At 67.2% G+C, this 57343-nt stretch carries 48 protein-coding genes (2 of these 48 only partly in view); 16 read left to right on the top strand and 32 right to left on the bottom strand.

Annotated features, from left to right (window positions below; translation table 11 throughout):
* From tolB to aspS, 14 genes are all read right to left on the bottom strand, one after another.
* A protein-coding gene (gene tolB / locus ACYKG1_RS16625) for a Tol-Pal system beta propeller repeat protein TolB (protein ID WP_262082886.1) crosses the window boundary here: on the bottom strand, positions 1-478 show its 5' end (the start). It extends 842 nt beyond the left edge of the window; the window shows 478 of its 1320 coding nt (coding positions 1-478); its start codon is at positions 476-478; the stop codon falls past the left edge of the window.
* A 284-nt stretch (positions 479-762) separates the two neighbouring features.
* Positions 763-1818: a cell envelope integrity protein TolA gene (gene tolA / locus ACYKG1_RS16630; RefSeq protein ID WP_262082887.1), complete on the bottom strand. Its 1056-nt coding sequence runs from the start codon at positions 1816-1818 to the stop codon at positions 763-765.
* A complete protein-coding gene (gene tolR, locus ACYKG1_RS16635) occupies positions 1808-2236 on the bottom strand; it encodes a protein TolR (RefSeq protein ID WP_100473681.1) in 429 nt (142 codons plus the stop codon). Before tolR ends, tolA begins: the two co-directional genes overlap by 11 nt.
* Before the next feature lie 24 nt (positions 2237-2260).
* The gene (gene tolQ, locus ACYKG1_RS16640) at positions 2261-3040 is read right to left on the bottom strand and encodes a protein TolQ (protein ID WP_006438802.1); all 780 of its coding nucleotides are present in this window, start codon (positions 3038-3040) and stop codon (positions 2261-2263) included.
* A 10-nt stretch (positions 3041-3050) separates the two neighbouring features.
* Positions 3051-3482, bottom strand: a complete 432-nt coding sequence (gene ybgC, locus ACYKG1_RS16645; protein ID WP_010481597.1) for a tol-pal system-associated acyl-CoA thioesterase — start codon at positions 3480-3482, stop codon at positions 3051-3053.
* On the bottom strand, positions 3472-4512 hold the full coding sequence (gene ruvB / locus ACYKG1_RS16650; protein WP_100473683.1) for a Holliday junction branch migration DNA helicase RuvB: 1041 nt from the start codon (positions 4510-4512) through the stop codon (positions 3472-3474). Before ruvB ends, ybgC begins: the two co-directional genes overlap by 11 nt.
* Before the next feature lie 382 nt (positions 4513-4894).
* Positions 4895-6814, bottom strand: coding sequence for a potassium transporter Kup (locus ACYKG1_RS16655; protein ID WP_006438676.1), 1920 nt, complete (start codon positions 6812-6814; stop codon positions 4895-4897).
* Positions 6815-6862: 48 nt separating this feature from the next.
* On the bottom strand, positions 6863-7456 hold the full coding sequence (gene ruvA / locus ACYKG1_RS16660) for a Holliday junction branch migration protein RuvA (RefSeq protein WP_014648163.1): 594 nt from the start codon (positions 7454-7456) through the stop codon (positions 6863-6865).
* A gap of 13 nt (positions 7457-7469) precedes the next feature.
* Positions 7470-7991, bottom strand: a complete 522-nt coding sequence (gene ruvC / locus ACYKG1_RS16665; protein ID WP_100473684.1) for a crossover junction endodeoxyribonuclease RuvC — start codon at positions 7989-7991, stop codon at positions 7470-7472.
* A gap of 105 nt (positions 7992-8096) precedes the next feature.
* The gene (locus tag ACYKG1_RS16670) at positions 8097-8828 is read right to left on the bottom strand and encodes a YebC/PmpR family DNA-binding transcriptional regulator (RefSeq protein ID WP_100473685.1); all 732 of its coding nucleotides are present in this window, start codon (positions 8826-8828) and stop codon (positions 8097-8099) included.
* A gap of 163 nt (positions 8829-8991) precedes the next feature.
* Entirely contained in the window at positions 8992-9624 is a 633-nt protein-coding gene (locus tag ACYKG1_RS16675) for an esterase/lipase family protein (protein WP_100473686.1), read from the bottom strand.
* A gap of 75 nt (positions 9625-9699) precedes the next feature.
* Positions 9700-10221, bottom strand: a complete 522-nt coding sequence (locus ACYKG1_RS16680) for an N-acetyltransferase family protein (RefSeq protein ID WP_478470933.1) — start codon at positions 10219-10221, stop codon at positions 9700-9702.
* Between the two features lie 31 nt (positions 10222-10252).
* The gene (locus ACYKG1_RS16685; protein ID WP_478470934.1) at positions 10253-10576 is read right to left on the bottom strand and encodes a DNA primase; all 324 of its coding nucleotides are present in this window, start codon (positions 10574-10576) and stop codon (positions 10253-10255) included.
* A 16-nt stretch (positions 10577-10592) separates the two neighbouring features.
* Complete coding sequence (aspS, locus tag ACYKG1_RS16690; RefSeq protein WP_478470935.1) at positions 10593-12344, bottom strand: aspartate--tRNA ligase; 1752 nt, start codon at positions 12342-12344, stop codon at positions 10593-10595.
* Between the two features lie 159 nt (positions 12345-12503).
* Between aspS and ACYKG1_RS16695 the strand changes: the two genes are divergently transcribed.
* Positions 12504-13247: a DUF3011 domain-containing protein gene (locus ACYKG1_RS16695; protein ID WP_478470936.1), complete on the top strand. Its 744-nt coding sequence runs from the start codon at positions 12504-12506 to the stop codon at positions 13245-13247.
* A 49-nt stretch (positions 13248-13296) separates the two neighbouring features.
* Here ACYKG1_RS16695 and ACYKG1_RS16700 read toward each other — a convergent pair whose 3' ends face one another.
* The 3 genes from ACYKG1_RS16700 to blaL2 form a co-directional block, all read right to left on the bottom strand.
* Positions 13297-13938, bottom strand: a complete 642-nt coding sequence (locus tag ACYKG1_RS16700) for a hypothetical protein (RefSeq protein ID WP_478470937.1) — start codon at positions 13936-13938, stop codon at positions 13297-13299.
* A gap of 53 nt (positions 13939-13991) precedes the next feature.
* Positions 13992-15206 (bottom strand): cation:proton antiporter, encoded by a 1215-nt coding sequence (locus ACYKG1_RS16705; protein ID WP_478470938.1) that lies wholly within the window; start codon positions 15204-15206, stop codon positions 13992-13994.
* Positions 15207-15292: 86 nt separating this feature from the next.
* Complete coding sequence (gene blaL2 / locus ACYKG1_RS16710) at positions 15293-16207, bottom strand: L2 family extended-spectrum class A beta-lactamase (protein ID WP_262082896.1); 915 nt, start codon at positions 16205-16207, stop codon at positions 15293-15295.
* A 177-nt stretch (positions 16208-16384) separates the two neighbouring features.
* Between blaL2 and ampR the strand changes: the two genes are divergently transcribed.
* The gene (ampR, locus tag ACYKG1_RS16715; RefSeq protein ID WP_100473694.1) at positions 16385-17248 is read left to right on the top strand and encodes a LysR family transcriptional regulator AmpR; all 864 of its coding nucleotides are present in this window, start codon (positions 16385-16387) and stop codon (positions 17246-17248) included.
* A gap of 74 nt (positions 17249-17322) precedes the next feature.
* Here ampR and ACYKG1_RS16720 read toward each other — a convergent pair whose 3' ends face one another.
* Complete coding sequence (locus tag ACYKG1_RS16720; protein ID WP_043400521.1) at positions 17323-19188, bottom strand: ABC-F family ATP-binding cassette domain-containing protein; 1866 nt, start codon at positions 19186-19188, stop codon at positions 17323-17325.
* 335 nt (positions 19189-19523) lie between these two features.
* Between ACYKG1_RS16720 and ACYKG1_RS16725 the strand changes: the two genes are divergently transcribed.
* Positions 19524-21911, top strand: a complete 2388-nt coding sequence (locus tag ACYKG1_RS16725; RefSeq protein WP_478470939.1) for a TonB-dependent receptor plug domain-containing protein — start codon at positions 19524-19526, stop codon at positions 21909-21911.
* 152 nt (positions 21912-22063) lie between these two features.
* On the top strand, positions 22064-23761 hold the full coding sequence (ybaL, locus tag ACYKG1_RS16730) for a YbaL family putative K(+) efflux transporter (protein WP_478470940.1): 1698 nt from the start codon (positions 22064-22066) through the stop codon (positions 23759-23761).
* Between the two features lie 391 nt (positions 23762-24152).
* Here ybaL and ACYKG1_RS16735 read toward each other — a convergent pair whose 3' ends face one another.
* Positions 24153-25439 (bottom strand): O-acetylhomoserine aminocarboxypropyltransferase/cysteine synthase family protein, encoded by a 1287-nt coding sequence (locus ACYKG1_RS16735; protein ID WP_478470941.1) that lies wholly within the window; start codon positions 25437-25439, stop codon positions 24153-24155.
* Between the two features lie 180 nt (positions 25440-25619).
* Between ACYKG1_RS16735 and ACYKG1_RS16740 the strand changes: the two genes are divergently transcribed.
* The 3 genes from ACYKG1_RS16740 (at position 25620) to ACYKG1_RS16750 (ending at position 28590) form a co-directional block, all read left to right on the top strand.
* Positions 25620-26357, top strand: a complete 738-nt coding sequence (locus ACYKG1_RS16740; protein WP_478470942.1) for a winged helix-turn-helix domain-containing protein — start codon at positions 25620-25622, stop codon at positions 26355-26357.
* A complete protein-coding gene (locus ACYKG1_RS16745; protein WP_478470943.1) occupies positions 26354-27649 on the top strand; it encodes an ATP-binding protein in 1296 nt (431 codons plus the stop codon). The genes ACYKG1_RS16740 and ACYKG1_RS16745 overlap by 4 nt, the downstream gene beginning before the upstream one ends.
* 140 nt (positions 27650-27789) lie before the next feature.
* A complete protein-coding gene (locus tag ACYKG1_RS16750) occupies positions 27790-28590 on the top strand; it encodes a MipA/OmpV family protein (protein WP_478470944.1) in 801 nt (266 codons plus the stop codon).
* A 71-nt stretch (positions 28591-28661) separates the two neighbouring features.
* On the opposite strand, the gene clpB is transcribed toward ACYKG1_RS16750, so the two are convergent.
* Positions 28662-31247, bottom strand: a complete 2586-nt coding sequence (clpB, locus tag ACYKG1_RS16755) for an ATP-dependent chaperone ClpB (protein WP_100473704.1) — start codon at positions 31245-31247, stop codon at positions 28662-28664.
* Positions 31248-31428: 181 nt separating this feature from the next.
* Complete coding sequence (locus tag ACYKG1_RS16760; protein ID WP_478470945.1) at positions 31429-32250, bottom strand: DUF3014 domain-containing protein; 822 nt, start codon at positions 32248-32250, stop codon at positions 31429-31431.
* A 168-nt stretch (positions 32251-32418) separates the two neighbouring features.
* On the opposite strand from ACYKG1_RS16760, the gene ACYKG1_RS16765 reads away from it, so the two are divergent.
* The gene (locus tag ACYKG1_RS16765; protein ID WP_478470946.1) at positions 32419-33129 is read left to right on the top strand and encodes a glutathione S-transferase; all 711 of its coding nucleotides are present in this window, start codon (positions 32419-32421) and stop codon (positions 33127-33129) included.
* A gap of 54 nt (positions 33130-33183) precedes the next feature.
* Here ACYKG1_RS16765 and ACYKG1_RS16770 read toward each other — a convergent pair whose 3' ends face one another.
* The 4 genes from ACYKG1_RS16770 to ACYKG1_RS16785 all read right to left on the bottom strand — a co-directional run bounded on the left by ACYKG1_RS16770 (position 33184) and on the right by ACYKG1_RS16785 (position 38684).
* Positions 33184-34794, bottom strand: coding sequence for a SulP family inorganic anion transporter (locus ACYKG1_RS16770; RefSeq protein WP_262227587.1), 1611 nt, complete (start codon positions 34792-34794; stop codon positions 33184-33186).
* Positions 34795-35455: 661 nt separating this feature from the next.
* Positions 35456-37174: a thiamine pyrophosphate-dependent enzyme gene (locus ACYKG1_RS16775; protein ID WP_100473708.1), complete on the bottom strand. Its 1719-nt coding sequence runs from the start codon at positions 37172-37174 to the stop codon at positions 35456-35458.
* A gap of 133 nt (positions 37175-37307) precedes the next feature.
* On the bottom strand, positions 37308-38165 hold the full coding sequence (locus ACYKG1_RS16780) for an XAC2610-related protein (RefSeq protein ID WP_478470947.1): 858 nt from the start codon (positions 38163-38165) through the stop codon (positions 37308-37310).
* 36 nt (positions 38166-38201) lie between these two features.
* Positions 38202-38684, bottom strand: a complete 483-nt coding sequence (locus ACYKG1_RS16785; RefSeq protein WP_100473710.1) for a DUF3574 domain-containing protein — start codon at positions 38682-38684, stop codon at positions 38202-38204.
* 216 nt (positions 38685-38900) lie between these two features.
* Here ACYKG1_RS16785 and ACYKG1_RS16790 point away from each other — a divergent pair, with 216 nt between their 5' ends.
* The 4 genes from ACYKG1_RS16790 (at position 38901) to otsA (ending at position 45514) form a co-directional block, all read left to right on the top strand.
* Positions 38901-41336, top strand: a complete 2436-nt coding sequence (locus ACYKG1_RS16790) for a TonB-dependent receptor plug domain-containing protein (protein WP_478470948.1) — start codon at positions 38901-38903, stop codon at positions 41334-41336.
* A 236-nt stretch (positions 41337-41572) separates the two neighbouring features.
* The gene (otsB, locus tag ACYKG1_RS16795) at positions 41573-42331 is read left to right on the top strand and encodes a trehalose-phosphatase (protein ID WP_032128814.1); all 759 of its coding nucleotides are present in this window, start codon (positions 41573-41575) and stop codon (positions 42329-42331) included.
* Positions 42332-42371: 40 nt separating this feature from the next.
* Positions 42372-44153, top strand: a complete 1782-nt coding sequence (locus ACYKG1_RS16800) for a glycoside hydrolase family 15 protein (protein WP_478472760.1) — start codon at positions 42372-42374, stop codon at positions 44151-44153.
* On the top strand, positions 44150-45514 hold the full coding sequence (otsA, locus tag ACYKG1_RS16805; protein ID WP_262082909.1) for an alpha,alpha-trehalose-phosphate synthase (UDP-forming): 1365 nt from the start codon (positions 44150-44152) through the stop codon (positions 45512-45514). The genes ACYKG1_RS16800 and otsA overlap by 4 nt, the downstream gene beginning before the upstream one ends.
* Before the next feature lie 70 nt (positions 45515-45584).
* Here the strand turns inward: otsA and ACYKG1_RS16810 are convergent, their stop codons facing one another.
* The 4 genes from ACYKG1_RS16810 to rluD are packed head-to-tail and all read right to left on the bottom strand — an operon-like array spanning position 45585 to position 48283.
* The gene (locus ACYKG1_RS16810; protein ID WP_262082910.1) at positions 45585-46022 is read right to left on the bottom strand and encodes a thiol-disulfide oxidoreductase DCC family protein; all 438 of its coding nucleotides are present in this window, start codon (positions 46020-46022) and stop codon (positions 45585-45587) included.
* Positions 45997-46503, bottom strand: a complete 507-nt coding sequence (locus ACYKG1_RS16815) for a DUF4166 domain-containing protein (protein WP_100473714.1) — start codon at positions 46501-46503, stop codon at positions 45997-45999. Before ACYKG1_RS16815 ends, ACYKG1_RS16810 begins: the two co-directional genes overlap by 26 nt.
* A gap of 20 nt (positions 46504-46523) precedes the next feature.
* A complete protein-coding gene (pgeF, locus tag ACYKG1_RS16820; protein WP_478470949.1) occupies positions 46524-47294 on the bottom strand; it encodes a peptidoglycan editing factor PgeF in 771 nt (256 codons plus the stop codon).
* Positions 47294-48283, bottom strand: a complete 990-nt coding sequence (rluD, locus tag ACYKG1_RS16825) for a 23S rRNA pseudouridine(1911/1915/1917) synthase RluD (RefSeq protein ID WP_478470950.1) — start codon at positions 48281-48283, stop codon at positions 47294-47296. Before rluD ends, pgeF begins: the two co-directional genes overlap by 1 nt.
* A 113-nt stretch (positions 48284-48396) precedes the next feature.
* Here rluD and ACYKG1_RS16830 point away from each other — a divergent pair, with 113 nt between their 5' ends.
* Both ACYKG1_RS16830 and ACYKG1_RS16835 read left to right on the top strand, forming a co-directional pair.
* The gene (locus tag ACYKG1_RS16830; protein ID WP_100473717.1) at positions 48397-49284 is read left to right on the top strand and encodes an outer membrane protein assembly factor BamD; all 888 of its coding nucleotides are present in this window, start codon (positions 48397-48399) and stop codon (positions 49282-49284) included.
* Between the two features lie 189 nt (positions 49285-49473).
* A complete protein-coding gene (locus ACYKG1_RS16835; RefSeq protein ID WP_478470951.1) occupies positions 49474-50676 on the top strand; it encodes an alpha/beta hydrolase in 1203 nt (400 codons plus the stop codon).
* A 114-nt stretch (positions 50677-50790) separates the two neighbouring features.
* Here the strand turns inward: ACYKG1_RS16835 and ACYKG1_RS16840 are convergent, their stop codons facing one another.
* The 3 genes from ACYKG1_RS16840 to sucC form a co-directional block, all read right to left on the bottom strand.
* Positions 50791-52425, bottom strand: a complete 1635-nt coding sequence (locus ACYKG1_RS16840; RefSeq protein ID WP_262227593.1) for an NAD+ synthase — start codon at positions 52423-52425, stop codon at positions 50791-50793.
* 204 nt (positions 52426-52629) lie between these two features.
* Positions 52630-53505: a succinate--CoA ligase subunit alpha gene (gene sucD, locus ACYKG1_RS16845; protein WP_005410793.1), complete on the bottom strand. Its 876-nt coding sequence runs from the start codon at positions 53503-53505 to the stop codon at positions 52630-52632.
* 20 nt (positions 53506-53525) lie between these two features.
* A complete protein-coding gene (gene sucC / locus ACYKG1_RS16850) occupies positions 53526-54695 on the bottom strand; it encodes an ADP-forming succinate--CoA ligase subunit beta (RefSeq protein WP_004154430.1) in 1170 nt (389 codons plus the stop codon).
* A 405-nt stretch (positions 54696-55100) separates the two neighbouring features.
* Between sucC and ACYKG1_RS16855 the strand changes: the two genes are divergently transcribed.
* Complete coding sequence (locus tag ACYKG1_RS16855; protein ID WP_262082914.1) at positions 55101-56714, top strand: sensor histidine kinase; 1614 nt, start codon at positions 55101-55103, stop codon at positions 56712-56714.
* A 60-nt stretch (positions 56715-56774) separates the two neighbouring features.
* Positions 56775-57343, top strand: partial view of a sigma-54-dependent transcriptional regulator gene (locus tag ACYKG1_RS16860; RefSeq protein WP_478470952.1) — the 5' end (the start) only. The gene runs 805 nt beyond the window's last position; 569 of the gene's 1374 nt are visible here — the first part of the coding sequence; its start codon is at positions 56775-56777; its stop codon lies beyond the right edge, outside the window.

A 57343-nucleotide genomic window follows, 5' to 3' on the forward strand; every position in this document is an offset into this window, starting at 1 on the left:
TGATCTTCTCGTAGATGGCATCGGCCATCTGGTGGGCGACATCGCGCATGGCATTGCCACGGGCGGTCATCGCCAGGCCCAGCAGGCGCTCGCCCTTGGGCACGTCGAACAGTTCGTACTCGACGCGGTAGGCGCCGGCACCGGCGTCGAGCACCCGGCCGACCACGATGTAGTTCTGCTTCAGCGCGCGCCAGGTGGCGAACTGGATCTCACCGCCACGCACGGGCTTCTCGACGATCTGCGCTTCCGGCAGCGTGCGGAACTGGCCCGAACGCTCCAGGTCGGCGCGGACCACGCCGGCGACGTCGGTCTGCGGAGCGGCCGACGACCCCTGGTAGGGCATCGGCACGATGGTGATCGGCAGGGCGGAGGCATTGCCGCCGATGATGTCGATATCCAGTCCCCTCTGCTGCGCAACGGCAGCGAAGGGCAGCAACAGGGCCGCAAACACGGCAAGCCAGCGAGGCATCTTTTTCATGGAGCGCTCAATAGGGGGAAACCGGAACGAGGGATAACAAAGCGGGAGTGAACCGCTTCGCAATCATGAACCAAGGGTACGTGAATTCCGGGTCAGTTCCAGCCCGTCCTCTCACGCACCGTTAACGTCGTGGCTAACATCGCACCTGCCTGCCCCGGTCACGCCGCCCTGTGGGGCGGTGTTCGACAGCCGCCTACAGCCTGCCCAGCCGAAACCAGGCCTGCCAGAGGCAAGCGCGACATCGGTGGGCGCAGGTGGCCCGAGGCCACCCTGCCCCACCCGCCTCAGCGATCCTGGGCGGTAAAGGTGAAGTTGAGCGTACGCGCGAACACCGACTCAAACCCACGGTACGGCAACGGTTGCGCGTTGAGCACGGCGGCCTCGATCGATCGCCTGCCGGCTTCGTCGTACGGGCAGTTCGGGCTGACCTTGGCCTGCATCACCGTGCCCCCTGGAATCTGGGTGATGGTGATCTGGCAACGCTGGCCCAGCGGCACCGTGTCCGGGCGCACCCACTGCGACAGGACCTTGGCCTGGATCGCGGCCGCGTATTTGGCCGAAAGATCGTCGCTGTTGCCACCGCCGCCGGCAGCCGGCTGGGACGCACCGCTGGCGCCGGCGGCGGCACTACCGGCGGCATTGCGCGCGGCGGCGACCTGGCGCAGCTTCTGCTCGGCCAGCTTGGCCTCCTTCTCGGCCTGCTCGCGGCGGGCGCGGATCTCGGCGATCTTCTTCTGTTTCTCGGCTTCGGCCTTGTCAGCGGCCACGCGCTCCTGCTCGGCCTGCTTCTTCTTCTCGTCCGCTTCCTGCTGTTTGGCCAGGCGCAGCTTCTGCTCCGCTTCTTCCTGGCGCTTGCGTTCGGTCAGGTCGATCTGCTCCTGGCGGCGCTTGGCTTCCTGTTCCTGCTTGGCCTTCTCCTGCGAGATGGCCAGCGCGCTCACCGCTTCCTGGTCCTTGGTGTCCGGCTGCGCGACACGCTCCTGCGCCTGTTGCTGCTGCGGCGTGGGGGCGTCCTGCGGGCGCGGCTCGGGAATCGGCTGCGGCGGCGGGATGGTGTCTTCCGGCACCGGGATCGGCTCGGCGACCGGCGGCGGCAGGTCCTCCAGCTTCTCCGACTGGCGCAGGGCCTGGCGCGCGGCGGACGCCTCGGACGCCGACAGCGCCAGGCTGGCCTCGACCGACGGGTCGCCGGCGGCAGCATCGGTGTTGCGCTCAGGCGACCAGAACCAGGCCACGATGAACACCAGCGCGACCAGCAGGTGCACCAGCAACGCCAGCGCCAGGGGCAGGCCCCAGCCGGGTTCGCGCTGATGCGGAGGTGGCAGGGCGTCAGCGTGCATCGGTGGCCAGGCCTACCTTGTCTACCTTGGCGCGCTTGATCACATCCATCGCGGCGATGACCTGTTCATAGGCCACGGCGCGGTCGGCGGCAACGATCACGCGCACGCCCTTGTCCTGGGCGGCAATGCCGGCCAGGCGGCCTTCCAGTTCCTCGGCCGACACGGCGGTCGGTTCCTTGGCGTCGGGCAGCTTCAGGCTGAGCTGGCCGTCCTGGCGCACCGAGACGATCACCGGGTCCTGTTTGCTCTCCAGCGCCTTGGCGTTGGACTGCGGCAGGTCCACGTCGAAGCTCAGGGTGAGCAGCGGTGCGGTGACCATGAAGATGATCAGCAGCACCAGCATGACGTCGATGTAGGGAACGACATTGATTTCCGATTTCAGCTTGCGGCGCTTGCGGCGACCGATGGCAGCGGACATGGCTTGGACTCCCGGGTCAGGCGCTTACTCGTCGCCAGCGCTCTGGCGCTGCAGGATGGAGCTGAACTCTTCGGCGAAGGTCTCGAACCGCACCGACATGCGCTCTACGCGGGTGGTGAAGCGGTTGTAGGCCCACACCGCCGGGATCGCCACGAACAGGCCGATGGCGGTGGCGAACAGCGCTTCGGAGATGCCCGGCGCGACGGCGGCGATGCCGGCCTGCGCGCCACTGCTGATCATGTCGTGCATGGTCACCATGATGCCGAACACGGTACCGACCAGGCCCACGTACGGGGCGGTCGAGCCGATGTTGGCCAGCAGCTCCAGGTTGCGCTCGAGCTGGTCCACTTCGCGGGTGTAGGTGGTGCGCATGGCGCGCTGCGCGCCTTCCAGCTGCGCACGGCCATCCAGGCGGCGCTTGTCACGCAGGCGGGTGTACTCGCGGAAACCGGCTTCAAAAATGGCTTCCAGGCCGCCGACATTGCGGCTGCGGTCGGTGGCCGAGCTGTACAGCTTGCCCAGGTCGGCGCCGGACCAGAAGCGGTTCTCGAACTCGTCGGCCTCGCGGGTGGCCTGCTTGAACACGCGGGCCTTGCGGAAAATGATCACCCAGCTGACGAACGAGCCGACCAGCAGCAGCAGCACGATGATCTTCACCGGCAGGCTGGCCTTGGCCATCAGTTCGAGGTAGTTGATGCCGCCGCCGGTGGTGGCCTGGGCAAGGGTCTGTGTCGCGGCGTTGCTGACGTCGGCCGGCAGTGCCTCGGTGACCGTGGCCTGCAGGGCCAGGAGCGTTGCGATCATCCGTTGTTCCTCAGTGTTCGGATTCGGGGTGGAGGTGGGGTTGCAGCACGGCAAGGACGGCCTCGTCCATGCCACGCGGGCGGAAACTGGCCGCTTCCAATGCGGCAATTCGGACCTGGGCCGACAGCAGCAGTTCGCCGTCGCGCAGGATCTGCTGGTCGAAGACCATGCTGGCCTTCTTCAGCTGGACCAGCCGGGCGCTCACCTGCAGGGTGTCATCCAGCCGTGCCGGCCTGATGAAATCCATCTGCATCGAGCGCACCGCGAAGACCATCCCATGCTCGGCGCGCATGCGCTCCTGGCCGTAGCCCAGCGCACGCATCCATTCGGTCCGGGCTCGTTCCATGAAGGCCACGTAGCGGGCGTGGTAGACCACGCCACCTGCGTCGGTATCTTCCCAGTAAATGCGTGTCGGCCAACTGAATCGCGGCTCAACCGACATCGGGAACCTCCGCGAACAGGTCCTGCGGCGGGTTTTTCGGCTTCAGGCCCATGTGCCGGTAGGCCTTGTGGGTGGCCATGCGGCCACGCGCGGTACGCACCAGGAAGCCCTGCTGGATCAGGTACGGCTCGACCACGTCTTCCAGCGTGCCACGTTCTTCTGACAGCGCTGCGGCCAGCGATTCGATGCCGACCGGGCCACCATCGAAGTAGTCCACCATGGTCTTGAGCAGGCGCCGGTCAAGCTCGTCGAAGCCCTCCGGGTCGACCTTCAGCATTTTCATCGCCGCCTGTGCCACGGCTTCGTCGATATGGCCGCCGGCCTTGACCTGTGCGTAGTCGCGCACGCGGCGCAGCAGGCGGTTGGCGATACGCGGGGTACCGCGCGCGCGGCGCGCGATCTCGCCGGCACCATCGGCAGTGCAGTCGATGCCGAGGATGGTGGCCGAGCGGCGCACGATCCGGGTCAGCTCTTCGACGCTGTAGAACTCCAGGCGCTGGACGATGCCGAAGCGGTCGCGCAGCGGCGCGGTCAGCAGGCCGGCGCGGGTGGTGGCGCCGATCAGGGTGAACGGCGGCAGGTCGATCTTGATCGAGCGGGCCGCGGGGCCTTCGCCGATCATGATGTCGATCTGGAAGTCTTCCATCGCCGGGTACAGCACTTCCTCGACCACCGGCGACAGGCGGTGGATCTCGTCCACGAACAGCACGTCGTGCGGCTGCAGGTTGGTCAGCAGCGCGGCGAGGTCGCCGGCTTTCTCGATCACCGGGCCGGAGGTGACCCGCAGGGCCACGCCCAGTTCATTGGCGATGACGTGGCTGAGGGTGGTCTTGCCCAGGCCCGGCGGCCCGAAGATCAGCACGTGGTCGAGCGCGTCGCCGCGTCCCTTGGCCGCCTGGATGTAGATTTCCATCTGCTCACGCACCGGCACCTGGCCGAGGTAATCGGCCAGGCGCTTGGGGCGGATGCTGGCGTCGGCGGCGTCATCCTCGCGGGTGGCGCCGGCGCCGATGATGCGGTCGTCGGTCATGTGCTGATTATGCGGCAAAAGCGTGAGTTTCGGCCGGGCCGCGCCCGGCACCCGCAGAGGCAACGGCAACATCCAGAGCAACAGCGGAAGCGGGCTTCCTGGGGAATGGCGGGGTGGGTCCGGTTGCGGGCACGCCGTAAACCCGTCCATGGGGGCTCAGCCGCGCCATCCATGGCGCGGATGCCCCGCAACCGGACCCACCCCGCCTTCGACAGTTTTACGCGTTCTGTCGGAACGGCATTCTGCTCTGGTGGGTGCCGACCGCTGGTCGGCACAGTAGATCCACGCCATGCGTGGATGGAACTGGAGCGCAGAGTGGGCTCAGCTTCTGGCGCGCGGGCCCGCGGTTTGCGCAGATCGTGGGGCGTGGCGCAGGTGGAGATTAGATCTCCACCTGCGCGCCCAGTTCCACCAATCTGTTGCCCGGGATCCGGAAGAACCCGGTCGCCGGAGCGGCATTCCTGTGCATCAGCGCGAACAGCTTGTCACGCCAGATCGGCATGCCACGGTTGGCGGTGGCGACGATGGTCTCGCGGCTGGCGAAGAAGGTGGTATCCATCGGGTCGAAGTAGATGCCGCCGTGGTCGCACGAACGCATCAGCGCCAGTGGCACGTCCGGGGTCTCCATGAAACCGAAGCGCACGTAGACGCGATAGAACTCGTCGCCCACCGATTCGATCTTCAGCCGCTGCCCTTCCATCGCATATGGGATCGGCAGGGTTTCCACGTGAAGGAACACGTTGCGCTCGTGCAGCACCTTGTTGTGCTTGAGGTTGTGCATCAGCGCGTGCGGGGCCACGGTCGGGTCGGCGGTGAGGAAGACCGCGGTGCCCGGCACGCGCACCGGCGGCGCCAGCATCAGGCCCGGCAGGAAGGTGTCCAGGCGGATGCCGTCCTTGCGGATCTCGTCACGCAGCAGTTCGCGGCCACGGCGCCAGGTGCGCATCATGGTGAACAGGAAGATGCCCAGCACCACCGGGAACCAGGCGCCCTGCAGCAGCTTGGCACCGTTGGCGATGACGAAGCCGAGGTCGATGATGAAGAACACCACGCACAGCGGCAGGATCCAGTTGCGGGCCTTCGGCCACAGCGAGCGCGCGACCAGGGCCAGCAGCAGTGTGTCGATCAGCATGGTGGCCGACACCGAGATGCCGTAGGCCACGGCCAGGTTCGACGAGCTGCGGAAGGCCAGCACCAGGCCGATCACCATCACCGCGATGCCCCAGTTGATGCCCGGGATGTAGATCTGGCCGATGGTGTCGTGCGAGGTGTGCTTGATGCGCATGCGCGGGATGTAACCCAGCTGCATGGCCTGGCGCGAGACCGAGAACGCACCGGTGATGACCGACTGCGACGCGATCACCGCCGCCATCGTGGCCAGGATGATCATCGGGTACAGCGCCCACGGCGGCACCGCCTCGAAGAACGGGTTCTTCAGCGCCTCGGGGTGGTTGAGCACCAGTGCGCCCTGCCCCAGGTAGTTAAGCACCAGGCACGGCAGCACGAAGAAATACCAGGCGTGGCGGATGGGTTTGGCGCCGAAGTGGCCCATGTCGGCGTACAGCGCCTCGCCACCGGTCACCGCCAGCACCACCGCGCCAAGGATGAAGATGCCGTGCCAGCTGTGCTCCATGAAGAAGCGGATCGCCCACCACGGGTTGAAGGCCTTCAGCACTTCCGGCGCGTCGACGATGTTGTAGATGCCGATCGCGGCCAGCGAGATGAACCAGACCGAGGTGATCGGGCCGAACGCCTTGCCGATCTTCTCGGTACCGAAGCGCTGCGCGGCAAACACCATCAGCAGCACCACCACGGTGATCGGCACGATGAAGGCATGCAGGCCGGGCGCGGCCACCTCCAGGCCTTCGACCGCGCCAAGCACGGAGATCGCCGGGGTGATCACGCCGTCACCGAAGAACAGCGAGGCGCCGAATATACCGAGGATGCCCACCACGTAAGCCGAGCGCGACCCGTTGCGCAACGTACGCTGGGTCAGCGCCATCAGCGCCATGATGCCGCCCTCGCCGTCATTGTCGGCGCGCATGATGATGGTCACGTACTTCAGCGTAACCACGATGTTCAGCGCCCAGAATGCCAGCGACAGCACCCCCAGCACGGTGTCGTGGTCGCTGTTGAGCCCGTAGTGCGGCGAGAACGCCTCCTTCAGGGTGTACAGCGGGCTGGTACCGATATCGCCGAAGACCACGCCGATCGCACCGATGATCAGCGCCATGCCTCCGGCTGGAGGAGCGTGACCGTGGCCGCCGGGGGCAGCTGCGTGCGGGGTTTGACTGCTGGACATGGGACTCCTGGCGAAGCTCAGGCGGTTCGTTTAGGGATGGGAAGCAGGTCAGCGCAGCGCCGACTGCAGCGCCTTGCGGATCACGGTGGCCACTTCGTCACCTTCATTGAAGGCATCGCGGGCCATGCGTGCCGCTTCGGCCGGCTTGTAGCCCAGCTGCTGCAGGGCCACGGTGGCATCGGACAGCGGATCGGCCGGCGCCGGACCACTGCCGGTGGGCAGCGCGCCGCCGGCACCGAACTGGGCGGCGCGGTCACGCAGCTCCAGCACCATGCGTTCGGCGGTCTTCTTGCCGATGCCCGGGATGCGGGTCAGCGCGGTGATGTCGCCGGCCTGGACCATGCGCGCGAATTCTTCGACGCTGACCCCGGACAGCACGGCCAGCGCGATCTTCGCGCCGATGCCGCTGACCTTCTGCACGTCGCGGAACAGGCGCCGCTCGCCCTCGCGCAGGAAACCATACAGCGAGACGCTGTCTTCCTTCTGCGAATAGTGGGTATACAGGGTGACCTCGCGGCCGAGTTCGGGCAGGTCGTAGAAGGTGCTCATCGGCGCCTCCAGTTCATAGCCCACACCGTTCACGTCCACCACCAGCCACGGCGGCGCCTTGTAGGCGACGATGCCGCGCAATCGACCGATCATTGCGTGCAGCTCCTCATTTGCGGCCCCACGCCTGGCGGGCACTGAGCCCCAGGCGGTTGGCCGTTGCCCTTACGTGGGCATGGGTGATCGCCACCGCCAACGCGTCGGCCGCGTCGGCCTGCAGCTTGGTTTTCAGGTTGAGCATGAGCCCGACCATGTGTTGAACCTGTTGCTTTTCGGCGCCACCGCGCCCGACTACCGCCAGCTTGATCTCGCTGGCGGCGTATTCGTGCACCGGCAGATCGCGCAGCACCACCGCCGAGATCGCCGCGCCGCGGGCCTGGCCCAGCTTCAGCGCCGAATCGGGATTGCGGGCCATGAACACCTTTTCGATGGCCACTTCATTGGGCTGGAATTCCCGGCACAGATCGGCCAGGCCCAGCACCAGCAGCTTCATGCGCTGCGGGAAGTCGTCGGCGCCCAGCAGCACCAGCGGCTGGTGATGCACGTGGCTGACGCGCCCGGCGGCATCGACATCGATGATGCCGACCCCGGTCCTCTGCGAACCAGGGTCGATGCCGAGGATGCGGGTCACGCTGCGCCCCTGGCAGGGCGGAACGGGAGGCACTGGCAGGCGTATGGGCTCATGGCTGTCCGCGGTGACCGTTCAACGGCCCGCGCCCAGGCCGTCGAAGACGGCTCAGGCGTAGGCGTCGGCGCCAAGTTCGGCGTTGGAATACACGTCCTGCACGTCGTCCAGGTCTTCGAGCATGTCCAGCAGCTTCTTGACCTGCAGGGCGACCTCGCCCTCGACCTTGATGTCGTTGTCCGCGCGGAAGGTGATCTCGGCATGGTCGGCGACATGGCCGACGGCGGCCATCGCATCCTTCACCGCGTTGAACGCGTCAGGGCTGGTGACCACGTCGATCGAGCCGTCGTCCGGGTAGACCACGATGTCATCGGCGCCGGCCTCGATGGCCGCTTCGGTGATGGCTTCCTCGTCGGCCCCCGGGGCGAAGCTGAGCACGCCCAGGCGCTTGAACATGAAGGCCACCGAGCCCTCGGTGCCCATGTTGCCGCCGCACTTGCTGAACGCATGGCGGACATCGGCCACGGTGCGCACGCGGTTGTCGGTCAGGCAGTCGACGATCACGGCCACGCCACCCGGGGCGTAGCCCTCGTAGCGGATTTCCTCGTAGTCGACGCCTTCCAGTTCACCGGTGGCCTTCTTGATGGCGCGCTCGATCACGTCCTTGGACATGTTGACGGCCAGGCCCTTGTCCATGGCCACGCGCAGGCGCGGGTTGTTGTTGGGGTCGCCTCCACCGCCGCGCGCGGCAACGCCGATCTCGCGGATGATCTTGGTGAAAATCTTGCCGCGCTTCGCGTCGGACGCGTTCTTGCGGGCTTCGATGGAGGGGCCTCTACCCATGGGTGCTACCGTCTGGCTGCTTCAGGATCAAGGCGCGGATTCTACCTGATCGGGCGCTGCAACCGTGTCTAGGGCGGAGGGATGCCGCCAGGTCATGCCCGGCGGAGAGCGTGCGAACCAACGGTTCGCACCCACCGAGACAGGCCGGTTCGCACCCGCCACATCATGCGGCGGCGGCGTCGCGGCTGTGGTCGAACTGGCCGTGGCGCAGGAAATGCGCGGTCTGCCGCGCGGCATCGGGCGACACCACCAGGCCACTGTGGCTGGTGCGGACCACGCAATGGTCGGCCAGGCCCGGCAGGCGGGTCTCGGCCAGCGCCACGGTACCGTCGGAGGCATCGTCGATCGCCCCCAGCAGGCTGCCCAGCCCGTGCGGCACCGAACCCGCGATCAGGCCGACCTCGGCCCTGCCCTCCCAGTCCGGCAGGCCATCGAGGAGCAGGTCGCTGCTGCGGCCCAGCGCCAGGCCCCAGCCGTGCTCGGACAACGAGCGCGCGGTGCCGCTGCCGCGCAGCGGCGAACCCAGGCAGACCACGCGCTGCACCGGCAACTGCGGATTGCGACGCAGCGCTTCCAGCGCCAGCAAGCCGCCCAGGCTGTGGCCGACCAGCGACAACGGTCCGGCATCGGCCAGCCGCTCCAGCAGCTGCGGCACGGCCACGTCGGGGCCACCGAACACCGAGGAATAGCCGAACGCATGCACCTGGAAACCGCGCGCGCGCAGGCGCCAGGCCAGCGGCCCGACCCAGGCACGGGCATTCCAGATGCCATGCAGCAGCAATACGGGGGGAGTCATGCAAACAGCCTGGCGGTCAGCGGGGCAGGAACGTGAGGTGATTGAACACGCGCGCGCAGCAAGCGGCGGTGAACGTCAGGCCGCGCGCGGTGCGCGGCGCAGGATGAATTCGAGATCGTTTGTGCCGCCCACCGGGAACAGGTACTCGCCGGCCTTCTCGAATCCGTAGCGGGCGTAGAAGCGTTGCGCGCCGAAGTTCTCCGACCACACGCCCAGCCACAACGTGCGCGGGCCTTCGTGCTCCAGCCAGGCCAGCGCGGTTTCCAGCAGGCGGCTGCCCCAGCCGCAGCTCTGCTGCGTCTTGATCAGGTACAGGCGCTTGAGTTCGCCGTCACCGGGCTTCACGTCCGGGTGCGGCAGGCCACAGGGGCCGGCGGCGGCATGGCCGACCGCCTCCCCGTCCAGCTCCAACAGCCACACCGCGTAATCGGGGTGGGCCAGGATCACGCGCTGGCGCTCGACCGTGTAGGCCTCCTCGAGGAAGGCCTGCAGGTCCTGCGGCGGGTACAGATGGCCGAAGGTTTCGGTGAACGTGCGGGCAGCCAGCGCCGACAGGGTCGGCGCGTCGTCCACGGTGGCGCGGCGGATCGAATACATGCAGGAAGTTGACGTCAGGGCGAAGCGCGGGTCAAGCCTTTTCAGGCGATTCCGCTTCTTCCTCGTCCTCGTCCTCTTCCTCGTATTCCTCTTCGTCCTCGTCCTCTTCTTCCTCGCCTTCCTCGTCCTCGTCGTACTCTTCCTCTTCGTCGTCCTCGTAATCCTCGACGCCGAAGTCTTCACCGTCCCAACGGCCTTCGCCGTCGGCGACGAAGGTCAGGGCCATCGCCGCCGGGTTGGTTCCGACGCGAACCAGCCAACCACCGAACACGCGCGCACGCTCGGTGACCAGGGTGGCCTCGGAGCCTTCATTGCCCAGCTTTTCCCACTCCAGCGAAAACGCAAACTCGGTCATTGCCTGGATCTCCTGATCAGTTGGTCTTGGGGCGAACCTGGATGTGCACTTCGGCCAGCTGCGCGTCGACGATCGGCGACGGCGCGTCGGTCATCAGATCCTGTGCACCGGTGGTCTTCGGGAACGGGATGACGTCGCGGATCGACTCGGTGCCGGCCATCAGCGCGGCGATGCGGTCGATGCCGAAGGCGATGCCGCCGTGCGGCGGCGCGCCGTAGTTCAGCGCGTCGAGCAGGAAGCCGAACTTGGCGCGGGCCTCTTCGGCACCGATGCCGAGCAGCTCGAATACCGCGCTCTGCATGTCCGGACGATGGATACGGATGGAACCACCGCCGATTTCATTGCCGTTGAGCACCATGTCGTAGCCGCGCGAGACGGCGGTACGGGCGTTGGCGCGCAGGTCGGCGATGTCGTCCACGGCTGGTGCAGTGAAGGGATGATGCAGGGCGACGAAGCGCTGTTCTTCCTCGTCCCACTCAAACATCGGGAAGTCGGTGACCCACAGCGGGGCCCAGCCGTCGGCGACCAGCCCGAAGTCCTTGCCGGCCTTCAGGCGCAGGGCGCCCATGAAGTCGGAGACCTTGTTGTAGCCACCGGCGCCGAAGAACACGATGTCGCCGTTGCCGGCACCGACATGAGCCACCAGCGCAGCGAAGGATTCCTCGCTGAAGAACTTCTGGATCGGCGAGCTGACTTCGCCGTTGTCGGCGATCTTGATGTAGGCCAGGCCCTTGGCACCGTACTTGGCGGCATGCGCGGCGTACTCGTCGATCTGCTTGCGGCTCAGCGACGCACCGCCCGGGATGCGCAGCGCGGCGACGCGGCCTTCGGCATCGTTGGCCGGGCCGGTGAACACCGCGAACTCACTGTCCTTGGCCAGCTCAGCCACGTCGACCAGTTCCAGCGCGATGCGCAGGTCGGGCTTGTCCGAACCGTAGCGACGCATCGCCTCGGCCCAGGTCATGCGCGGGAAGCTGGCATCCAGCTGGACATCGACCACTTCCTTGAAGATGGCGCGGATCATGTCTTCGACGAAGTCCTGCACATCGCGTTCGCGGACGAAGGCGAACTCCATGTCCAGCTGGGTGAATTCCAGCTGGCGGTCGGCACGCAGGGCTTCGTCGCGGAAGCAGCGCGCGATCTGGTAGTAGCGGTCGAAGCCGGCCACCATCAGGATCTGCTTGAACAGCTGCGGGCTCTGCGGCAGGGCATAGAACTCGCCCGGATGCATGCGCGCCGGCACCAGGAAGTCGCGCGCGCCTTCCGGAGTGGCCTTGGTCAGGATCGGGGTTTCGATGTCCTGGAAGCCCTTCTCGTCCAGGTGGCGGCGCAGGGCCTGCACCAGCTTGATGCGGGTGCGCTGCATGCGCTGCATTTCCGGGCGGCGCAGGTCCAGGTAGCGGTACTTCAGGCGGGTTTCCTCGCCCGGGTTCTCGTGGGCGTGGAACGGCAGCGGCGCGGCCTTGTTCAGCACGGTGATGGCGGTGGCGATCACTTCCACCTTGCCCGTGCGCATCTTGTCGTTGACCGCGTGGCGGGCGCGCACGACGCCTTCCACCTGCAGCACGTCCTCGTAACCCAGCGACGCGGCCACGGCGAACACTTCGGCGTTGTCGACCTCCACGGTCACCTGCACGATGCCTTCATGATCGCGGAGATCAATGAAGCAGACGCCGCCCTGGTTACGGGCCACGTCGGTCCAGCCGGCGAGGGTGACAGTCTGGCCAATCAGGGTCTCGTCGACCAGGCCGCAGAAGTGGGTACGCATGGGGGGAAAGCTCCGCTGGAGAACGCCGGCACCGGATGGGGGCCGGAAAGCCTCGTATTCTGCGGCCGAGGCCCCGGCCGGGGCAAATCCGGCCAGTCACACCGGCTTGATCGCCCCCTTCCCTATAGTCAGGCACCTGCCACCGTATGGGATGCCGCCATGAAACCGCTGTCCCTGGCCAGCCTGGCCGTGACCCTGAGCCTGGGCACCATCGCCACGCTCGCCCTGCCCTCCGCCCCGGCCGCCGCGCAGAACGGGGTGATCCGCTGCGAGAGCCAGAACAACCGCGAACGGGTCTGCACTACCGGGTGGCGCAATGCGCAGCTGGTCCGCCAGCTGTCCGGAAGCGCCTGCGACGAGGGTCGCACCTGGGGCAGCCGCAATGGCAGCATCTGGGTCACCAACGGCTGCCGCGCCGAATTCGTCGAGGCCCGTGGCGGCTGGGGTGGCGGCAACGGGGGTGGCTGGGGTGGCAACAACGGGCGCCCCGGCGAGACCATCCGTTGCGAGAGCCAGAACAACCGTGAGCGCAGCTGCCCGGTCGGCTGGCGCAATGCCCGCCTGGTCCGCCAGCTGTCCGGCAGCCCCTGCAACGAAGGGCGCACATGGGGCGTGCGCAATGGCGCGATCTGGGTCAGTGGCGGTTGCCGCGCCGAGTTCGCCGAGGCCCGCGGCTGGGGCGGCGGCGGCGGCGGTTGGGGCGGCGGCAACAGCAACTACTCGATCACCTGCAGCAGCAACAACAACCGCTCGCAGACCTGCGACTGGGATGAGCGCCAGGGTCGGCCAGTGCTGCAGCAGCAGCTGTCCGGCAGCGCCTGCCAGGAGGGCCGCAGCTGGGGTTACTCGCGTGGCCAGGTGTGGGTGAGCAACGGCTGCCGGGCGCGCTTCGGCACGCGGTGAGTGCAGGGTCGGGGTCAGAGCCCTCCGCAGGAGGGATCCGACCCCGGGATCACGGCGCGGTTGCTGTGTCGTCGCCCCACGGTGGCGGTGGCAGGTCGACCGGCTTGCTCAGGTCGAACTTCACGCGGAAACGGCGGCCTTCCGGGCGCGTCAGTTCGTAGACGAAGGTCTGGTCGGGGTCGATCTCCATCGCCCAGGTGTTGTGCGTGGAAGCCAACATGTCGGCGCGACGGAACATCGCCACCGAATCGGAGTCGGCCGGGAACTGCTGGCGCCCGGCGGTGCCCGGCGGCGTGCTGTCGCCGCCGTAGAGGGTGATCGCATCGGCGCTGCCATCCTGATGGCGATGATCGTGCTTCAGGCGCAGGCCGTTTTCGGTGCGGGTCAGCACCCACGTGCGCGAGTGGTCATCCCCCACATGGAAAGGAATCCGCAATTCATGGGCGGGATCGGCACAGCCGCGCACATGCATGACCAGGCGCTGGCCGGCGAACGGGTCTTTGCCGGTCGGTGCCGGCGTATCCTCCACCACCCGGCCCTCATAGGCCTGGCCGCAATGCGCGGCGATGGCGGCCATGAAGGCATCGGCCGGTGCGGTCGCCAGATCATGGGCGACCGTATCGGAACGCTGCGAGCATGCAGCGAGGCTGAACAGGAGGGCGGAAGCGATAGCAACGGCAGGCAGTTTCATGCCCCAACCCTAACGGTCATGGCCGACGGGCGCAAACCACGTGCGCTCCCCGATCAACGTTCAGCTGTCTGTGCCTCCGGCAGCGTTTCGGTAGCCGCTACCGGTGCGGTCTTGCCCTCGCCCGCAGGCTCCTGTTCCACCGGATCGACGTCGAACGGTGTGCGGAACACCAGCGACGGCAACAGCGTAGTCAGTGCGGCATAGAGCAGCAGCGCGCCGAACAGCACCGCCGGAATCTGGAAACGCTCGCGCATGATCGCCGCCAGCACCAGGGTGAAGATCAGGGTCGGAGCCAACGCCAGCGAGACCCGCAGGCTGCTGCGGAAGCTCTCGCCAAACATCACCCGGCGCTGCAGCCAGACCACGCCGATGCGCAGCGGCAGCACGACCAGGGTGATCACGATGCCCAGCCCCAGCGCCTCGAAGCTCAGTGCTTCGCTGGGCACCTTGGTGCCGGCGTTGAAGAAATAGAACGGCACGAAGAACGAGGCGAACAGGCGCAGCGCGTGCAGGTTCTCGTGCGAGGCCAGCAGCGGCATGCGCTGGTGCAGCAGGCGCGCGACCAGGCCGGCGATGAAGGCACCCACCAGGTAGTACACGCCCAGCAGGTAGGTGATATAGGCGGCCACCATGCCGACCATCACCAGCAGCGAGAACTCCGAGCCCGGCGCATGCGGTGCCACCCAGCGGCCCAGCGCGATGAACAGCAGCGGCAGGCCGATCATCATAGCCAGCAGCGCCAGGCTGGACAGCGCCATGTGGCCCGGATCGCCAGCCTGCAGCACGATGAACAACGCGGCCAGCGCCAGCAGTTCTCCGGCAATGGCCTTGCTGGTCACCCAGAACCGTTCGTCCTCGCTCAGGCCCAGCCGCGACAGCGAGTCCATGATGAAGCCGGTGGAGGGCGTCAGCAGGGCCAGCGCCAGCAGGCCAGCGGCCTGCCACGGCAATCCCGCATATCGCCAGGCCAGCCAGCCCACGCCGAACAGCGTGCCGGTACGGATCACCAGGTGCGCCAGCAGCGGCCACATGCCACGGCGCAGCGCCTGCAGATCCACTTCTAGGCCGGCAAACAGGAACAGCGAGGAAATGCCCAGCGTGGCCAGCAGGCCGATCACCGCGTCGTGCGCCTGGTCGCCCAGCCACAGCATGCCGATGATGCCGAACAGCAGGCAGGTCAGCGGCGCGGGCAGGCTGAAGCGCTGCAGCGCGCGCGGGATCACCAGCAGCGCGAAGATCAGCAGCAGGTAGATCAACTCATGGCTCATCGGGGGTCTTCCGTGGGGTTCGAACGCGCGCAGGATGCGCGTGCCCGACCAATCCGGCAAGCCATTTTCGAATGACCCCGGTTACCTCATCCGATCATCGCATCGGCCAGCGCCCCCACCCGTGCAAGCACCGCTGCGCGCTGGTCGTCATCGACCGACGCGCCCTGCAGATAGGCGGTGACCACCCACGCTGCGCCTCCCGCATGCGGCCACAGCACGGCGATGTCGTTGCGCGTGTCATCACCGTTGCTGCCGGTCTTGTCCCCCACCCGCCAGCGCTTTCCCAGCCCGGCGCGCAGGCAGGCATCGCCGGTCTGGTTGTCGATGAGCCAATCGGCGAACTGCTGGCGCGATGCCGGCTGCAGGCCATTGCCCACCGCGAAGCGGGACAGGCTGGTGGCCATCGCGGCCGGGCTGGTGGTATCGCGCGGGTCTCCCTGCGCGAACAGATTCACGTCCGGCTCGTTGCGGTCATTGCGGGTAACGCTGTCGCCCTGCCCGCGCAGGAATGCCGTCAGCGCCGACGGCCCGCCCACCACCTCCAGCAGCAGGTTGGCCGCCGTGTTGTCGCTGGTGGTCAGCGTGCCCCGGCACAGGTCGCGCACCGTCAGGTCCTTGCCCACATGGCGGCGCGCCACCGGGGCGTAGGACTGCAGATCCTTCCCGGCGATGGGCACGCGGGTGTCGAGCGAAACGCGGCCTGCATCAGCAAGGCTCAGCACATGGGCAACCAGCATCGACTTGAACGTGCTGCACATCGGGAAGCGCTCGTCCTGCCGATGCCCGCCGATGCGACGGCCATTACCGGTGTTCAGCACGGTGACGCCCAGGCGGCCACCGCTGGCTTTTTCCAGCGCGGCGAAATCGGCGGCGCCAGCAATGGCGGCGTGCGCGGTGGGTGTGCCGGACGAAGGGGCAACCGCCCGCGCCAGCGCAGGGGCAAGCAGCGAGGAAGCAACGGCAGCACCACTGAACTGCAGGAATCGGCGACGGGCGAGCATACGGGGGTTCTCCTGGGGACCACCCGATTATTGAAGCCCTCCCCGGAGCCGACCAGCGCGAATTATCAGCGGAAGCCATGAATTCAATTCATGCCTGTCGCAATCAACTCATTGAGATTTACGAAATTCCTCATTGAACGGGTAGGATCTGCCATCACCCTGACTCACGGCTTCCCGATGCTGCACCCGACCCTGCCGCTGAACGCGCTGCGCGCCTTCGAGGCGGCTGCGCGCCATCAGAACTTCACCCGCGCCGCGCTGGAGCTGTGTGTCAGCCAGGCGGCGCTGAGCCACCAGATCCGCGGCCTGGAGGACCGGCTCGGCATCCGCCTGTTCCATCGCCTGCCGCGCGGGGTGGCGCTGACCGACGAGGGCGCGGCGCTGTATCCGGTACTCAACGAATCGTTCGAGCGCATCTCGGCCAGCATCGCGCGCTACACCGGCGGGCCGGCCCGCGAAGTACTGACGCTGGGCGTGGTCGGCACCTTCGCCACCGGTTGGCTGCTGCCACGGCTGGCGGCGTTCGAGGCCGCGCACCCGGACATCGAGCTGCGCCTGCAGACCCACAACAACCGCATCGATCTGGCCGGTGAAGGGTTGGACCTGGCGATCCGCTTCGGTGATGGCGACTGGCAGGGGCAGGCCTGCACGGCAATCCTCGATGCACCCTTCGCACCGCTGTGCGCCCCGGCATTGGCCCGGCGGCTGAAGCAGCCGCGCGACCTGGGCACGCTACCGCTGCTGCGCTCTTACCGAAGCGACGAATGGCCGCGTTGGCTGCAGGCGGCCGGGGTCAGTGGCGTGGAAGCCCGCGGGCCAGTGTTCGATTCGTCGTTGACGCTGGCGATGGCCGCGATCGGCGGTGCCGGCGTGGCACTGCTGCCACTGCGCATGTTCGAGCAGGAATTGGCCGAAGGCCGCTTGCTGCAGCCCTTCGGCACCACGCTGGAGCTGGGTCGCTACTGGCTGACGCGGCTGCGCTCGCGCGCCGAGCGCGAGCCGGCCAAGCGCTTCCGCGAGTGGCTGCAGGCGCAGGGGTGAAAAAAGGGGACGGAGGGGATTAAGTCGTATGTGCACATACGACTTAATCCCCTCCGTCCCCTTTTTTCGCGGAGTCAGGACTCGAGCAGCTCCATCCACGCCGCTTCGGCCTTTTCCAGCTGCGCGGCGGCGGTTTCGCGGTCACGACCAATCACCGCCATGCGGGTGGCATCGGCGTAGTTGGCCGGATCGGCCAACTGGCGGTCCAGCTCGGCCAGCGCGCCTTCCAGCTCGGCCACCTTGGCCTCGGCGGCGGCCAGCTTGTGCGGATTCACCGGCTTCTTCTGCACCACCTGCGCCACCGGGGCGGTCTTGACCACCACCGGCTCTTCCACCTGCTCCATGCGCGCCTTGGTGCCCTGCGCCTGCGGACGGGTGCGCAGCCACGCGGCATACGCATCCAGGTCGCCATCGAACGGCTCGACCACGCCATCGGCCACGCGCCAGTAGGTATCACAGACCAGACCGATCAGGTGGCGGTCATGCGAGACCATCACGATCGCGCCTTCGAAGGTGGCCAGTGCTTCGGCCAGCGCTTCGCGCATTTCCAGGTCAAGGTGGTTGGTCGGTTCGTCCAGCAGCAGCACGTTCGGCTGCTGCCAGGCGATCAGCGCCAGCGCCAGGCGCGCGCGCTCGCCACCGGAGAACCCATCGACCGGCTCGAATGCACGGTCGCCCGGGAAGTTCCACTTGCCGAGGAAATCGCGGAACGACTGGTTCGGTGCGTCCGGGGCGATCTCGCGGAAGTGCTCCATCGGCGACTGGCCTTCGTGCAGCGACTCCACCGTATGCTGGGCGAAGTAGCCGATCTTCAGGTCCGGATGCGCCATGCGCTCGCCGACGATCGGCGCCAGCTCGCCCACCAGGGTCTTCACCAGGGTGGTCTTGCCGGCACCGTTCGGGCCGAGCAGGCCGATGCGCTGGCCCGCTTCCAGGCCGAAGCCGACGTTGTGCAGGATCACCGCGTCCTTGCCGTAGCCGGCCTCGACGTGGTTCAGGCGGATCAGCGAGAACGGCAGCTTGGCCGGCGGCGCGAACTCGATGCGGAACTCGCGCTCGGCACGCACCGCTTCGGTACCGGCCAGCTTGGCCAGGCGCTTCATGCGGCTCTGCGCCTGCGCCGCCTTGCTGGCCTGCGCCTTGAAGCGGTCGATGAAGCTCTGCAGGTGGGCGCGCTCGGCCTGCTCCTTCTCGTGCGCGATCTGCTGCTGGCGCAGCTGTTCGGCGCGCTGGCGCTCGAAATCGGTGTAGCCGCCCGGGTAGAGCTTGGCGCCGCCACCGTGCAGGTGCAGGGTGTGGGTGGCCACGTTGTCGAGGAACTCGCGGTCATGCGAGATCAGCAGCAGGGTGCCCGGGTACTTCAGCAGCCACTGTTCCAGCCAGTACACCGCGTCCAGATCCAGGTGGTTGGTCGGTTCGTCCAGCAGCAGCAGGTCGCTGGGCATCATCAGCGCGCGGGCCAGGTTCAGGCGCACGCGCCAGCCGCCGGAGAACGAGGACACTGCGCGGTGGTGGGTCTCGGCCGGGAAGCCGAGGCCATGCAGCAGCTTGCCGGCGCGCGCTTCGGCGTCGTAGGCATTGAGCTCGGCCATCTTCGTGTGCGCCTCGGCCACCGCTTCCCAGTCTTCGCGGGCGGTCGCCTCGGCCTCGGCGGCCAGCACCGCGGCCACCTCGATGTCACCGCCGAGCACGAAGCTCAGCGCCGGGTCGGGCAGTGACGGGGTTTCCTGGGCAACGCTGGCGATGCGCACCTTGCCCGGCAGGTCGACATCGCCCTTGTCCGCCTCCAGCTCGCCCTTCACCGCCGCGAACAGGCTGGACTTGCCAGCACCGTTGCGGCCGACCACACCCACCCGGTAACCGGCATGCAGGGTCAGGTCGACATTGGACAACAGCAGCCGCTCGCCGCGGCGCAAGGCGAAATTACGAAGCGAAATCATGGGGGAAGGCGTCCATATAACCGAATGGAATGTGCTGGTGAGCACTGTTCCTGCGACGCAATTCTAGCGTTAACGAATACTTGACGCGCCCCGGGATGCGCGGCGGCCGGCGTTCCTCTCTCCCACGTCCTCGCCGCGCGCCTCCCGGGTCCCCTCCCCGCGCATGCCGATCCGGGCTAAATGGTTGCTGCTGCAACGTTTTTCCCGATGACCGGCATTTGACAGCCACTGAATATCCCGTTAATTCCTGCTTTGCGCACCGCAACAACCGCCGTCCGCCTCACCCCCGTGATGTCGATTCCGGTGCCGCCCCCGCCAACCGGAGCCCCCTCCCGATGACCCGCAAGACCAGCCTGATCGCCGCCGCCGTCGCTGTCGCACTCGGTGGCTCTCCGTTCGTTGCCGCTGCCCAGCAGGCCGGCACCGCCGCCAACACCCTGGACACGGTGATCGTTACCGGCACCCGCGTGGCCGACCGCACGGTTGCCGAATCGCAGTCGCCGATCGACATCATCACCCCCGAAGCCCTGCAGTCCACCGGCACCAGCGAGCTGGCCACGGCGCTGTCGCGCGCGCTGCCCTCGCTGAACTTCCCGCGCCCGGCGCTGACCGACGGCACCAGCGGCGTGCGCCCGGCGCAGCTGCGCGGCCTGTCGCCGGACCAGGTGCTGGTGCTGGTCAACGGCAAGCGCCGCCACACTTCGGCAATGATCAACGTCAACGGCAGCATCGGCCGTGGCTCATCGGCGGTGGACATCAACGCGATCCCGATCGCTGCCATCGAGCGCGTGGAAGTGCTGCGTGACGGTGCCTCGGCACAGTATGGTTCGGACGCCATCGCTGGCGTCATCAACATCGTGCTCAAGGGCAGCGGCCGGGGTGGCAGCCTGGCGGTGGACTACGGCCAGTACTCGGCCGGTGACGGCAACAAGTACCAGCTCTCCGGCGATACCGGCGTCGAGTTCGGCGATGGCCGTGGCCGCGTGCACGTGGCCGGCCAGATCAGCCAGCAGGACGAAAGCAACCGCGCCGGCCCGTACCGCGGCACCACCCCGAACACCGGCAACTTCCCGAGCATCGGCCAGAAGACCTTCATCGTCGGCGACCCGCGCGTGGATGCGACTGCGGCTTCGGCCAACGCCAGTTTCGATTTCAGCGACCACGTGACCGGCTATGCCAGCGCGCTGCTCAGCAACCGCGACATCACCTCGTTCGCGTTCTACCGCTCGCGCAACCACAGCGGGCAGAGCGCGCTGCTGGCGCAGACCTACCCGGACGGCTTCGTGCCGGAGATCAACCAGTACTCCAAGGACCGCTCGCTGGTGGCCGGCGTCAAGGGCAACACCGACAACGGCTGGACCTGGGACCTGAGCCTGAACCACGGCGAGAACACCCTCGACTTCCACACCCGCAACAGCATCAACTACAGCCTCGGCGCAACCAGCCCGCGCTCGTTCTACGACGGCACGCTGAAGTACCAGCAGGACATCTTCAATGCCGACCTGACCAAGTCGCTGGACTGGGGCCTGGCCTACCCGGTCACGCTGTCCTTCGGTGGTGAATACCGCAAGGAAAAGTGGGACCAGAACCCGGGCGAGCTGAACGCGTACACCGGCAGTGGCGCGCAGGGCTTCGCGGGCTTCACCCCGACCAATGAAGTGCATGCCGACCGCCACAACTACGCGGTCTACGCCGGCCTGGAAGCCGACCTGACCGAGAAGTTCTCGGCCGGCGTCACCGGCCGCTACGAGGACTACTCGGACTTCGGCGACCGCTTCTCCGGCAAGCTGTCGGCGCGTTATGCCTTCACCGACAAGGTCGCGCTGCGGGCCACCGCGTCCAGCGGCTTCCGTGCACCGTCGCTGGCTCAGCAGGGCTACCAGGCGGTCACCAGCCAGTTCCTCAATGGCGTGTTCGTCGAGCGTGGCACCTTCCCGACCACCAGCCCGGCTGCGCAGGCGCTGGGCGCCTCGCCGCTGAAGGCCGAGACCTCCACCTCCTACAGCCTGGGCCTGGTGCTGCAGCCGGTCGACCGCCTGTACATCACCGTCGATGCCTACCAGATCGACATCGATGACCGCATCGCGCTGTCGTCCAGCATCACCACCAACGCCGCCACCAGCGCGCTGCTGGGCACGCTGGGCCTGCCGCAGGTGACCGCGTTCTCCTACTTCACCAACGGCCTGGATACGCGCACCCGCGGTGTCGACTTCGTGTCCAGCTACACGGTGCCGTTCAGTGCCAGCAGCCTGGAACTGACCGCTGCGTACAGCTACAACGACACTGAAGTGCGCCGCGTCGGCGGCACCCCGGCGGTATTCGGCACGCTGGGCCTGAACCAGTCGCTGATCGGCCGCGATGAGATCGGTCGCATCGAGGACAGCTACCCGCGTGACAAAGCGATCCTGAGCGGCACCTGGCGTTCGGATCACTGGGAACTGGGCCTGGCCGCGACCCGCTACGGCAAGTTCACCGTGCGCAACTCGGCCACCGCGCTGCGCGACCAGACCTACGGCGACGCCTGGGTGGTGGATGCCTCGGCCAGCTACAAGCCGAGCAGCAACTGGACCCTGACCGTGGGCGCCGACAACCTGCTGGACAAGTACCCGGACCGCACCGAAGACCTGCAGAACTCCACCTTCGGCATGCTGCCGTACAGCAACTACTCGCCGTTCGGCTTCAACGGCGCGTATGTGTACGGGCGGATCAAGTACGCCTGGTAAGCGCTAGTGCCGGCCGCTGGCCGGCAACTCCCCGGTGGGGTCAGATCCCTTTTCCTGCGGGGAAAGGGATCTGACCCCCTTCGCATTTAAGGTTTGCCGTATCTGGCCTCATCGGTGAAAATCGGGATACCCCCGATTGCCTGCGAGTGCCGATGCACCATGACACCGACCTGATCAACATCGTTGCCGTTGGCCTGGGGCTCGCCTTCATCTTCGGCGCGCTGGCCAACAAGCTCCGCTTGTCTCCCCTGGTCGGTTACCTGGTTGCTGGCATCTGCGTAGGTCCGTTCACTCCCGGCTTCGTCGCCGACCAGGCGCTGGCCAACCAGCTGGCCGAGCTGGGCGTGATGCTGCTGATGTTCGGCGTCGGCCTGCACTTCTCGCTGAAGGACCTGATGGCGGTCAAGGCCATCGCCATCCCCGGTGCCATCGGCCAGATCGCCGTGGCCACCCTGCTCGGCTGGGGCGTGGCCTCGCTGATGGGCTGGCCCGCCCTGCATGGCGTCATCTTCGGTTTTTCGCTGGCCACCGCCAGTACCGTGGTGCTGCTGCGGGCGATGGAGGAACGCCGCCTGCTGGAGACCATGCGCGGCAAGATCGCGGTCGGCTGGCTGATCGTGGAAGACCTGGCCTGCGTGCTCGCACTGGTGATGATGCCGGTGATGGCCGGCGTGTTCGGCCCCGACGCGGCCAAGGAATCGCACTCGCTGGGCAGCGTGCTGGCCGATATCGGCTGGACCTTCGTGCAGCTGGGCCTGTTCGTGGCGGTGATGCTGGTGGTCGGGCGCCGGGTCATTCCATGGATCCTCGAACGCATCGCCGGTACCGGTTCGCGCGAACTGTTCACCCTGTCGGTGCTGGCGATCGCGCTGGGCGTGGCGTTCGGCTCGGCGATGCTGTTCGGCGTCTCGTTCGCACTGGGCGCGTTCTTCGCCGGCATGCTGCTCAACGAATCGGAGCTCAGCCACAAGGCCGCGCATGATTCGCTGCCGCTGCGCGATGCGTTCGCGGTGCTGTTCTTCGTCTCGGTCGGCATGCTGTTCGATCCGAACATCCTCATCCAGCACCCGTGGCAGGTGCTGGCCACCGTGCTGATCATCATGTTCGGCAAGTCGGCCGCCGCGTTCTTCATCGTGCGCGCGTTCGGGCACCCGACCAGCACGGCGCTGACCATCTCGGCCAGCCTGGCACAGATCGGCGAGTTCGCCTTCATCATCGCCGGCCTTGGCGTGGCCCTGCAGATCCTGCCGAAGGAAGGCCAGTCGCTGGTGCTGGCCGGTGCGCTGGTGTCGATCATGCTCAACCCGCTGGTCTTCGGGCTGCTCGACCGTTGGCAGGCCAAGCAGGAACAGCAGCCGCAGCCGGCCGAACCGGAAGAGGCGATCGGCCCATCGCGTGATCTGAACGGGCACGCGATCGTGATCGGCTACGGCCGGGTGGGCAGCGAGCTGGCGCAGGTGCTGCGCGATCGCGGTGTGCCGGTACTGGTGATCGATGACAACAAGGAACATGTCGAACAGGCACACGCCAAGGGCCTGGCGGCGATCCGCGGCAGTGCCGCCGCCGACCGGGTGCTGGCCGAAGCCCATCCGGAACGCGCGAAGATTGCGGTGCTGGCGATTCCACAGCCGCTGGAGGCCGGTGAGGCGCTGGCCAAGCTGCGGGCGATCAACCCGGAGCTGACCCTGCTGGCGCGCGCGCACAGCGATGCGGAGGTGAAGCATCTGCTGGAGCACGGTGCGGATGGGACGGTGATGGCCGAGCGTGAGCTGGCGTACTCGCTGGCGGAGATGGTGATGTCCACACCGCCGTACCGGAATCTGGGGCAGCACAGTATTCCGGTGGTGTGAGGGTGTGTGTGCGGCAGGGCTTGCAGCCCTGCACCTGCCGAATCAACTTCAACTGCAACGACAAAAGCAAAAGCTGGCATTCCGTGGGATGGCGGGGTGGGTCCGGTGGCGGGAGACGCCGTAAACCCTTCCATGGGGGCTTGGCCGCGGCATCCATGCCGCGGACACTCCCGCCACGTCGACCTTGGTCGACACGGCGGTGCATGGGGTCAGATCCGTTTTCCGCAGGAAAACGGATCTGACCCGGGAACAAAAAAAATCCCCGGTCGACCCGCATCGACCGGGGATCTGGATCGCCACGTTGCCACTGCCTTGGAGAGGCAGTTCCACCGTAGCGCATCGCGGCGCCAGTGGTGATCGCCTGTGGCGATATGCACCAAGCGTGCGGCTATCAGGCGCCGGCCAGGGCCTGCTCCAGGTCGTTACGCAGGTCCCCGATATGCTCGATGCCGATCGACAGCCGCACGGTGTCTTCGCTGACGCCGGCCTTGGCCAGCTCCGCTGCATCCAGCTGGCGATGGGTGGTCGAGGCCGGATGGGTGGCCAGTGACTTCGCATCGCCCAGATTGACCAGGCGGGTGAACAGCTTCAGTGCATCGAGGAAACGCGCGCCGGCCTCGCGGCCGCCCGGCAGGCCGAAGGTCAACACGCCCGAGCCGTGGCCGCCCAGATAGCGCTGCGCGGCGGCATGTTCGGGGTCGTCGACCAGTCCGGCATAACGCACCCAGGCCACCTTTGCATGCGACTTCAGGAACTGCGCGATGGCCAGTGCGTTGGCGTTGATGCGTTCCATGCGCAGCGCCAGGGTCTCGATGCCCTGCAGGATCAGGAAGGCATTGAACGGTGACAGCGCCGCGCCGGTGTTGCGCAGCGGCACCACCCGCGCGCGGCCGATATAGGCCGCCGGCCCCAGCGCTTCGGTATAGACCACCCCGTGGTAGCTCGGGTCAGGCTGGTTGAGGCGGGCGAAGCGCGCGGGCTGTGCGGCCCAGTCGAAGCGGCCCGAATCGATGATCGCGCCGCCCAGGCTGTTGCCGTGGCCGCCGAGGTACTTGGTCAGCGAATGCACCACGATATCGGCACCATGCTCGAACGGGCGCAGCAGGAATGGCGTGGCCACCGTGTTGTCGACGATCAGTGGCACGCCGGCGGCATGCGCGACCTCGGCAATGGCGGCAATGTCGGTGACGTTGCCGCGCGGGTTGCCGATCGATTCGACGAACACCGCCTTGGTGCGCTCATCGATCAACCCTGCGAACGCGGATGGATCGGCCGGGTCGGCAAAACGCGCTTGGATGCCATATTGCGGCAGCGTGTGCGCCAGCAGGTTGAGGCTGCCGCCGTACAGCGCACTGGAGGCGACGATGTTGTCACCGGCTTCGGCGATGGTCTGGATGGCGTAGGTGATCGCGGCCTGCCCCGAGGCCAGCGCCAGCGCGCCGATACCCCCTTCCAGCGCGGCCAGGCGCTGCTCCAGCACATCGGTGGTGGGGTTCATGATGCGCGTGTAGATGTTGCCCGGCACCTTCAGGTCGAACAGGTCGGCGCCGTGCTGGGTGTCATCGAACGCATAGGCCACGGTCTGGTAGATCGGCACCGCCACCGCGCGGGTGGTCGGGTCGGGACGGTAGCCGCCGTGCACGGCCAGGGTTTCCAGTTGCCACTGCGGGTCGCTCATTGCGCCAGGCTCCATCCGGGGAAACCGCCACCATAGGCCAGCCCGGGCCAGCCGCTGAACGCCGCTGGCGATGACGTCCGTACCCGCGGTTATCAGGTTGGCCGCGATTCAGGCAGCCGTCATGGGCCGTTGCTAGGCTTCGCCGCCGGGCGCTCCTGCCCGGGCACGGAGGCCCCACGCATGCAGCCATCTTCCTGGACACCCCCTGCCAGCAGTTCGCCCACGCTGGTACTGCTGGTGGAGGACGACCGTCGCCTGGCCGAACTGGTCAGCGACTACCTGCACGAGCACGGCTTCGCCGTGCAGCACGTGGCCCGTGGTGACCTGGCCGGTGCGGCCTGCCGCCAGCATGCGCCGGAGCTGGTGGTGCTGGATCTGATGCTGCCCGGCCTCGGTGGCATCGATGTCTGCCGGCAGATCCGCAGCTTCTCCGACGTGCCGATCCTGATGCTGACCGCCTGCGAGGACGACATCGAGCAGGTGCTGGGCCTGGAATCGGGTGCCGATGACTATGTGCACAAGCCGATCGAGCCGCGCCTGCTGCTGGCCCGCCTGCGCGCCCTGCTGCGCCGCCGCCATGGCAGCAGCAACACCGGCACGCCCAGCCGGCTGATGCATGGGCAACTGCTGATCGATCGCATGCAGCGTGAAGTGCACCTGCACGGTGCGGCGGTGGATGTGGGCACCACCGAGTTCGAGATCCTGTGGCTGCTGGCCAGCCAGCCCGGGCAGATCCTGTCGCGTGACCAGATCCTGCAGGCGGTGCGCGGCATCGGCTTCGACGGCCTGGACCGCAGCGTCGACGTCTGCATCGGCAAGCTGCGCCGAAAGCTCGGCGACGACGCGCGCGAACCGCGGCGGATCAAGACCGTGTGGGGACGCGGCTACCAGTTCAATCCCTCGGTCTGGTCGGCGTGAAGCGGCTTTTCCTGCGCCTGTGGCTGGTGGTCGGCGCGAGCTTCCTGATCACTCTGCTGCTCATCAATGTGATCTTCGATCGCATCTACCTGCCGTTCCAGCAGCGTGTGTTTGCAGAGCAGGTGCGTGGCCAGCTGTATGCGTTGCGGCAGGGGCTGGATGGAAAGGGCCCCGCCGCCCAGCAGGATCAGCTGGCGCAGTGGCAACCCCACTACGGCATTGCGCTGGCACTGTTGCCGTCAGCGCCGGCCCTCGAAGCCGGCGAACAGGAACAGCTGCAGCGCAACGGACTCATTTCCCGGCAGAAGTTCGAGATCGTACTGGCGCCTCTTGATCCACGGCATCCGGACGGTCCCTGGCTGCGCCTGCACCTGCCAGGCGAGCCGTCAATGACGCTGTATCTCACCCTGATCGCCTACTCGGTGATGCTGGCCCTGTTCGGGTTGTGCCTGTACGCGTGGGTGCGCCTGCTCTGGCGCGATCTGGACGCCCTGCGCGTGCATGCCGACCGCATCGGCGCCGGCGATCTGCAGGCACGCGCGCAGGTCTCGCCACGCTCGCAGATCCGGGTCATCGTCGACCACTCCAACCGCATGGCCGCGCGCGTGGCCGAGCTGGTACAGCGCCAGCGCGACCTCACTCATGCCATTTCGCACGAACTGCGCACGCCCATCGCACGCGTGGCCTTCGGCCTGGACCTGATGCAGGACAGCGATGATCGCGAACGTCGCGCGCGGCTGGCTCAGGGCCTGCATGGTGACCTGGCCGAGCTCAACCGGCTGGTCAGCGAACTGCTGGCCTACGAACGATTGGAGCATCCCAGCGAGGGCGAACCGATGCAGCGGATTGAAGCCAATGACTGGCTGCAGGCCTGCCTGGCCGATGCCCGCCGCGATGCCGAGCGTGCCGGCCTGGCGCTGCGTGTGCAGCCTAGCGCCCTGCCGCGCGTGGATGCCGAGCCACGCCTGCTGCAGCTGGCGCTGAGCAACCTGCTCGGCAACGCACTGCGTCATGCGCGCTCGCAGGTCGAAGTCTCGCTGGTGGGTGTTGGCGGCCGCGCCTGCCTGCGCGTGGACGATGACGGCCCCGGCATCGCCGAGGCTGACCACGAAAAGGTGATGCGCCCGTTCACCCGCTTGGATGACAGCCGCAGCCGTGACACCGGCGGCTTCGGCCTGGGCCTGGCCATCGTCGGCCGTATTGCAGCCCGCCACGGCGGCGAGCTGCGCATCAGCCGCGCCACGCTGGGCGGCGCACGCCTGGAAATGCACTGGCCGCTGGCTGCCAGCTGAACGCGCTGGGCCGCGATTACAGTTAATTACAACTCCCGCACAACTGCGGACGGATCGGTCGCCGGCGTATCGCCACGCTGGCGACCCTGCAGCACTCGCCGGATGCGCGCGCTGCTTTCCTCCCATTGTCGAGAGTTTCCATGTCCCAGCTTCGCCGTTCCCCCACCCTGCTCTGCCTGGCCCTGCTGCCGCTGTTTGCCGCCCCGATCGCCCACGCCAAGGATGACCACTGGACCTTCGAGCTCGCCGCCGGTGGTGGCGTGACGCCGCGCTACAGCGGCAGCGAGGAGTATCGTGCGACGCCGTCACTCTCCTTCGATGTCACCTCGCCGGGGGGCTGGTTTCTGGGCACCAGTGGCATCGGCTGGGGCACCGCCCTCGGCGAGCACACCCGCGTGCGCGCCTACGTCGGCGGCAGCGGCATCCGCAAGGACAAGGACTCCCTGCTCGGCGGCTCGGACTTCCTGCGCGGCATGGGCGATATCGATACCCGTCCCCTGGTCGGTGTCTCGGCTGGTTATACGCTGGGCGAGGCCGTGCTGAGCGGCTCCTGGCAGTTCACCCGCAAGGACGAGGACAAGGCCGAGAACGGCCTGGCCACCCAGCAGATCCATCTGAACCTGACCCTGCCGCTGTTCGACCTGGCTGGCGGTGTGGTCAGCGGCAGCGTGTCCACCGACTACGGCAACCGCGGCTACATGCAGACCTGGTACGGCGTCAGCCCAGAACAGGCGGCGCGAACCGGCTTCGCCGAGCACAAACCGAAGGCCGGCCTGGCCAGCGCCGGTGTCGGCCTGAAGTGGAGCCACCGCGTGGGCCGCAACGGCAACTGGTATATCTCGGCCGAAGGCACGCGCCTGCTCGGCGATGCGGCCAACAGCCCGATCGTGCAGAAGCCCAACCAGTTCGGGCTGATGAGCGGGTATACGCACCGCTTCTGAGAAGTCGCCGGGCATGGCCCGGCGCTACCGGAGAAAACGGGGCGCTGCGGTCAGGCAGCGCCCCGATGGACTCACGCCTTGGCGAACACCAGGTGGCCACCATCATTTCCGACTTCGATGGTGTCGCCGTTGACGAAGGCGCCGGACAGGATCTTCTGCGCCAACGGGTTCTCCAGCTGCGCCTGGATCGCGCGCTTCAACGGGCGCGCACCATACACCGGATCGAAGCCAACGTTGCCAAGCAGGTCGAACGCTGCGTCGGACACCATCAGCTTCAAGCCACGCTCGGCCAGGCGCTTCTCCAGGCCACGCATCTGGATGCGCGCGATCTGCTTGATCTGCTGCTTGTCCAGCGGATGGAACACCACGATGTCGTCCAGGCGGTTGATGAACTCCGGACGGAAGTGCGCCTGCACCACGCCCATCACTGCCGCCTTCATCTGCGTGTAGGCCTCCGGGCTGTCGTCGGCGCTCATGTCCTGGATCTGGTGCGAGCCCAGGTTCGAGGTCATCACGATGACGGTGTTGCGGAAGTCCACGGTGCGACCCTGGCCATCGGTCAGGCGGCCATCGTCCAGTACCTGCAGCAGGATGTTGAACACATCCGGATGTGCCTTCTCTACTTCGTCCAGCAGGATCAGCGAGTACGGACGGCGACGCACGGCCTCGGTCAGGTAACCGCCTTCCTCGTAGCCGACGTAGCCCGGGGGCGCGCCGATCAAGCGGGCGACGCTGTGCTTCTCCATGAACTCGCTCATGTCGATGCGGATCATGGCGTCGGCACTGTCGAACAGGAACTCGGCCAGCGACTTGCACAGTTCGGTCTTGCCGACACCGGTCGGGCCGAGGAACAGGAACGAACCGGCCGGGCGATTCGGATCGGACAGGCCCGCACGCGAACGGCGCACGGCATCGGAGACAACCTTGATCGCTTCCTCCTGGCCGACCACGCGGTTGTGCAGCACCTCTTCCATGCGCAGCAGCTTGTCGCGCTCGCCTTCGAGCATCTTGTTGACCGGAATGCCGGTCCAGCGCGACACGACCTCGGCAATCTCCTCGTCGGTCACGCGGTCCTGCACCAGCTTGAAGTCCTTGTGCTCGGCTTCCTGGGCGGCGGCCAGCTGCTTTTCCAGCTGCGGCAGCAGGCCGTACTGGATCTCGCTCATCTTGGCGAAATCCTGGCGGCGCTGCGCGGCTTCCAGCTCCAGCTTGGCCTGCTCGACCTGCTCCTTGATCCTGGTTGCACCCTGCAGCGCAGCCTTCTCCGACTTCCAGATTTCATTGAGGTCGGAGAACTCGCGCTCCAGCGCCTCGATATCGTTCTCCAGATCGGCCAGGCGCTGCCGCGAGGCCTCGTCCTTTTCCTTCTTCAGCATCTCGCGCTGGATCTTCAGCTGGATCACCCGGCGTTCCAGGCGGTCCAGTTCCTCCGGCTTGGAGTCGATCTCCATGCGCAGGCGCGAGGCGGCCTCGTCCATCAGGTCGATGGCCTTGTCCGGCAGCTGGCGGTCGGTGATGTAACGGTTGGACAACGTGGCGGCAGCGACGATGGCCGGGTCGGTGATCTCCACCCCGTGATGCAGGGCGTACTTTTCCTTCAGCCCACGCAGGATGGCGATGGTGTCCTCCACCGACGGCTCACCCACGAACACCTTCTGGAAACGGCGCTCCAGCGCAGCATCCTTCTCGATGTACTTGCGGTACTCGTCCAGCGTGGTCGCGCCGATGCAGTGCAGCTCCCCGCGTGCCAACGCCGGCTTGAGCATGTTGCCGGCATCCATCGCGCCGTCGGCCTTGCCGGCGCCGACCATGGTGTGCAGTTCGTCGATGAACAGGATGATCTGGCCTTCGTTCTTGGCCAGGTCGTTGAGCACGCCCTTCAGACGCTCCTCGAATTCGCCACGGAACTTGGCACCGGCGATCAGCGCGCCCATGTCCAGCGACAGCACCCGCTTGCCGCGCAGGCCCTCGGGCACTTCGTCGTTGATGATGCGCTGGGCCAGGCCTTCCACGATCGCGGTCTTGCCCACGCCGGGTTCGCCGATCAGCACCGGGTTGTTCTTGGTCCGGCGCTGCAGCACCTGGATGGTGCGGCGGATTTCCTCGTCACGGCCGATCACCGGATCGAGCTTGCCGCTCTCGGCACGCGCGGTCAGGTCGATGGTGTATTTCTCCAGCGCCTGCCGCTGCTCCTCTGCATTCTCCGACTGCACGTTCTCGCCGCCGCGCAGCTTGTCGATCGCGGCCTGCAGGCGGGTCTTGTCGGCACCGGCGGCGCGCAGCGCCATGCCCAGCGTGCCGCCATCCTCCAGCGACGCCAGCACGAACCACTCGCTGGCAATGAAGGCATCCCCGTGCTGCTGGGCCAGCTTGTCGGTCTGGTTCAGCAGGCGCCCCAGGTCATTGCCCATCGAGACGTTGCCGGCCTGGCCGGACACCTTGGGCAGTGCGTCCAGCGCCTCGGTCAGGCGCTCGCGCAGCACCGGCACGTTCACCCCGGCCTGGGCCAGCAACGGGCGCGTGCTGCCGCCCTGCTGGTCCAGCAGGGCGCTGAACAGGTGAACCGGTTCGATGATGCTGTTGTCGCGGCCCACGGCCAGCGACTGGGCGTCTGCCAGCGCCTGCTGGAAACGCGAGGTGAGCTTGTCCATCCGCATTGCGAAACCTCATCGGTCATCTGGGCCGGCCCGCGCCGGCGATGCTGGAAAGATGCGGCTGCCCCACCCCGTTTCAAGGGTGACTGCGACTGCACCCCGAGGCCGGTCAGCCTGCGGCCAGCATGCCGGAGCGGGTGTGGTCGGCGCGTTGATCCCGATCAGTTTCGTGCTGTGGACGGGCTCAGCGGGTGATCGCGCTGCGGATCGCCCGCAGCTGCTGCTTGACCGCCTGTGCCTGCGCCGCGTCCATGCGCAGCAGGGCCTTCTGGCCGATCGAGCGCGACTGCAGGGCGGAATCGACGAAGCGATAGCGGCCGCGGTCATCGCGCTGCACCAGCGGTGCCTGGGCCAGTTCCGGGGTGTCCAGCAGATGGTCGATCACCGCCACCAGGCGATCATTGAAGTACGAGTCGGGCCGACCCAGGTCGACGTAGGCCTGCTGGATCAGCGGATAGAAGCGCTTGTAAGCGGTAGCCGCTGCCGCCGGGTCCAGCGCAGTGAATGCGTGCACATAGGGCGCATAGCGCGCCGCGTTGCTGGCGGCGATGCGTTCACCGCCTTCCCCCGGCTCGACCTGCAGGTTGCCCGGCAGCGGGCGCGCGGCCAGCGCGGTTGGCGGCACGCTGGGTTTGTCCAGGTTGTCGACCTGGGTGACCAGGCGCTGGATCAGATGGTCGCGCAGCAGCAGGGTCAGCGGCCCCTCCCCTTGGAACAGCTGGCCCAGCGCACCCCATGCCGCGGCATCGCTGTCCGCCAGTTTCGGCAGCGCCGGGTCGGCAGCGGCCTCGGTATCCAGCGGATGCCGGATCGTTGGGGGTGCTGGCGCGGGCTCTACGGCTGCCGTCGGTTGTGGCGGTGCACTGGTACTGGCGGGGGTTGATTGCACCGGCACCGAAACACCGTCTGCCAGGCTCTTGATCTGATCGCGGAACAACCAGCCTCCCGCGCCGCCAATCACCACCACGCCCAATATCCAGGGCCATACCGCCTTTCCACTCTGCATGATGCAGCACCTCGTTTCACACGCATGGAGAAGGTGTGACCCCACCCATTCCAACGGGTTCCCCGCCTGTTCCGCTGCCGTTCGGGTTCAGGCACGCGCAGTCCATGCTCACGCCTGCTTTGCACTGCCCGCGCGAGGCTGTGAGTCCTGTCCCGTGGAGACACTGCCATGCAGTACGCGCTGTATTACTGGACCGGCATCCAGGGCCGCGGTGAATTCGTGCGGCTGGCGCTGGAAGATGCCGGCGCCGACTACATCGACATGGCGCGGGTGCACGGCGATGCGGTGATGCAGGCGTTTCTCGATGGCAGCAGCGAGGGTCCGCAACCCTTCGCGCCGCCGTTCCTGAAGGCGGGCCGCCAGGTCATCGCGCAGGTCGCGGCCATCCTGGATTTCCTCGGCCCGACGCTGGACCTGGTGCCGCAGGCGGCCTCACGGCGGGTGCAGGCGCTGCAACTGCAGCTGACCATTGCCGACCTGGTGGCCGAGGTGCACGACACCCACCACCCGATCGCTGCATCGAAGTACTACGAAGAGCAGAAGACCGAAGCCAAGGCGCGGGCCGCGTCCCTGCGCAGCGAGCGGCTGCCCAAGTTCCTGGCCTATTTCGAACAGGTGCTGGCCGCCAATGGTGGCCGCCATGCGCTGCGCGAGCACTCCTATGTGGACCTGTCGCTGTTCCAGCTGCTGAGCGGGCTGGACTACATGTTCCCGCGCCGCATGCAGGCGCTGGCCCCCACCCTGCCCCTGCTGCGTGCGCTGCAGGAGCGGGTGGCGAAGCGGCCGAACATCGCTACCTATCTGGGCTCGGAACGGCGCTTGGCATTCAACACCAATGGCATCTTCCGCCACTACCCGGAGCTGGACGCCGAACGGTAATTCCGCCGCCTGCAGCTTCCCCCTGCAGAGCCGGGCGATGCCCGGCGTCACCGGTCAATGGTCGGTGCGATCACCCAGCGGCTCCACCGCCTGCTTCTGCAGCGACAGCAGGCCCAGCAGCAGCGCCAATGCCACGTAGGCGCCGGCGAACTGCCAGCTGATGATGCGTGCCAGCCCATCCAGGTCCCACGGCAGGTAGATGCCACCGCGCGGATCCACCGAGTGGATCAGGCCGAACAGGGTCAGACCGGCGGCCACCAGCAGGAAGCCGCAGGCACGGCGCAGGCGGCCATCGACCATCGCCGCTACCGCCGAGATCCACAGCATCGAGGTGATGATGAAGCCGTTGCCGAGGGTGAAGATCACCGCCAGCTCAGGCAGTCCGTGGCCATCCAGTTTGGTCAGCAACTGCGGCAGCTGGTCCGGCGCGATCCAGCCCGGCGCCTTGATCGCCAGCAGGTACGCCACCGACGGCAGGAAACCGAACACCATCGCGCCGGTGTGGTGGCGCGGCGTAGCCTGGAAGGCCTGGGTGGTGATGTCGATGGCCACGTACACGATGATCGGTGCCAGCACCGCCAGCGGCAGCCACTGCACCAGCCCTGAGATGATGCCCAGCATGCCGCCGATGCCGACGAACAGGCCGGTCAGCAGGGTGTAGCCGCTGCGCGCGCCCATGTGCTTGTACGCCGGCTGGCCGATGTACGGCGTGGTCTGCGCCACGCCACCGCAGACACCGGCCACCAGCGTGGCCACCGCTTCCACCAGCAGGATGTCGCGGGTGCGGTAGTCATCACCGGCCGCGCGTGCGCTCTCGGACACGTTGATGCCGCCGACCACCATCAGCAGGCCGAACGGCAGCAGCAACGGCAGGTAGGTCATCGCGGTGGGCAGGCCATCGAGGAAGCCCAGCGTCGGCAGCGGCAGCACCACCTGCGGCGGCACCCACTCCGGCACGTGGAAGCCCGGTGCGCCAAGCCCGGCCAGGCCAAGGCCGTAATACAGCACGGTGCCGAACACGAAGGCCAGCAGCACGCCGGGGCCACGCACCGGCAGCTTGCCCTTGGCGATCAGCACATACAGCAGCAGCCCCAGCGTGGTGAAGCCGACCAGCGGCGAGCGCAGCGTCTCCAGCAATGGCAGCAGCCCCATCAGCACCAAGGCGATGCCGGCGATGGAACCCAGCAGCGCAGCACGCGGCAGCGCGCGGGTGACCGCCTCGCCGAAGAACGAAAGCACCAGCTTGAGCACGCCCATGATCACCAGCGCGGCCATGCCCAGCTGCCAGGTGGCGATGCCCGCGGCATGCGGATCCATGCCCTGCTGCTTGAAGGCCACGAAGGCCGGGCCGAGCACCAGCAGCGCCATGCCGATGCTGGTGGGTGCGTCCAGGCCCAGCGGCATGGCGGTGACATCGTCGCGGCCGGTACGCGCGGCCAGCCGGCGCGCCATCAGGGTGTACAGCAGGTTGCCGACCAGCACGCCGAAGGCGGTGCCGGGGAACATGCGGCCGAACACCACGTCGGCGGGGAACTGGAAGATCCCGACCAGGGCCATGGCGATGAAGCCAAGGATGGAAAGGTTGTCGACGACCAGGCCGAAGAAGCCATTGAAGTCGCCGGCGACGAACCAGCGACGCGATGCGGCGGAAGCGGGAGCGGACATGGAAGGGGCGGTGGGGGGGGTGGGGACCGCCGATGGTAGGCCCAGCGGGGCCAGCGCGCCAATTCCGTCGTGGAATGATGGGTTCCAGCCAACGGCGGGGCCCCTCGTGGCGGGGTGGTCGCGGACAGCGGGGTTATTGGAGTAGGCCGTGCGGGGTGGGCTGCGCAGGACACGCCGTAAACCCGTCCATGGGGGCTCGATGGCGCCATCCATGGCGCCAACGGTCCTGCACAGCCCACCCCGCCCGGCTTCTGACAGTTTCCTGCGCGCGGCGGCCACGGAAGAGAATCAAAAGTTCAAAAGATCAAAAGCAAAAGCGGGTCGCTTCGCTCTGAGCCGAGCATGGCTCGGCCCTACAGAAGATCATTTCGATCATTTTTCCGTTATCCACGCATGGCGTGGATCTACCGTGTCGACCAAGGTCGACACCCACCAGCGCAATGTGCCGTTCCGACAGATCGCAGGAGACTGTCGAAGACGGGGTGGGTCCGGTTGCGGGGGCGTGAGCCGCATGGATGCGGCGACCGAGCTTACATGGACGTACTTGCAGCGCCCCCGGCAACCGGACCCAGCCCCGCCATTCCACCAATACCCTGCTTTTGCCCTTGACGTTGCTCTGGCCTCTGCGGGTGCAGGGCGCAGCCCTGCATCGACCAACCCACTACTTCTTCAGGAAGTTGTCCACCAGCAGATGCTTCACGTCGTCGAAGCGGCCGTTCAACACGGCCTTGGCGGCGTACAGTGCGGTACCGGCCACCTGCTTGGCCTCGATCTGCGGCGGCATCACCAGCTCGGCACGACTCGTGTGCACGTCCAGCAGCGCCGGGCCACGCTGCGCCAGGAAGTCCTGCACCGCCTCCTCCAGATCCTCGCTGCGGGTGACCGTGCGGCCGTGGAAGCCGATCACTTCGGCCAGGCGGCCGAAGTCCGGATTCTTCAGGTCGGTGTAGTTGTCCAGCAGGCCTTCCACCTTCTGCTCCAGCTCGACGAAGTTCAGCGAGCCGTTGTTGAACACCACCACCTTGATCGGCAGGTTCTCCTGTACCGCCGTCAGCAGGTCGCCCAGCAGCATTGCCAGGCCACCATCGCCGGACAGCGAGATCACCTGACGGCCGGGAAACGCCTTCTGCAGGCCGAGTGCCTGCGGCATCGCATTGGCCATCGTGCCATGCAACAGGCTGGTCAGCGTGCGGCGGCGACCATTTACCCGGATATGCCGCAGCACCCACACCATCGGTGAGCCGCCGTCAGCGGTGAACAGCGCGTCATCCGTTGCGTACTTCGACAGCAGCGCGGTCAGGTGCTGCGGATGGATCAGTTCGCCCTCGCCCGGTTGTTCTTCCTGCTCGCGCTTCTTCAGCGCCTTGTCGCGACGTTCGATGCATTCATCCAGGAAACTGCTGTCCTCGCGTGGCGGCAGCATCGGCAGCAGGGCGTCCAGCGTGGGCGCGATGTCCCCGACCACGCCCAGGTTCACCGGATGGCGGCGGCCCAGGTGACTGCCATCACGGTCGACCTGGATGATCGTGGCCTTGTCCGGGTAGAACTGGCCCCAGGCGAAATCGGCGCCGAGCAGCAGCAGCGTGTCGCACTCCATCAGCGTGTGGAAGCCGGATTCGATGCCGAAGATGCCGGTCATGCCCATGTTGTACGGGTTGTCCGGCTCGACGAAATCCTTGGCGCGCGAGGTGTGCGCGATGGGTGCCTGCAGGCGTCGGGCCAGCTCCAGCAGCTGCGCGTGCGCGCCCTGGCAACCGGCACCGGCATAGACGCCGATGCGCTTGCCCTGCCCCAGCAGCTCGGCGATCCGCTGCAGTTCAGCGTCAGAGGGTCGCAGCACCGGCTGCGTGTAGTGCACCGAGAACGGCACGTCATGCTTCACCTCGGCCTGGCTGATGTCAGCCGGCAGGATCACTACGGCGACGCCGCGACGGCTGATCGCGGCCTGGCAGGCCAGCGTGACCACGCGGCGCGCCTGTTCGGCGCTGTGCACCTGTTCGCAGAACACCGTGCAGCTGCCATAGACCGCCTTGAAATCCACTTCCTGCGGGAACTCCATACCCAGCTCGCTGGTGACGATCTGGCTGGCGATCAGCACCATCGGCGCGCGATTGCGGTTGCTTTCGAAGACGCCGTTGATGAAGTGCAGGCCACCAGGCCCGCAGGAACCGGCGCAGGCGGTCAGCTCGCCGCTCACCAGCGAATCGGCGCCTGCAGCGAAGGCTGCCACTTCTTCATGGCGCACATGCACCCAGGCGATCTCACTGCCGTGCATTGCATCGGTCACATGGTTGAGCGTATCGCCCACGATGCCGTAGCAACGGCGGACACCGGCCTGCTGCAGGGCGTCCACCACGATTTCGGCCACGCGCTTGCTCATCGGATACATCCTCGAACGGGGGAACGTCCGAGGCTAGACCCGATGAAGTGATGCTTCCGCAAAAAAAGGGGACGGAGGGAATTAAGTCGTTAACGGCACAAACGACTTAATTCCCTCCGTCCCCTTTTTTTCTTCAATCGTTGACGTTGATCCAGCCCAGCACCACGCCCCTTTTCGGATTGAGAAACCGCAGCTTCACCCAGCCATCCTGTTCATCCAGCATCTCCAGACGGTCGCCCTGCACCAGGTAGCGCTTCGTGCTGGAAGCACCTGGCTGATCGAACAGGAACAACCGCGCTGGCACCACGGTGGCCTGCTGACCACGCAGCGGTCCATCCGGTGGTGCGCCCAGGCCATCGCCGATGGCGCTCTCCAGCACGCGGCCCGCGGGATCATAGGTGCGCCAGACTGCCAGCGGGCCCTGCCCGTCGGTCTGTTCCCAATGCAGCGCGGTGTTCAACGTATCGCCCAGCATCAGCACGCTCTCGGCGCGGTACAGATAGAGTTTCGCACCCGCAAACCGGTACTGGTCGGCGTACCACATCGGGCCGCTGCGGCAGCTGCTGGTGAGGGTGCGGGTAGCCGCATCCACGCTCAGCCCCATCAGGTCACCGCAGCTGTCCTTGCCATGGGTGTCGGCCTGCAGCGCGCAGAACCCGGCGCTGGCCGGATCGAAGCGATACACCGCCACCGCCTCGTTGACCATGCCCACCGATGCACGCGCAACCAGTTCCGGGTAGCCATCGAAATCGACGTCCTCCAGTGACCAGCGCGAATTGCCGTCGGCGTCCGCCGCGCCCGCCAGCGTCTGGCGCTTGCCCGAGGGTGACAGCTGCACCGCGATGCTGCCGTCCTGCTGGGGATCGGCGTGCGCCTGCACGTGAGCGGCCACCTGGAACCGCAGCGTTTCGCCGTCGCCTCCCCCCGCCTGCGCCGTCGGTGCCAACACGCCTGCCATCACCAGGCCCAGCATGCATTCCCTGTAGTTCATCCACGCTCCCTGCGGCGCCGCGGCGGCACCGTCAACTCAGAACGATACGTCAACCGCCTGCCGGGACCACAGTACTGACTGATGCTTGGTCTGCTGCTTCCACGCCAGGCGGATCGCCTCGATGTCGGCGCGCCGCTGCGGGGTGTCCTCGTGCAGCACCACCAGCACCTTGGTGCGCAGGCGGTTGGGCGCTGCATCGCCGCGGAACAGCCACTGGCCGTAGGCATCGAACACGGTCAGGCCATCCGGGAAGCGCGGGGTCACTTCCTTGTCCAGGAAGGTGCGCCACTGCGCCTCGCTGATGGTGTCGGCCTGCGGGCGGTTGCCGGCACCCTGCTCTTCACCCACGCCGAAGTACAGCTCGCTGCGTACCCAGCCCTGCCCGGTGGACGGGCGTGCGGCATCGCCCTTCAGTTCGGCGGTGGTAGCCGTGGCATAGGCGCTGGGCGCCTGCGAGGACAGGCTGGCGCAGCCACTGGTGGCCAGCAGCACGGCGAAGACGAGGCCAAGGTGTTTCATCGGTACAGCTCCGGGGAAGGGGGACAAGGCGAGCCGGCAGCGTACAGCGCCACCGGCCCAGCGTGCTGATGCCAGCAGGGCATCAACTCATGCCGGACCGGCAGGGGCTTGCATCGGCACCGGTCATCACGCGAAGATAATATATCGCTTCATCCGGATGGATGTAAGTGAAACCATCTCCCCCCTTCCCCGCCGTCGTTGTTGCTGGAGCCCCCCATGTCCGCCCGCCTGCCCGCGTCGCCGCTCGGCCTCGCCATCGCCCTCGCGCTTTCCTCCGCCGCCGTCCCGGCCCTGGCCCAGGACGCCACCAACCTGGACACCGTGATCGTCACCGGCACCCGTGCCGCCGACCGCACCGTGCTGGAATCCACCTCGCCGGTGGATGTGCTCACCGCCGAGGACATCCGCAAGGCCGGCGTGGTCAATGGTGAACTGGGCAGTGCGCTGCAGGCGTTGCTGCCGTCGTTCAACTTCCCGCGTCAGTCCAACTCCGGCGGCGCCGACCATGTGCGCGCGGCGCAGCTGCGCGGCCTGTCGCCGGACCAGGTACTGGTGCTGGTCAATGGCAAGCGCCGCCACCACACCGCGCTGGTCAACACCGACAGCAAGATCGGCAAGGGCACCACCCCGGTCGACTTCAACTCGATCCCGGTCAGCGCCATCAAGCGCATCGAAGTGCTGCGCGACGGCGCCGGCGCGCTGTACGGATCGGATGCCGTGGCCGGCGTGATCAACGTGATCCTCGACAACGGTGGCGACGGCGGCGAGATCGAGGCCAGCTACGGTGCCAACCACACCGACCTCAAGCCGATCGGCCGCACCCTCACCGACGGCCAGACCGGCAACATCAGCGCCAAGGTCGGCACCTCGCTGGGCGAAGACGGCGGATTCCTGCGCGTCGGCCTGGAGTACAAGCACCGCAACGGCACCAACCGCGCTGGCTTCGACCAGATTCCGCCATGGGACCAGACGCCGGACAACCTGGCGCTGCAGGGCAAGCGCAACTATGTGCTGGGCGATGGCAAGAGCAAGGACATCAACCTGTGGCTGAACACCGAGATTCCGGTGGGCCAGACGTCGACGTTCTACGCGTTCGGCACCTTCAACCAGCGTGACACCGAAGGCGCGAACTACTTCCGCTATCCCGATGGCGATGCCAACTGGAAGCAGGTCTATCCGAACGGTTACCGACCGATCTCCGAAGGCGAGAACCGCGACGTGCAGGCCGTGGCCGGCGTACGCGGCCAGTGGGGCGAGTGGAGCTACGACGGCAGCCTGGATTACGGCCAGAACGACTTCACCTACCGCCTGCGCGATTCGCTCAACGCGTCGTTGGGCCCGACCAGCCCGACCCGCTTCAAGACCGCTGACTACGAATACGCACAGACCGTGGGCAACCTCGATCTGAGTCGTGTGTTCACCCAGAGCGACAGCATCAGCCACACCGTGGGCCTGGGCGTGGAAGCGCGCCACGAGCGCTACCAGACCCGCCCCGGTGACCCGGCCAGCTATGCCGCCGGCCCCTACACCGATCGCCCGACCGGCTCGCAGGCCGGTGGCGGCCTGACCCCGCAGGATGCGGCGCGCCTGTCGCGCGGCGTGGCCAGTGCCTACGCCAGCCTGTCCAGCCAGTTCGGCGAGAAGTTCTCCACCGATCTGGCCGCACGCTACGAGCACAACGACGACTTCGGCGGTGAACTGACCGGCAAGCTCGGCCTGCGCTATGAATTCACCCCGGCGTTCGCGTTGCGCGGTGCCATCTCCAACAACTTCCGTGCGCCGTCGCTGGCGCAGATCGGCTACGAGTCCACCTCCACCGGCTACAACGCTGGCGGCCAGCTGGTGCAGGGCCGCCTGCTGTCGGTCAACAATCCAATCGCGCGTGGCCTGGGTGCGCAGAACCTGAAGCCGGAAAAATCGATCAATACCTCGCTGGGCTTCACCAGCCGCATCGGCGAGCATTTCGACCTGTCGCTGGACTTCTTCCAGATCGACATCGACGACCGCATCGCGCTGTCGGAGAGCATCACCGGCGATGCACTGACCGACTACGTGGCCGCCAACTACGGCGTCAGCGGCCTGCAGAGCGCCAGCTTCTTCGTCAATGCCGCCGACACCCGCACCCGCGGCGCCGAGCTGGTGAGCAACTGGCGCCAGTCGCTGGGTGACGGCCAGCTGCTGCTGACCGGCACCTACGCGTACACGAAGACCACGCTGAAGAACGTGCTGGCCACGCCCGCACAGCTGCGCGCACTGAACCCGGACTATGTGCTGTTCGGCATCGAAGAGACCAACACCCTTACCGATGCCACGCCACGCACGCGCGGCAGTGTCTCGGCGGCGTGGAGCAACGACCACTGGTCGCTGAGCAGCCGCGTGAACCGCTATGGCAGTGCCACCCGCGTGTTCAATTTCGGGGACGGCTACATCCCGCGCCAGACCTACCAGGCCGAATGGCAGCTGGATGCGGAAGTGGAATACCGCATCACCCCGCAGTGGAGCGTAGCCATCGGCGGGCAGAACCTGACCGACAACTACCCGGATCGATCCAACAGCGATATCCACTACTTCGGCAACCTGCCGTACGACGTGCTGTCGCCGATCGGCAGCAATGGCGCGTATTACTACGGCCGCGTCCGCTATACGTTCTGATCGCATCGGACCAATGACTCCTGGTGGGTGCGGACCGTTGGTCCGCACTGCCTCGTAGTGGCGGCCGCAGGCCGGCAACATCATGGTTCAGTACAAGCTTCCCCTTCGTGCCGACCAACGGTCGGCACCCACCGGAGGTGATCGCTCTGGGTGGGTGCGGGCCGTTGGTCCGCACTACCAGATCCGTAGCCTGCCCTAGACCCCACGTACACGCCCACGCTGGCATGCTGGGCGTCATGGCTGAACCGCTCCCCCTGCGTCCGCCACCACCATTGCTGGACGACGCCTGCGCGTTGTTTCTCGATGTTGATGGCACCCTTATCGAATTCGCTGCACGCCCGGATGCCGTGCAGTTGCTGCCGGATGTGCGTGAAGCCATCGGCCGCATCAGCGACCGCCTGGAAGGTGCCGTGGCACTGGTCAGTGGTCGCCCACTTGAACAGCTGGATCAACTGTTCGCGCCTTTGAAGCTGCCCGCCGCCGGCCTGCATGGCCACGAACTGCGTGGCGAAGACGGTCGCGTCCTGCGCGACGAACACGACGACGACACCGCTGAGTGGCTGCACGCACTGCACCAGCAGGCGATGCGCTTTGCCCATGGGCATCCCGGCGTGCTGGTGGAAGACAAGGGCGTCGGCCTGGCACTGCACTGGCGCGGCGCGCCGCATGCCGCCAGCGATGTCCGTGCCTTCGCCGATCGCCACGTGCGTGGCCGTGCCAGCTACCGCCTGCAACCGGGCGACCACGTCGTTGAGTTCGTCCCCGTCGGCACCGATAAGGGCCGCGCCGTGCGGCGGATGATGCAGTACCTGCCGTTCCGCGGCCGCCTGCCGGTGTTCCTCGGCGATGACCTGACCGATGAGTTCGGCTTCGATGCCGCCAACGGCCAGCACGGCTGGAGCGTGCTGGTGGGCGAACGTGAACCCAGCAAGGCGGTGTTCGCGCTGCCCGACATACGCAGCGTGCACGCCTGGCTGCGTGAGAATGCGTATTGACCCGGCCAATCCCACGGCCGCAACCGAGATGTACCGCGTGATGACCCAACCCGATCTTGATCTGGGCGTGGTCGGCAACGGCAGCTTCGGCGCCCTGGTCGACAAACGTGCCCGCGTTGTCTGGAGCTGCCTGCCCACCTTCGACGGCGACCCCACCTTCTGTGCCCTGCTCGGCCCCAACCAGCAGACCGGTGGCGACTTCGCCATCGAGCTGGAGGACTTCGCCAGCAGCGAGCAGGAATACCTGACCAACACGGCGATCCTGCGCACCGTCCTGCGCGACGCGCACGGTGGCGAACTGGAAATCCTCGACTTCGCCCCTCGCTGGCGGCAGAACGACCGCTTCTACCGCCCGGTCAGCCTGATCCGCCAGGTGCGCCCGCTGGCCGGCAGCCCACGCATCACCGTGCACGCACGGCCGCTGGCCGACTGGGGCGCGCGCGTGCCCGAATCCACCTGGGGCAGCAACCATGTGCGCTGGATCCTGCCCGAGCACGTGCTGCGGCTGACCACCGACGTGCCGGTACGCTTCGTGCGCGACGGCCTGCCATTCGTACTCAACCATCCCATCCACCTGATCCTCGGCGTGGATGAATCGCTCAACCGCTCAATCAGCGGCTACGTGCAGGAGTCATTCCAGCGCACCCGTGACTACTGGCGTGAATGGGTGCGTTACCTGTCCATTCCGCTGGAATGGCAGGACGCGGTGATCCGCAGTGCGATCACGTTGAAGCTGTGCCAGTACGAGGACAGCGGCGCGATCATCGCGGCGATGACCACCTCCATTCCCGAAGCGCCCGGCAGCGTGCGCAACTGGGATTACCGCTACTGCTGGCTGCGCGATGCGGCGTTCGTGGTGCGTGCGCTGAACCGCCTCGGCGCGACGCGCACGATGGAACAGTTCCTCGGCTACATCTTCAACCTGGCCACCACCGACGGCACGCTGCAGCCACTGTATGGCATCGGCTTCGAGGCCAAGCTGGACGAAGACGAAGTCCCCAGCCTGTCCGGCTATCGCGGCATGGGCCCGGTGCGACGCGGCAACCTTGCCTGGGTGCAGCGCCAGCACGATGTCTACGGCAGCGTAGTGCTGGCCTCCACCCAGCTGTTCTTCGACCGGCGCCTGCAGGACCCGGGTGATACGCACACCTTTGCCCGCCTGGAGCCCCTCGGCGAGCAGGCCTTCGCCCTGCACGACGTACCCGATGCCGGCCTGTGGGAGTTCCGTGGCCGCACCGAAGTGCACACCTACACCAGCGCGATGTGCTGGGCCGCCTGCGACCGCTTGTGCAAGATCGCTGTGCGCCTGAAGCGCGATGACCGCGCCCATTACTGGCGCGAGCGCGCCGACACCATCCACGCGCGCATCATGGCCGAGTCCTGGAGTGAAGAACGGGGCCACTTCACGGATACCTTCGGCGGCCATCGGCTGGATGCTTCGCTGCTGCTGCTGGCCGACATCGGCTTCATCGACGCGCTGGACGCGCGCTTCATCGCCACCGTCGAAGCCATCGGCCGCGACCTCAAGCATGGCAACTCGCTATACCGTTATGTCGCACCAGATGACTTCGGTGAGCCTGAAACCAGTTTCACCATCTGCACCTTCTGGTACATCGATGCGCTGGCGGCCATCGGGCGCCTGGATGAAGCGCGCGAGATGTTCGAGCTGCTGTTGAAGCAGCGCAACCACCTGGGCCTGCTGTCGGAGGATCTGGCCTTCGACAGCGGCGAGGCCTGGGGCAACTTCCCGCAGACCTATTCGCACGTCGGCCTGATCACCGCCGCGATGCGCCTGTCGCGGTCCTGGCAGGAGGCATCGTGAGCCGACTTGTAGTGGTTTCAAACCGCGTGGCCTTGCCGGGCGAGAATCGCGCCGGCGGCCTGGCAGTGGGCCTGCTGGCTGCGTTGAAGGAACGCGGCGGCATGTGGTTCGGCTGGAGCGGCAAAAGCGTGCGCGACGGCAGTGGCACGCTGCACACGCAGAAGGACGGCGACATCGAGTTCGTCACCCTGGACCTGAGCAAGCGCGAGGTCGATGGCTACTACAATGGCTTCGCCAATCGCACATTGTGGCCGCTGCTGCACTTCCGCCTGGATCTGGTCGACTACGATCGTGGCACCCGCGAGACCTACCACAAGGTCAATGCGCTGTTTGCCGACAAACTCGCGCCGCTGCTGCGCGAAGATGACATCGTCTGGATCCACGACTACCACCTGATCCCGCTTGGCGCGCTGCTGCGCGAGCGTGGCATCGGCTGCCGCATCGGCTTCTTCCTGCACATCCCGATGCCCTCGGCCGACCTGCTGCAGGCGATGCCGGACCACCTGCGCCTGTTCTCCGCCCTGTATGCCTACGATCTGGTCGGTTTCCAGACCCAGCGCGATGCTGATCGCTTCCAGACCTACCTGCGCCTGTTCGGCGGCGGCCGCGTGCTCGACAACGGCGAACTGGAAGCACCGGGCGGGCGCCGTTTCCGCGCCGCCGCGTTCCCGATCGGCATCGACACCGAGCTGATCGCACGCCAGGCCGGCACCGCCGCCACCAAGGCTGCGGTAAAGAACCTGCGCGCCAGCCTGCGTGATCGCCAGCTGGCGATCGGTGTCGATCGCCTGGATTATTCCAAGGGCCTGCCCGAACGCTTCCTCGGCTTCGAACGGTATCTTGAGCGCCATCCCGACCAGCGCGGCTCGCTGACCTACCTGCAGATCGCCCCGGTCTCGCGCGGTGACGTCACCGAGTACCGGCAGCTGCGCAGCCAGCTGGAGCAGATCGCCGGCCACATCAACGGTGGCCACGCCGAGCCTGACTGGACACCACTGCGCTACGTCAACCAGAACTTCACCCATGCCACCCTCACTGGTTTCTACCGTGCGGCGGCCGTCGGCCTGGTCACGCCGCTGCGCGATGGCATGAACCTGGTGGCCAAGGAATACGTGGCCTCGCAGGACCCGGAGGATCCCGGCGTGCTGGTGCTGTCGCTGCTGGCCGGTGCCGCCGACGAGATGAAGCAGGCGCTGCTGGTGAATCCGCACGACCTGGACGGCGTGGCCGACGCCATCGCCACCGCGGCAACCATGTCGCTGCACAGGCGCAAGGAACGCTGGCACGCGATGATGGAGCACCTGCGCACCTACGACATCAACCACTGGCGACGCAGCTACCTGGACGCGCTGGAAGGTTGAGGAAAAAAGGGGACGGAGGGGATCACGTCGTTTGTGCACAAACGACTTGGTCCCCTCCGTTCCCTTTTGTTCAATCCAGGAACCGCGCAGCCTGCTCGGGTGCAGGCAGATGGCAGGCATCATGCCGCCCGAACCAGCGATAGCGATTGCGCGCCAGCATCCGATACGCCGCATCGCGCCAGCGACGCGGCACCATCCGCAGCACGCCGCTCAGGCGCCAGGCGCCGCCCAGCCCCGCCAGTACGCGCAGGATGGCATCGGTATCGGTCCAGGCGCCCTGCGCGTCCAGCAGCAGGAACGACGCGGGATCCTGCGGGTCCAACCCGTGCGAACGCAGCAGCGCGCTGCCCCGCTCGCCCTGCATCGCCGCAAAGCGGTAGCGCCCCCTGCGGTCGAAACGCAGCAGGAAGCGCACCCAGCGGTTGCACAGTGCGCACACGCCATCAAACACGATCACCGCGCTGCCAGCCTCGGTGGTGCCGTCACTGTGGTTCGAGCCAGCCTTCATAGCGGATCAGGGCTCCGGCCCAGGGCAGCGTCACATCAACCAGGAAAGTGTAACGCTCGCCCTGCCAGGCTTCACGGCAGCGCACACCACCAAACCAGCGCCTCGGCAGCGGCAGCAGCCCGAACGCCCAGACCCGCCGCACCGACCAGTCGATGCCACCCTCGCGGGCCTGCAGGTCGAACTCGAAACGCACCGCGCCCAATTGCTCGCGCAGAAACCCTTCGTGCGCCCACAGCCGCGACACCATCGGCCAGCGGCCGAACCGCCGCGCCCACTGCTCGCCCTGCCCGCGTGCACTGAACGCCACTTCGGTGGGCAGCGCGTCGCCGTCCTTCGGCAACCGCGCCAACGCGGCCAGCAGCGGCACCAGCCAGTGCCGCCCCCTCACGATGCGCGCCTGCCCCACGTAGCGGCAGGGCAAGGGCGCGGCATGTAGCGCCTGCACCGGCGCCGCCAGGGTGGCGAAGGCCGGCCCCAGCACCCGCGCGAACAGCGGCGGGGTCAGGGCGCGATCCAGGCCAGGGTCGCCATGCGCCCGGTACGACGGTCGCGCCGGTGCGAATACAGGTCCGGGTCGGCCATGGTCGACACCGTGCCGCCATACACCTGCGCCGGGTCCATCCCCGCCGCCTGCAAGCGCTGCCGCGCCAGCGCGAACAGGTCCACCTTCCAGTGGCCTGCGCGGGTGGCCACGAACGCCGCCCCGGCGGCCGGATCATGGCCGACGAAGGCGTGGTAGACCTCCTCGCCGATCTCGTAGTCGGCCGGCCCGGCGGCCGGGCCCAGCCAGGCCCGCAGCTGCGCAGGCGGCGTCTGCATGGCGGCCACCGTGGCCTCCAGCATGCCGTCGGCCAGCCCACGCCAGCCGGCATGGGCCGCGCCCACCTCGCTGCCATCGGCCGCGGCGAACACCACCGGCAGGCAGTCGGCGGTCAGGATCGCCAGCACCACGCCCGGCACCGAAGTCACCGCGGCGTCGGCCACCGGTTCGCTGGCGCCGGCCACCGGTGGCGCGGTGAAACGCAGCACGGTGCTGCTGTGCACCTGGCGCAGCCAGTGCGGTGCCGAGGGCAGTGCCAGCCCCTGCTGCAGCAGCTGGCGGTTGTGTTCCACATTGGCCGGGGTATCGCCATCGGCCGCGTGCCGGTTGCCCAGGTTGAACTGCGCGAACGGCGCCGGCGAGATCCCCGCGCCATGCCGGCGCGTGGTCAACGCATGGACGCCTGCGGGCGCCGGCCAGTCGGCCTGCAGCAACGGCAGCGCGGTCGCCATCACCAGCGGTCCCGCTCGCGGGCGGCGAAGGCTTCGCTGTCTTCGCGCAGCACCTTCATCAGGTGCAGCATGTCCTCCGGCACCGGCGCGGTGTTGCGCACCGGCTCACCGGTGATCGGGTGCATGAACTCCAGGGTCTCGGCGTGCAGGGCCTGGCGCTTGAAGCCGCGCAGCGCGGCCACCAGCTCGTCGCTGGCGCCCCTGGGCAGCTTCAGTGCACCGCCGTACAGCGGGTCGCCGATGATCGGGTGGCGCACGTGCGCCATGTGCACGCGGATCTGGTGGGTACGGCCGGTTTCCAGGCGGCACTCCAGCGCGGTGTGCGCTCGGAAGCGCTCGCGCAGGCGGTAATGGGTCACCGCTTCCTTGCCGTCTTCGCGCACCGCCATCTTCAGGCGGTCGCGCGGGTGGCGGTCGATCGGGGCATCGGCGGTACCGCCAGCCACCAGCGCGCCCATCACGATGGCCAGGTACTGGCGGTGCACGTCACGGGCCGCCAGCTGCTCGACCAGTGCGGTCTGCGCTTCCAGGGTCCTGGCCACCACCATCACGCCGCTGGTGTCCTTGTCCAGGCGATGCACGATGCCCGCGCGCGGCAGCACCGCCACCGACGGATCGCGGAACAGCAGGGCGTTGACCAGGGTGCCGCTGTGGTTGCCGGCACCGGGGTGGACCACCAGGCCCACCGGCTTGTTGATCACCAGCACGTGCTCGTCCTCGAACAGCACGTCCAGCGGGATATCCTCCGGCTGGGCGTCGGTCTGGGTTTCCAGCACCACAGTGAGGGTCACCACCTCGCCACCGCGCAGCGGATCGCGCGGGCGCACCTGGGCGCCATCCAGCAGGACGTCACCGGCCTTGATCCACTCGGTCAGGCGCGAACGCGAGTATTCGGGGAACAGTTCGGCCACGACGGCGTCGAAACGACGCCCGGCAGCGGTGTCGGGGACGATGGCCTGGCGGGCCGATTCAGAGGGTTGTTCAGACATGGCAGGGGGCATTCTTTGAAATTTTGGGGTCCCGGCGGCCGGTTTCAGTCGCTGGACAGGACACTAGGCTATCATCGACCCTTCGTATTCCAGCCGCGTCCCGCCTCGACCCCATGATCCGACGCTCCGCCATGCTCTCCGCGCCCGTCCGCCTCACCGCCCTGCTGCTGGTGCTGGTCATCGCCGCAACCGGCTGCCATCGCGGCGCCAAGAAGGGTGATCGCCCCGATGAAGGGGCGCCGGTCGAACAGCTGTACGAGAAAAGCCACAAGCTGATGCAGGGCGGCAACTGGAGCGGCGCCGAAGCCAGCTTCCGCCGCCTGGTGGCCCAGTACCCCTATGGCCCGTACACCGAGCAGGCGATGATCGAAACCGCCTACGCCCAGTACAAGGCCGGCAAGCACGATGACGCGGTGTCCAGCATCGACCGCTTCATCCGTACCTACCCGACGCACCGCAACATCGCCTACCTGTACTACCTGCGCGGCCTGGCCAACTCGAATCGCAGTACGGTTTTCCTGCGTCGCGTATGGTCGTTGGACGCCAGCCGCCGCGACCTGTCCACGCCGCACCAGGCGTACTCGGACTTCAACATCGTGGTTGATCGTTACCCGAACAGCCGCTACGCCGCCGATGCGCGCCAGCGCATGCTGGAGCTGCGTGACGTGTTCGCCCAGCACGAGCTGGACAACGCCCTGTACTACATGCGCCGCGGCGCCTGGGTCTCGGCCGTGGGCCGCGCCAACTACCTGCTGGAAACCTACCCGCAGAGCGCCTTCCAGTACGACGCCGTGGCCGTGCTGGCCGATTCCTACACCCACCTTGGCAACAAGACCCTGGCCGACGACGCCCGTCGCGTCCTGCAGCTGAACCAGCCCGACCACCCGTGGCTGGAAGGCAAGTGGCCGAAGTACCCGTGGATGATCCGCAAGCTGAACCCGTTCGCCGGCGAGAAGTCCGCCAGCACCGGCCAGCGCAACGCGCGACTGGAAAAGAAGTAAGAGAGGGCCCCGAAAGGGGCCTTTTCTTTGTCGGTAGATCCACGCCATGCGTGGATGGTTCGTGCGCCAATGGACCACGACGCTAGGAATGCTACGAATCCCCGGCGGATGCGACGCCGGTCGCAACCCGCCCGGGCGAGGCGCTCCACACTGCGGCGCAACGGCCATCCCGGCCGTCAAGGAGCGCCCATGTCCCCACTGCCCCTTCCTTTCCGGCCTCTCTCGTGTGTCATCGCCATCGCCCTGCTGGCGCTGTCGCCGGGCCCCCTGACAGCTGCACCGGTCGCACCGGGCGACCTGCTGTCTGCTGCCCCCTATCGCGCGTCATGGGTGCCGTCAAAGGCCGCGCAGGCCTACAAGCTGCACTATCGCACCCCGGACCATCGCGGCCAGCTGGCCGAAGGCACTGGCCTGCTGTACCTGCCCGCTGGCGCGGCGCCTGCAGGCGGTTGGCCGGTGGTGTCCTGGGCACATGGCACCCAGGGCATTGCGGATCGCTGTGCGCCCTCGGTGTCCGGCCCGTACCAGCCCGAACGCGACGGGCGCTTCCTCGATCAGTTCCTGGCACAGGGCTATGCCGTCGTCGCCGCCGACTACCAGGGGCTCGGAAGTCCAGGCGGCCATGCCTACCTGCATGTACGCACCGCCGCGCGCAATGCCATCGATCTGGTCAAGGCCAGCCGCCATTACGTGGGCAACGCAACGCTGTCGCCGCGCTGGGTCTCGGTCGGCCATTCGCAGGGGGGTGCCGCCGCACTCACCGCAGGCCACATCGCCCCCACCTATGGCGGTTCTTCCCTGCACTACCGCGGCAGCTTCACCACCGGTACGCCCACCGCGGTCGAGCTGACCGCTCTGGTGATGAAGCCCGACAACCGCACCGCCAACCCTGGCGCACTCAACGCGTATCACGCGTACCTGCTCGACGGCCTGCTGCAGGTCGCGCCGCAGATCGACCGTGTCCTCAGCGATGAAGGCCGCGCCCGCGTGGCAGTGGCACGCGGGCAGTGCCTGGGCGAGCTGGCCGCAACGCTGGATGGCGCGGATACCGGCAGCATGTTCATTGCACCGCTGACCAGCGTGCCGGGCATCCGGGCGGTGCTGCATGACTATCTCGGCGTACCGCGCCGCGGCTTCAGCCAACCGCTGATGCTGGGCCATGGCAGCGAGGACCGCGATGTGCCCTATCTGACCACTCTGCTGTATGCCGCAGGCCTGGCCCTGCGTGGCGAGCCGGTCGCGTTCCGTCGCTATCCGGTCGACCACCGCGGCACGCTGGATGCGGCGGCAGCTGATGGGCTGGCGTTCGTGCGTGCACGACTGCAGGACGGCCACTTCGACGAAGCCGCCGAAACCACCGGCCTCGAACAACTGCTCGACGACGTCCGGTAGATCCACGCCATGCGTGGATGATCTTCGACCACCGTGCGGACCAAGGTCCGCACCCACCGGAGAGGGGCCAACGGGTTGCCGGCCAGCGGCCGGCACTACCTGCCAACCGCTGCCTCAGCCCTTGTAGCCGTTGCTGATCGGGTAGCGACGCTCGCGGCCGAAGGCGCGGCGCGAGACCTTCGGTCCCGGCGCGGCCTGGTGCCGCTTCCACTCGCTGATGCGCACCAGGCGCAGCACGCGGTCGACCACGGCCGCGTCGTAGCCGGCGGCCAGGATCTCCGTGCGCGACTGCTCCTGGTCGATGTAGCGATAGAGGATGCCGTCCAGCACGTCATAGGCCGGCAACGAATCCTGGTCCAGCTGGTTCTCGCGCAGTTCGGCCGACGGCGGGCGACTGATCACCGCCGGCGGGATCACCGGCGCGCCGCCCACGGTGTTGCGCCACTTGGACAGGCCGAACACCTCGGTCTTGTACAGGTCCTTCAGCGGTGCATAGCCACCACACATGTCGCCATAGATCGTGGCGTAGCCAACCGCATACTCACTCTTGTTGCCGGTGGTCAGCAGCAGGCCGCCGAACTTGTTGGCCAGCGCCATCAGGATCACGCCACGGCTGCGCGACTGCAGGTTCTCTTCCGTCACGTCCGGCGTGGTGCCTTCGAACATCGGCGCCAGCGCTTCCATCAGGCCCTTGAACGCCGGCTCGATCGACACCGCCTCCAGCTTCACGCCCAGCGCCTGGCACTGCTCGGCCGCCAGGTCGTTGGACAGGCCCGCGGTGTAGCGCGACGGCAGGCGCACGGCGGTCACGTTCTCCGCGCCCATCGCGTCCACCGCCATGGCCAGCACGATGGCCGAGTCGATGCCGCCGGACAGGCCCAGCCACACTTTCCTGAAGCCGTTCTTGCGGCAATAGTCCTGGATGCCACGGGTCACCGCGCGCCAGGCCAGCGCGTCCATGCTCTCGTCGCCGTCGTCCATCCACACGTGCGGCATGAAGCGACGGGTTTCACCGTCGTACTCCACCACCAGCCACTGGTCGACGAAGGCCGCAGCGGCCGGGTGCACCGTGCCGTCACCGTCGGCCACCACCGAGGCGCCGTCGAACACCAGCGCATCCTGGCCACCGACCACGTTGAGATAAGCGATCGCTGCCCCGCTTTCGCGGGTGCGCGCGGCCAGCACGGCATCACGCTGGGCGTGCTTGCCACGCTCGTAGGGCGAAGCATTCGGCACCACCACCAGCTGCGCGCCGGCGCGCATGGTGTCGGCCAGCGGCTCGGCAAACCACAGGTCCTCGCAGATCAGCAGGCCGACCGGAATGCCATTGACCTCGAACACGCAGCTGCCGCCGTCCGGATCGACGTCGAAGTAGCGGCGCTCGTCGAACACGGCGTAGTTGGGCAGTTCGCGCTTGCGGTAGGTCTGCTCGACCAGGCCATCGCGCAGCACGCTGGCGGCGTTGTAGACCACCGCGCCTGCGGCCTGCGGCCAGCCGACCACGGCAGTGATGCCACGGCAGGCGGCAGCGATGCGGGCCATCGCCTGCTCGCACTCGTACAGGAAGCCCGGGCGCAACAACAGGTCTTCCGGCGGGTAGCCACTCACCGCCAGCTCGGGGAACATCACCAACTCGGCGCCGTACTCGTCGCGCGCCTGGCCGATCATCTCGATGATGCGCTCGGTGTTGCCGGCGACATCGCCGACCGGGAAGTCGAACTGCGCCATCGCGATGCGGATCGAAGCCATGGGAATCCAGCCTGTGGTTGCAATGTGCCCATTGTAGCGCCGCGCAGTGCGCGCGCCGGATGCCTGGGGTCAGATCCCTTTTGCTGCGCGAAAGGGATCTGACCCCGCACCAGACGCAGAAAGGCCGCCCGGAGGCGGCCCTTCTGTTTCAAGCAGCCGGCCAGCGGCCGGCTCTACAGCATCGTCTGCCGGAGGCAGTCGACCTTATTTCACCAGCTTGGCGATGGCAGCGCCCAGGTCGCCCGGCGAGCGGACGGTGACGACGCCAGCAGCTTCCATCGCGGCGAACTTGCCTTCCGCGGTGCCCTTGCCGCCCGAAGCAATCGCACCGGCGTGGCCCATGCGCTTGCCGGCCGGAGCCGACGCACCGGCGATGAAACCGACGACCGGCTTCTTCACGTGGTTCTTGATGTACTCGGCGCCGGCTTCTTCGGCGTCACCGCCGATTTCGCCAACCATGATGATGCCTTCGGTCTGCGGGTCTTCGTTGAACAGCTTCAGGCAGTCGACGAAGTTCAGGCCGTTGATCGGGTCACCACCGATGCCGATGCAGGTGGACTGGCCCAGGCCGACTTCGGTGGTCTGCTTGACCGCTTCATAGGTCAGGGTGCCCGAACGCGACACGATGCCGATCTTGCCCGGCTGGTGGATGTGGCCCGGCATGATGCCGATCTTGCACTCACCCGGGGTGATGACGCCCGGGCAGTTCGGCCCGATAAGCACGGTGTCCGGATGCGAACGGGTCAGCACGTTCTTGACGCGCAGCATGTCCAGCACCGGGATGCCTTCGGTGATGCAGACGATGACCTTGATGCCGGCAGCAGCGGCTTCCAGGATCGCGTCGGCCGCGTACGGCGGCGGCACGTAGATGACCGAAGCGTTGGCGCCGGTGCTCTGCACGGCGTCGGCAACGGTGTTGAAGACCGGCAGGTCGATGTGGGTGGTGCCACCCTTGCCCGGGGTCACGCCGCCAACAACCTGGGTGCCGTACTCGATCATCTGAGTGGCGTGGAAGGTGCCCTGCTGGCCGGTGAAGCCCTGCACGATCACCTTGGTGTTCTTGTTAATCAAAACAGACATGGGAATTCCTTGGTGTCGAATCAGGCAGCGTTCTTGACAGCTTCAACGATCTTCTTGGCGCCATCGTTGATGTTGTCAGCCGGGATGATGGCCATGCCGCTGTCGCGCAGCAGCTGCTTGCCTTCTTCCACGTTGGTGCCTTCCAGGCGCACCACGACCGGAACCTTGACGCCCACTTCCTTCACGGCGGCGATGATGCCTTCGGCAATCATGTCGCAGCGGACGATGCCGCCGAAGATGTTGACGAAGATGCCTTCAACCTTGTCCGAGGACAGGATCAGCTTGAACGCTTCGATGACGCGCTGCTTGTTGGCACCGCCGCCCACGTCCAGGAAGTTCGCCGGCTCGCCGCCGTTGAGCTTGATGACGTCCATGGTGGCCATGGCCAGGCCGGCGCCGTTCACCATGCAGCCGATGTTGCCGTCCATGGTGACGTAGTTGATGTCCAGCTCCGAAGCGATCACTTCGGTCGGATCTTCCTGGGTCTTGTCGCGCATGGCGACCAGGGCCTTCTGGCGGAACGCGGCGTTGTCGTCGCTGTCGAACTTGCCGTCCAGCGCGTACAGGTTGCCGTCGTCCAGGATGGCCAGCGGGTTGATTTCAACCAGGGCCAGGTCCTTTTCGTTGAACAGGCGGTACAGGTTCACCATGATGCTGGCGAACTGGCCGGCCTGCTTGGCGGTCAGGCCCAGCTTGAAGCCGAAATCACGGCCGTGGTAACCCTGCACGCCTTCGACGAAGTCGACGTTCAGCGAGTGGATCAGCTCCGGGGTTTCAGCAGCGACCTGCTCGATTTCCACGCCGCCTTCCGAAGAGGCGATGTAGGTGATGGTCTTGGTGCCACGGTCGACCAGCACCGACAGGTACAGTTCCTTGACGATCTCGCCGGCGGTGGTCACCAGCACCAGGTTGACCGGCAGTTCAACGCCAGCGGTCTGGTAGGTGGCCATCTTGGTGCCGAGCATCTTGGCCGCAGCGGCCTTCACGTCGTCGGTGGTCTTGCAGAACTTGACGCCGCCAGCCTTGCCGCGGCCGCCAGCGTGGATCTGCGCCTTGACCATCCAGGGGCCCTGGCCCAGGGAGTTGGCAGCGGCAACCGCTTCGTCCGGGGTCGCAGCGACCTTGCCGGCCGGGACCGGGATGCCGTACTCGGCAAGCAGTTGTTTTGACTGGTATTCGTGGAAATTCATGCGTCACCGTGGGAATAGGAACGACCGCACGCAATTCCTCAGGGCCCCGGCGGGGCGCCGGCATGGACCGCGGCGGGCCCACTATTGTGGCCGAGCCAGCGCCGGGGCGCAAAGAAGTCTGTACAAAACGCCAGACCCGGCCAGATTTCCGCCGCCATTCAGGCAGTTGCGCCCGGGGGCCCACTGGCCAGCGGTATCCATCCCGGGCCAAATGCGCGATCCAGGCCACTCCGGCGGCGCCGTGCCGGGGGCCCTATACTGGTCAACCAGGGTGTGTAGCGTCGAGCCAGCTCGACGGCTTCCACCGCAGGCTACATAGAAGCGTCGTACCCGCCCGGCTTCAGGGGACGCCGGGCAGGCCCGCCGCAGATTCCAGACCCAGGCAGCCAGAAGGGGAGTTCCGGCGTGTCACCCAGTGCTTCATTGATCGACCGCATCGAATCAATTCCGCGGCGTGAGCTGTATTTCTTCGCGCTGTACCGGGTGCTGATCGCCTCGGTCATCGCCGCCCTGCTCTACAGCCCGCTGTCGGCCATGGTCGGCGAAGCCCACCACCCGCGGCTGGCCGACACCGTCGCCGCCATCTACCTGGTGCTGTCGCTGCTGGCCCTGGTGATCGGCCGCAACGAACGCTGGCTGCGCCCGATCGTGGTCAGCGGCGTGCTGGTGGACATCATCGCAGCCACCCTGCTGTCGCATGCCCTGCCCGGTGCCAGCGCCGGCATCTCGATGTCGCTGCTGTTCAACATCGCCGCCGCCGCCACCCTGCTGCCGCTCAGCCTGGGGCTGGGCCTGGCGCTGGCCGCCAGCCTCGCCACCGGCGTGGAATACACCTGGAAGCTGCTGGAAGGCGGCGATCCCACCCGCACCCTGGCCGAACTGGCGATGTTCGCCACCAGCTACCTGGCGCTGGCCTTCATCAGTTACCAGGTCGGCAGCCGTGCGCGCCGCAACCAGCAGCTGGCCAACCAGCGCGGCGACGAAGTGGCCAACCTGTTCCAGATCAACGAGCTGATCATCCGCCGCATGCGCACGGGCGTGCTGGTGGTCGACGCCGACAACCGCGTCACCCTGGCCAACGAAGCCGCCTCGATGCTGCTCGGCGACAGCGATGGCAGCGGCGAAAGCGGCCGCCTGGACCTGGCCAGCGCCGCCCCGGAACTTGCCCGTCGCCTGCAGCGCTGGCGCAATGGCTGGGCGCAGGACGAACTGCCGCTGCAGCTCAACCCCGACCAGCCCGAAGTGCAGCCGCGTTTTGCGCGCCTGCTGGCCGGCAGCGAGCTGGCCCTGGTGTTCCTGGACGACTCCAGCGTGGTCTCGCGCCGCGCCGAATCGCTCACGCTGTCGGCGATGGGGCGCTTCTCGGCCAGCCTCGCCCACGAGATCCGCAATCCGCTGGCCGCGATCAACTACGCGGTGCAGCTGCTGGAAGAAGGCACCGGCTTCAACGAAAGCGACCGCCGCCTGCTGCAGATCATCCGCCAGCAGTGCCAGCGCACCAACGGCATCGTCGAAAGCGTGCTGGGCCTGGCCCGGCGCGAGCGCGCCACGCCCGAGAACGTCGACCTGGCCGCCTTCGTGCGCCGCTTCGTGCTGGAGTACAAGCAGGGGCAGACGTTGGAAACCGACAGCATCGAGCCGATCATCAACGACACCTCGGTGCTTGCCCAGGTCGACACCAAGCACCTCTACCAGGTGCTGACCGTGCTGGTGCACAACGCCCTCAAGTACGGCCGCATCGGCCAGCAACCGGCACGGGTGCGCCTGCGCGTGGCGCAGCACGAGCGCAGTGCGGTCATCGACGTGATGGATCGCGGCCCCGGTATTCCCGAGAGCGTGGCCGCGCAGTTGTTCCGGCCGTTCTTCACCACCTCCGAGCATGGCACCGGCCTGGGCCTGTACATCGCCCGCGAGCTGTGCCGGGCCAACCAGGCACGGCTGGACTACATCCCGGTTCCGGCCGGTGGCTCCTGCTTCCGCCTGGTGCTGCCCGGCCCGCATACGCTGTTGCCCTCCTGATCCCGATTTCGTGCGCCAATCATTTGTCGCTTCCAGCCCCCTCGTTTATCTTTCACGCCCATGAACGAAACCCGCAGCGCCCTCGTCGTCGACGATGAACGCGACATCCGCGAACTGCTGGTCCTGACGCTCGGCCGCATGGGGCTGCGCATCAGTACCGCAGCCAACCTTGCCGAAGCGCGCGAACTGCTGGCCAGCAATCCGTACGACCTGTGCATCACCGACATGCGCCTGCCGGACGGCAATGGCATCGAGCTGGTCAGCGAGATCGCCCAGCACTACCCGCGCACGCCCGTAGCGATGATCACCGCCTTCGGCAGCATGGACCTGGCGGTGGAAGCGCTGAAGGCCGGCGCCTTCGACTTCGTCAGCAAGCCGGTGGACATCGCCGTGCTGCGCGGCCTGGTCAAGCATGCACTGGAGCTCAACAACACCGAACGCCCCGCGCCCGGCCCCGCCGCCGAACAGGGCGCGCGCCTGCTTGGCGACTCGCCGGCGATGGACGTGCTGCGCACCACCATCGGCAAGGTCGCGCGCAGCCAGGCGCCGGTCTACATCCTCGGCGAATCCGGCGTGGGCAAGGAGCTGGTCGCACGCACCATCCACGCCCAGGGCGCCCGCGCGGCCGG

The sequence above is a fragment of the Stenotrophomonas sp. 85239_Sma genome, assembly GCF_056481725.1.

Excerpts from the sequence above, each read along its gene's own strand:
- ACYKG1_RS16685 (WP_478470934.1), bottom strand. The coding sequence starts at position 10,576 with ATGACCGAGTTTGCGTTTTCGCTGGAGTGGGAAAAGCTGGGCAATGAA.
- tolQ (WP_006438802.1), bottom strand. The coding sequence starts at position 3,040 with ATGATCGCAACGCTCCTGGCCCTGCAGGCCACGGTCACCGAGGCACTG.
- ACYKG1_RS16780 (WP_478470947.1), bottom strand. The coding sequence starts at position 38,165 with ATGAACTACAGGGAATGCATGCTGGGCCTGGTGATGGCAGGCGTGTTG.
- aspS (WP_478470935.1), bottom strand. The coding sequence starts at position 12,344 with ATGCGTACCCACTTCTGCGGCCTGGTCGACGAGACCCTGATTGGCCAG.
- ACYKG1_RS16675 (WP_100473686.1), bottom strand. The coding sequence starts at position 9,624 with ATGACTCCCCCCGTATTGCTGCTGCATGGCATCTGGAATGCCCGTGCC.
- ACYKG1_RS16770 (WP_262227587.1), bottom strand. The coding sequence starts at position 34,794 with ATGTCCGCTCCCGCTTCCGCCGCATCGCGTCGCTGGTTCGTCGCCGGC.
- ACYKG1_RS16760 (WP_478470945.1), bottom strand. The coding sequence starts at position 32,250 with ATGCAGAGTGGAAAGGCGGTATGGCCCTGGATATTGGGCGTGGTGGTG.
- ACYKG1_RS16735 (WP_478470941.1), bottom strand. The coding sequence starts at position 25,439 with ATGAGCGACCCGCAGTGGCAACTGGAAACCCTGGCCGTGCACGGCGGC.
- ACYKG1_RS16720 (WP_043400521.1), bottom strand. The coding sequence starts at position 19,188 with ATGATTTCGCTTCGTAATTTCGCCTTGCGCCGCGGCGAGCGGCTGCTG.
- blaL2 (WP_262082896.1), bottom strand. The coding sequence starts at position 16,207 with ATGCTCGCCCGTCGCCGATTCCTGCAGTTCAGTGGTGCTGCCGTTGCT.
- ACYKG1_RS16810 (WP_262082910.1), bottom strand. The coding sequence starts at position 46,022 with ATGAAGGCTGGCTCGAACCACAGTGACGGCACCACCGAGGCTGGCAGC.
- ACYKG1_RS16680 (WP_478470933.1), bottom strand. The coding sequence starts at position 10,221 with ATGTATTCGATCCGCCGCGCCACCGTGGACGACGCGCCGACCCTGTCG.
- ampR (WP_100473694.1), top strand. The coding sequence starts at position 16,385 with ATGCTGCACCCGACCCTGCCGCTGAACGCGCTGCGCGCCTTCGAGGCG.
- otsB (WP_032128814.1), top strand. The coding sequence starts at position 41,573 with ATGGCTGAACCGCTCCCCCTGCGTCCGCCACCACCATTGCTGGACGAC.
- ACYKG1_RS16775 (WP_100473708.1), bottom strand. The coding sequence starts at position 37,174 with ATGAGCAAGCGCGTGGCCGAAATCGTGGTGGACGCCCTGCAGCAGGCC.
- ybaL (WP_478470940.1), top strand. The coding sequence starts at position 22,064 with ATGCACCATGACACCGACCTGATCAACATCGTTGCCGTTGGCCTGGGG.
- tolR (WP_100473681.1), bottom strand. The coding sequence starts at position 2,236 with ATGTCCGCTGCCATCGGTCGCCGCAAGCGCCGCAAGCTGAAATCGGAA.
- ACYKG1_RS16700 (WP_478470937.1), bottom strand. The coding sequence starts at position 13,938 with ATGAAACTGCCTGCCGTTGCTATCGCTTCCGCCCTCCTGTTCAGCCTC.
- pgeF (WP_478470949.1), bottom strand. The coding sequence starts at position 47,294 with ATGGCGACCGCGCTGCCGTTGCTGCAGGCCGACTGGCCGGCGCCCGCA.
- ACYKG1_RS16785 (WP_100473710.1), bottom strand. The coding sequence starts at position 38,684 with ATGAAACACCTTGGCCTCGTCTTCGCCGTGCTGCTGGCCACCAGTGGC.
- ACYKG1_RS16840 (WP_262227593.1), bottom strand. The coding sequence starts at position 52,425 with ATGGCTTCGATCCGCATCGCGATGGCGCAGTTCGACTTCCCGGTCGGC.
- ACYKG1_RS16830 (WP_100473717.1), top strand. The coding sequence starts at position 48,397 with ATGATCCGACGCTCCGCCATGCTCTCCGCGCCCGTCCGCCTCACCGCC.
- sucC (WP_004154430.1), bottom strand. The coding sequence starts at position 54,695 with ATGAATTTCCACGAATACCAGTCAAAACAACTGCTTGCCGAGTACGGC.
- ACYKG1_RS16790 (WP_478470948.1), top strand. The coding sequence starts at position 38,901 with ATGTCCGCCCGCCTGCCCGCGTCGCCGCTCGGCCTCGCCATCGCCCTC.
- ACYKG1_RS16800 (WP_478472760.1), top strand. The coding sequence starts at position 42,372 with ATGACCCAACCCGATCTTGATCTGGGCGTGGTCGGCAACGGCAGCTTC.
- rluD (WP_478470950.1), bottom strand. The coding sequence starts at position 48,283 with ATGTCTGAACAACCCTCTGAATCGGCCCGCCAGGCCATCGTCCCCGAC.
- ACYKG1_RS16765 (WP_478470946.1), top strand. The coding sequence starts at position 32,419 with ATGCAGTACGCGCTGTATTACTGGACCGGCATCCAGGGCCGCGGTGAA.
- ACYKG1_RS16655 (WP_006438676.1), bottom strand. The coding sequence starts at position 6,814 with ATGTCCAGCAGTCAAACCCCGCACGCAGCTGCCCCCGGCGGCCACGGT.
- ACYKG1_RS16695 (WP_478470936.1), top strand. The coding sequence starts at position 12,504 with ATGAAACCGCTGTCCCTGGCCAGCCTGGCCGTGACCCTGAGCCTGGGC.
- ACYKG1_RS16725 (WP_478470939.1), top strand. The coding sequence starts at position 19,524 with ATGACCCGCAAGACCAGCCTGATCGCCGCCGCCGTCGCTGTCGCACTC.
- ruvB (WP_100473683.1), bottom strand. The coding sequence starts at position 4,512 with ATGACCGACGACCGCATCATCGGCGCCGGCGCCACCCGCGAGGATGAC.
- ACYKG1_RS16740 (WP_478470942.1), top strand. The coding sequence starts at position 25,620 with ATGCAGCCATCTTCCTGGACACCCCCTGCCAGCAGTTCGCCCACGCTG.
- ACYKG1_RS16705 (WP_478470938.1), bottom strand. The coding sequence starts at position 15,206 with ATGAGCCATGAGTTGATCTACCTGCTGCTGATCTTCGCGCTGCTGGTG.
- ybgC (WP_010481597.1), bottom strand. The coding sequence starts at position 3,482 with ATGTCGGTTGAGCCGCGATTCAGTTGGCCGACACGCATTTACTGGGAA.
- sucD (WP_005410793.1), bottom strand. The coding sequence starts at position 53,505 with ATGTCTGTTTTGATTAACAAGAACACCAAGGTGATCGTGCAGGGCTTC.
- ACYKG1_RS16835 (WP_478470951.1), top strand. The coding sequence starts at position 49,474 with ATGTCCCCACTGCCCCTTCCTTTCCGGCCTCTCTCGTGTGTCATCGCC.
- ACYKG1_RS16670 (WP_100473685.1), bottom strand. The coding sequence starts at position 8,828 with ATGGGTAGAGGCCCCTCCATCGAAGCCCGCAAGAACGCGTCCGACGCG.
- ruvA (WP_014648163.1), bottom strand. The coding sequence starts at position 7,456 with ATGATCGGTCGATTGCGCGGCATCGTCGCCTACAAGGCGCCGCCGTGG.
- tolA (WP_262082887.1), bottom strand. The coding sequence starts at position 1,818 with ATGCACGCTGACGCCCTGCCACCTCCGCATCAGCGCGAACCCGGCTGG.
- ACYKG1_RS16750 (WP_478470944.1), top strand. The coding sequence starts at position 27,790 with ATGTCCCAGCTTCGCCGTTCCCCCACCCTGCTCTGCCTGGCCCTGCTG.
- clpB (WP_100473704.1), bottom strand. The coding sequence starts at position 31,247 with ATGCGGATGGACAAGCTCACCTCGCGTTTCCAGCAGGCGCTGGCAGAC.